The organism is Flavobacterium geliluteum (assembly GCF_017948595.1).
GTDB lineage: Bacteria > Bacteroidota > Bacteroidia > Flavobacteriales > Flavobacteriaceae > Flavobacterium > Flavobacterium flavipigmentatum.
On sequence record NZ_JAGFBV010000032.1, the window covers coordinates 1 to 47,917 of the forward strand.

At 34.2% G+C, this 47,917-nt stretch carries 43 protein-coding genes and 1 pseudogene; 30 read left to right on the forward strand and 14 right to left on the reverse strand.

Going from position 1 to position 47,917, the window contains the following annotated elements:
• Window positions 1-114, forward strand: a pseudogene (locus J3495_RS19460) (IS982 family transposase); the annotation flags it as partial.
• Here J3495_RS19460 and J3495_RS16550 read toward each other — a convergent pair.
• The 4 genes from J3495_RS16550 to gdhA form a co-directional block, all read right to left on the reverse strand.
• Window positions 107-1,207, reverse strand: a complete 1,101-nt coding sequence (locus tag J3495_RS16550; protein ID WP_236025492.1) for an outer membrane protein assembly factor BamB family protein — start codon at window positions 1,205-1,207, stop codon at window positions 107-109. The pseudogene J3495_RS19460 and the gene J3495_RS16550 sit on opposite strands and share 8 nt — an antisense overlap.
• A gap of 131 nt (window positions 1,208-1,338) precedes the next feature.
• A complete protein-coding gene (gene recO, locus J3495_RS16555) occupies window positions 1,339-2,052 on the reverse strand; it encodes a DNA repair protein RecO (RefSeq protein WP_210667689.1) in 714 nt (237 codons plus the stop codon).
• A 61-nt stretch (window positions 2,053-2,113) separates the two neighbouring features.
• Window positions 2,114-4,396 (reverse strand): type IX secretion system anionic LPS delivery protein PorZ, encoded by a 2,283-nt coding sequence (gene porZ / locus J3495_RS16560; RefSeq protein ID WP_210667691.1) that lies wholly within the window; start codon window positions 4,394-4,396, stop codon window positions 2,114-2,116.
• 147 nt (window positions 4,397-4,543) lie between these two features.
• On the reverse strand, window positions 4,544-5,887 hold the full coding sequence (gene gdhA, locus J3495_RS16565; protein ID WP_210667693.1) for an NADP-specific glutamate dehydrogenase: 1,344 nt from the start codon (window positions 5,885-5,887) through the stop codon (window positions 4,544-4,546).
• A gap of 325 nt (window positions 5,888-6,212) precedes the next feature.
• Here gdhA and J3495_RS16570 point away from each other — a divergent pair, with 325 nt between their 5' ends.
• On the forward strand, window positions 6,213-7,007 hold the full coding sequence (locus J3495_RS16570; RefSeq protein WP_210667695.1) for a THC0290_0291 family protein: 795 nt from the start codon (window positions 6,213-6,215) through the stop codon (window positions 7,005-7,007).
• A 53-nt stretch (window positions 7,008-7,060) separates the two neighbouring features.
• On the opposite strand, the gene J3495_RS16575 is transcribed toward J3495_RS16570, so the two are convergent.
• Complete coding sequence (locus J3495_RS16575; protein ID WP_210667697.1) at window positions 7,061-8,203, reverse strand: cystathionine gamma-synthase; 1,143 nt, start codon at window positions 8,201-8,203, stop codon at window positions 7,061-7,063.
• A 105-nt stretch (window positions 8,204-8,308) separates the two neighbouring features.
• Between J3495_RS16575 and J3495_RS16580 the strand changes: the two genes are divergently transcribed.
• On the forward strand, window positions 8,309-9,052 hold the full coding sequence (locus tag J3495_RS16580; RefSeq protein ID WP_210667699.1) for a DUF3298 and DUF4163 domain-containing protein: 744 nt from the start codon (window positions 8,309-8,311) through the stop codon (window positions 9,050-9,052).
• Between the two features lie 12 nt (window positions 9,053-9,064).
• On the opposite strand, the gene J3495_RS16585 is transcribed toward J3495_RS16580, so the two are convergent.
• From J3495_RS16585 to J3495_RS16595, 3 genes are all read right to left on the reverse strand, one after another.
• Window positions 9,065-10,204 (reverse strand): ATP-binding protein, encoded by a 1,140-nt coding sequence (locus J3495_RS16585; protein ID WP_210667701.1) that lies wholly within the window; start codon window positions 10,202-10,204, stop codon window positions 9,065-9,067.
• A 133-nt stretch (window positions 10,205-10,337) separates the two neighbouring features.
• Window positions 10,338-11,090, reverse strand: a complete 753-nt coding sequence (locus J3495_RS16590) for an SDR family NAD(P)-dependent oxidoreductase (protein WP_210667704.1) — start codon at window positions 11,088-11,090, stop codon at window positions 10,338-10,340.
• Between the two features lie 99 nt (window positions 11,091-11,189).
• Window positions 11,190-12,062 (reverse strand): aldo/keto reductase, encoded by an 873-nt coding sequence (locus J3495_RS16595; RefSeq protein ID WP_210667706.1) that lies wholly within the window; start codon window positions 12,060-12,062, stop codon window positions 11,190-11,192.
• Between the two features lie 212 nt (window positions 12,063-12,274).
• On the opposite strand from J3495_RS16595, the gene J3495_RS16600 reads away from it, so the two are divergent.
• The 8 genes from J3495_RS16600 to J3495_RS16635 all read left to right on the forward strand — a co-directional run bounded on the left by J3495_RS16600 (window position 12,275) and on the right by J3495_RS16635 (window position 21,593).
• Window positions 12,275-13,279, forward strand: coding sequence for an AAA family ATPase (locus tag J3495_RS16600; protein ID WP_007807095.1), 1,005 nt, complete (start codon window positions 12,275-12,277; stop codon window positions 13,277-13,279).
• 80 nt (window positions 13,280-13,359) lie between these two features.
• Window positions 13,360-14,223, forward strand: coding sequence for a DUF58 domain-containing protein (locus J3495_RS16605; RefSeq protein ID WP_210667708.1), 864 nt, complete (start codon window positions 13,360-13,362; stop codon window positions 14,221-14,223).
• A 127-nt stretch (window positions 14,224-14,350) separates the two neighbouring features.
• Window positions 14,351-15,985: a hypothetical protein gene (locus tag J3495_RS16610; RefSeq protein WP_210667710.1), complete on the forward strand. Its 1,635-nt coding sequence runs from the start codon at window positions 14,351-14,353 to the stop codon at window positions 15,983-15,985.
• The gene (locus J3495_RS16615; protein WP_210667713.1) at window positions 15,985-16,986 is read left to right on the forward strand and encodes a vWA domain-containing protein; all 1,002 of its coding nucleotides are present in this window, start codon (window positions 15,985-15,987) and stop codon (window positions 16,984-16,986) included. Before J3495_RS16610 ends, J3495_RS16615 begins: the two co-directional genes overlap by 1 nt.
• 90 nt (window positions 16,987-17,076) lie before the next feature.
• Entirely contained in the window at window positions 17,077-18,108 is a 1,032-nt protein-coding gene (locus J3495_RS16620) for a VWA domain-containing protein (RefSeq protein WP_210667715.1), read from the forward strand.
• Window positions 18,109-18,151: 43 nt separating this feature from the next.
• Window positions 18,152-18,919 carry a tetratricopeptide repeat protein gene (locus J3495_RS16625; RefSeq protein WP_210667717.1) on the forward strand — a complete coding sequence of 256 codons (768 nt, stop codon included), beginning with the start codon at window positions 18,152-18,154 and terminating at the stop codon, window positions 18,917-18,919.
• Window positions 18,920-19,041: 122 nt separating this feature from the next.
• On the forward strand, window positions 19,042-20,787 hold the full coding sequence (locus J3495_RS16630) for a BatD family protein (protein WP_210667719.1): 1,746 nt from the start codon (window positions 19,042-19,044) through the stop codon (window positions 20,785-20,787).
• 59 nt (window positions 20,788-20,846) lie between these two features.
• Window positions 20,847-21,593, forward strand: coding sequence for a tetratricopeptide repeat protein (locus J3495_RS16635; protein ID WP_210667721.1), 747 nt, complete (start codon window positions 20,847-20,849; stop codon window positions 21,591-21,593).
• Window positions 21,594-21,595: 2 nt separating this feature from the next.
• Here J3495_RS16635 and J3495_RS16640 read toward each other — a convergent pair whose 3' ends face one another.
• The 3 genes from J3495_RS16640 to J3495_RS16650 all read right to left on the reverse strand — a co-directional run bounded on the left by J3495_RS16640 (window position 21,596) and on the right by J3495_RS16650 (window position 23,778).
• Window positions 21,596-21,871, reverse strand: coding sequence for a hypothetical protein (locus J3495_RS16640; RefSeq protein WP_210667723.1), 276 nt, complete (start codon window positions 21,869-21,871; stop codon window positions 21,596-21,598).
• 211 nt (window positions 21,872-22,082) lie between these two features.
• Entirely contained in the window at window positions 22,083-22,922 is an 840-nt protein-coding gene (locus J3495_RS16645; RefSeq protein ID WP_210667725.1) for a TlpA family protein disulfide reductase, read from the reverse strand.
• Window positions 22,923-23,043: 121 nt separating this feature from the next.
• On the reverse strand, window positions 23,044-23,778 hold the full coding sequence (locus J3495_RS16650) for a bacteriocin fulvocin C-related protein (RefSeq protein ID WP_210667727.1): 735 nt from the start codon (window positions 23,776-23,778) through the stop codon (window positions 23,044-23,046).
• A 125-nt stretch (window positions 23,779-23,903) separates the two neighbouring features.
• Here J3495_RS16650 and J3495_RS16655 point away from each other — a divergent pair, with 125 nt between their 5' ends.
• Entirely contained in the window at window positions 23,904-24,251 is a 348-nt protein-coding gene (locus J3495_RS16655) for a helix-turn-helix domain-containing protein (protein ID WP_210667729.1), read from the forward strand.
• 2 nt (window positions 24,252-24,253) lie between these two features.
• On the opposite strand, the gene J3495_RS16660 is transcribed toward J3495_RS16655, so the two are convergent.
• Together J3495_RS16660 and J3495_RS16665 are read right to left on the reverse strand one after the other, a co-directional pair.
• Complete coding sequence (locus J3495_RS16660; protein ID WP_210667731.1) at window positions 24,254-24,823, reverse strand: 5-formyltetrahydrofolate cyclo-ligase; 570 nt, start codon at window positions 24,821-24,823, stop codon at window positions 24,254-24,256.
• A complete protein-coding gene (locus tag J3495_RS16665) occupies window positions 24,810-25,790 on the reverse strand; it encodes a succinylglutamate desuccinylase/aspartoacylase family protein (RefSeq protein ID WP_210667733.1) in 981 nt (326 codons plus the stop codon). Before J3495_RS16665 ends, J3495_RS16660 begins: the two co-directional genes overlap by 14 nt.
• Before the next feature lie 215 nt (window positions 25,791-26,005).
• On the opposite strand from J3495_RS16665, the gene uvrC reads away from it, so the two are divergent.
• The 13 genes from uvrC to J3495_RS16730 all read left to right on the forward strand — a co-directional run bounded on the left by uvrC (window position 26,006) and on the right by J3495_RS16730 (window position 43,870).
• On the forward strand, window positions 26,006-27,805 hold the full coding sequence (gene uvrC, locus J3495_RS16670) for an excinuclease ABC subunit UvrC (RefSeq protein WP_210667735.1): 1,800 nt from the start codon (window positions 26,006-26,008) through the stop codon (window positions 27,803-27,805).
• A 4-nt stretch (window positions 27,806-27,809) separates the two neighbouring features.
• Window positions 27,810-28,310 carry an XAC2610-related protein gene (locus tag J3495_RS16675; protein WP_210667737.1) on the forward strand — a complete coding sequence of 167 codons (501 nt, stop codon included), beginning with the start codon at window positions 27,810-27,812 and terminating at the stop codon, window positions 28,308-28,310.
• 209 nt (window positions 28,311-28,519) lie between these two features.
• Window positions 28,520-30,742 carry a patatin-like phospholipase family protein gene (locus J3495_RS16680; RefSeq protein WP_394369572.1) on the forward strand — a complete coding sequence of 741 codons (2,223 nt, stop codon included), beginning with the start codon at window positions 28,520-28,522 and terminating at the stop codon, window positions 30,740-30,742.
• Between the two features lie 212 nt (window positions 30,743-30,954).
• Window positions 30,955-32,112 (forward strand): homogentisate 1,2-dioxygenase, encoded by a 1,158-nt coding sequence (locus J3495_RS16685; protein ID WP_210667741.1) that lies wholly within the window; start codon window positions 30,955-30,957, stop codon window positions 32,110-32,112.
• Between the two features lie 200 nt (window positions 32,113-32,312).
• The gene (hppD, locus tag J3495_RS16690) at window positions 32,313-33,473 is read left to right on the forward strand and encodes a 4-hydroxyphenylpyruvate dioxygenase (protein ID WP_210667743.1); all 1,161 of its coding nucleotides are present in this window, start codon (window positions 32,313-32,315) and stop codon (window positions 33,471-33,473) included.
• A 302-nt stretch (window positions 33,474-33,775) separates the two neighbouring features.
• The gene (locus J3495_RS16695; protein WP_210667745.1) at window positions 33,776-34,549 is read left to right on the forward strand and encodes a DUF3108 domain-containing protein; all 774 of its coding nucleotides are present in this window, start codon (window positions 33,776-33,778) and stop codon (window positions 34,547-34,549) included.
• Complete coding sequence (locus J3495_RS16700) at window positions 34,549-35,493, forward strand: tryptophan 2,3-dioxygenase family protein (RefSeq protein ID WP_210667747.1); 945 nt, start codon at window positions 34,549-34,551, stop codon at window positions 35,491-35,493. Before J3495_RS16695 ends, J3495_RS16700 begins: the two co-directional genes overlap by 1 nt.
• A 17-nt stretch (window positions 35,494-35,510) precedes the next feature.
• A complete protein-coding gene (locus tag J3495_RS16705) occupies window positions 35,511-36,731 on the forward strand; it encodes a M23 family metallopeptidase (protein WP_210667749.1) in 1,221 nt (406 codons plus the stop codon).
• 56 nt (window positions 36,732-36,787) lie between these two features.
• Window positions 36,788-37,402, forward strand: coding sequence for a hypothetical protein (locus tag J3495_RS16710; RefSeq protein WP_210667751.1), 615 nt, complete (start codon window positions 36,788-36,790; stop codon window positions 37,400-37,402).
• Between the two features lie 165 nt (window positions 37,403-37,567).
• Entirely contained in the window at window positions 37,568-39,211 is a 1,644-nt protein-coding gene (gene pgi / locus J3495_RS16715) for a glucose-6-phosphate isomerase (protein ID WP_210667753.1), read from the forward strand.
• Between the two features lie 319 nt (window positions 39,212-39,530).
• Complete coding sequence (locus tag J3495_RS16720) at window positions 39,531-42,770, forward strand: TonB-dependent receptor (protein WP_210667755.1); 3,240 nt, start codon at window positions 39,531-39,533, stop codon at window positions 42,768-42,770.
• 98 nt (window positions 42,771-42,868) lie between these two features.
• Window positions 42,869-43,297, forward strand: coding sequence for a hypothetical protein (locus J3495_RS16725; RefSeq protein WP_210667757.1), 429 nt, complete (start codon window positions 42,869-42,871; stop codon window positions 43,295-43,297).
• A gap of 78 nt (window positions 43,298-43,375) precedes the next feature.
• Window positions 43,376-43,870: a septal ring lytic transglycosylase RlpA family protein gene (locus tag J3495_RS16730; protein WP_210667759.1), complete on the forward strand. Its 495-nt coding sequence runs from the start codon at window positions 43,376-43,378 to the stop codon at window positions 43,868-43,870.
• Window positions 43,871-43,885: 15 nt separating this feature from the next.
• Here J3495_RS16730 and J3495_RS16735 read toward each other — a convergent pair whose 3' ends face one another.
• Window positions 43,886-44,341, reverse strand: coding sequence for a DinB family protein (locus J3495_RS16735; protein ID WP_210667761.1), 456 nt, complete (start codon window positions 44,339-44,341; stop codon window positions 43,886-43,888).
• Between the two features lie 75 nt (window positions 44,342-44,416).
• On the opposite strand from J3495_RS16735, the gene J3495_RS16740 reads away from it, so the two are divergent.
• From J3495_RS16740 to nadD, 5 genes are all read left to right on the forward strand, one after another.
• The gene (locus tag J3495_RS16740; RefSeq protein ID WP_210667763.1) at window positions 44,417-44,770 is read left to right on the forward strand and encodes an arsenate reductase family protein; all 354 of its coding nucleotides are present in this window, start codon (window positions 44,417-44,419) and stop codon (window positions 44,768-44,770) included.
• A gap of 207 nt (window positions 44,771-44,977) precedes the next feature.
• Entirely contained in the window at window positions 44,978-45,838 is an 861-nt protein-coding gene (locus J3495_RS16745) for a YicC/YloC family endoribonuclease (protein WP_210667765.1), read from the forward strand.
• 117 nt (window positions 45,839-45,955) lie between these two features.
• Complete coding sequence (gene gmk, locus J3495_RS16750) at window positions 45,956-46,528, forward strand: guanylate kinase (RefSeq protein WP_210667767.1); 573 nt, start codon at window positions 45,956-45,958, stop codon at window positions 46,526-46,528.
• A gap of 103 nt (window positions 46,529-46,631) precedes the next feature.
• Complete coding sequence (locus tag J3495_RS16755) at window positions 46,632-46,997, forward strand: four helix bundle protein (protein WP_210667769.1); 366 nt, start codon at window positions 46,632-46,634, stop codon at window positions 46,995-46,997.
• Between the two features lie 55 nt (window positions 46,998-47,052).
• Window positions 47,053-47,634, forward strand: a complete 582-nt coding sequence (gene nadD, locus J3495_RS16760) for a nicotinate (nicotinamide) nucleotide adenylyltransferase (RefSeq protein ID WP_210667771.1) — start codon at window positions 47,053-47,055, stop codon at window positions 47,632-47,634.
• The last annotated feature ends 283 nt before the right edge of the window (window positions 47,635-47,917 follow it).

A 47,917-nucleotide genomic window follows, 5' to 3' on the forward strand; every position in this document is an offset into this window, starting at 1 on the left:
AGCGATATTAAAAAATTATTCCCCAGAACAATACATGCTGTTACATTGGAAGGATTTCTAATAAAGCTTACATTGTTTGTATTCGGATTACAATTAAATAAAACAATTAACTAGCAACTTGAATTAAATAATAAATCGGATCTTCTTTATCATCAGAAATTTCAATAAATTTTTTCCAAAGTTTTTCTCCATCTTTATTGATCAACATCATTTCGTTTTCGGCAACGTATAAGAAATCCTGATCAATCGGAATTACTCTTTTCAATCCGTCTCCACGAGCATCTTTTTTCCAGATTTTTTCTCCTGTATTAAGGTCATAAAAGTTAAAACCGCTGTAGTGTGCAACCAATATTTTTGTTCCCCAATCTTCAAGATATACTACTCTTTTTGTTTTGATCGATTCTTTCCAGATACTTTTTCCTGTTTCTGTATTCAAAACATTCAAATATTGTTTTGTAGAAAAAGTTCCAGTATTATTTACCACAACAATGTTTTTATCATTTTGAGTCAAGAAGAATTTCGAATAATCCTCTTCTCCCTTCCAGTTTAATTTACCTGAAGCTCTGTCAAAAGAGTACAATTTACCATATAATAAATAGTAGATTACTGATCCGTGTACTGTAGCAACATTTGTATTTACTGACTCTTTAAAAGAAAAACTAAATAATGATTTTGCTTTATCAACAGTCGTATTCCATTTCAATTCTCCTGTTTGCATATCCAGCAAAGCGATTGCCATATCTCCGTCTTTTTTTAGAGTTAGCAAATACTCGTTGGTTTCAGGAATAAAATCTGATTGTGTTACCCAAAAAGATTCTTTTGACGAATTGTAAACCACTTTACCACTATCAGTATTGATAATGATGTATTTGTTGTTGATGTACGCCTCAACATAAGGACTTCCCGGAACGCTTGTTAAAGCACTTTTTTCTTTAAAAAGTTTTCCAAAGTCAGGATCGCTCAAAATATCGGCAGCAGATGTTGTTCCAAAGTCTTCTTTGGTCAATGTCCAGACGATTTTTTTAGTTTCAGGGTCCAAACCTTTTACAGTTCCGCCTTCTTTAAAAACAACGATTCCTGTTATTTCATTCTGAACCATGTCTTGTACATTGTTCTCTGTAGTAATTATTTCGTCATATTTTCTCTGAGAAATAGCCGAAACACTTACTAATAAAAGTAAAAAAATTGAAAATGTAATTTTCTTCATAGTAGTTTTTCTTTAAAAAGAATTAATAATTAAGCTGTAGATTTCGTAGCTGAATTTGATCTATTAAAAATAATGATGGACAAAATTTTAATAAAATTTCACTGCGCAAATATATAAAAATAGGGTTGAGTTTAAGAAAATATTTCTTTCAAAACTTCTACAGATTTAGGTTTTTTAAATCCATCCAAATGAAAGCTGTAATAATCTATCAAAATTTTCAGCAGCAGCTGTCTTTCAACAACATGAAAAACTTTCTGATCGTTATCAAATTTCAAATCCAGTAGTTTTTTAAACAGATTTGTTTCGTGTTCCGCCAGGGCGCTACCACTTTGAAAAAGCGTAAAAACACCATCATTCATATCAAAATAAGGCAAATCTAGTTCTGTAACATCGGGATAAAAACCGAGGTATTTGGTAGTTTCGAGTAATAAAATCAAATGAAAATTAGAAATTTCGTCATGATGATCAAGCCACGTCAGAGCAGTTTCTAAAAAAACAAAAAGCGATTCGTTTTTTTCTTCTTCCTGAATCGAGTGATGCAGCATCTCCGAGAGAAACATCACCATCGTACTTTTTACCAGATCAGTATGAATGCTCTGAAAAGGAGTCGCAATTTTTATTTCTTTAAAATTTTCTAAAGTGCCTTTGTTTTTATGAACCGCTTCAATCTCAAGAATAGTCAAAGGTTGAAAATAGGCAATCTTTTGGCTCGCTTTTCGACTTGAAAAAGCATCACGGACAAAATAAGATTTCAGTCCGTTGGAGAGCGTAAAACACTTTACAATCAAACTTTTTTCTTGAAATTTTAAGGCCGAAATAACGATTGCTTTGGTTTTGACTTGCAAAATTATTTTTTTTGAAGGTTGAAGTTTTTAGATATTAGAATTTTGAAAAACAAAACAGAATTTACCTAATAATCATCACTTTTTTGACTTTTGTCTCGCCCCCATCCTGTGCGGCAATAAAAATCATATAAACGCCCGAAGCCACTTTATATTTGCCAAAAGCGCTGGTGTCCCACTCAATTGTTCCTCCCTCAGCGGTAGTTTCGTGAACCAAATTTCCTTCGATATCTGTAATTTTTACGTTGGCCTTATCAATTAAACCCGCAATTTTTACCGTTCCCGAAAATCCCGGCCGCACCGGATTTGGATATATATAAACATTGCTCAAGTCATCATTGGCATCTGTTGCAATCCCTTTAAACGAAACCATTCCTTTATTGGTGGCGATAAAAACCTCTCCCGTGGCGCTATTAATCTTAATATCATTTACAACATTACTTGGCAACGGCGAATTATTTATCGTAAAATGATATTTGGTTTCCTGACCGTTTGGTGACACCATAAAAACACCAGAATCGGCAGTACCTATCCACTTGTTATTGGCTCCGTCTACTACAATAGCCGTGATAAATTGCTCGTAAAGCAACTCTTGGGCCAGATCTTCCTCAACAATAATAATCGGATTGGCTTTTAATTGATTTTCGCTTTGAAAATTATTTACATTCGACAAAACACGCAAACCTTTTGTCGTCCCTATCCACAGTTGGTTTTTAGTATCCACTGCAACTGCCCTGACATCGGTAGTAGGCAAATTGCCTGCATCGGCTCCAAAAGTCATTTTTTTAAAAGTATTCAGACTTTCGTTAAAACCTACCACACCGTCTTTACTGGTACCAATCCATTTTGTGCTGTTTTTATCAATCGCAATATTCGAAAAATTAGTAGCTTCCGGATTGTCCAGAATCGTACTGATCGGATAAGTTTGCCATTGACCACTGGTTCTTAGCACTTTCAAGCCATTTTTGATTCGGCTATTGGTCACCCAAAGATTTCCCGATTTATCAAAAGCAGCCCCGTTAATCCTGACATCAAAATAAGTGGGGCCTTCGGTGGTTAAAGTTTCTAAACCGCTGTTTGTATAATCAAACAAAAAAGTAGGGACATCATTTTCTATCTTTAATAATCCCGAAAAAAAAGAACTAGCATAAACTTGATTTTCATTACTGGGATTGACCACTATTCGCGTTATCGATTTGGCATCCAAAACTTCCTCGTATGGAATATTCAACCATGCCAAATTACTGTATTTGCTAATTCCGTAACTATCCAAATTATATGGATTGTAAAACAAATCATAATCGCCATAAACAGCCCAAAGCGAATTTGGAGTAACATCTACAGAAAAAATATTGTTTCGAGTTGGCCCCTTTGGCGTGTTATTTTCAAAAACAGAACCTGAGGACAAAGTACCCGAAAACAAACCATTTTCTTTTGTTCCGATATAAATTAAATCGTCAACAGAAGTTGCACAGCTAAAATTTAATTTATCACTCAAAACTTGAGTATTCGAAATTTGGCGACTTAAAACCATCTGATTATTATAGACAAAAATTGTATTGGGCGTGGTAATAAACAAGCTATTATTGACCGCACGCATATCTGTAGAAGGTTGTTGAAGTTGCAAAAACCCAACAAATGTATTCGAATTATAACGATGAATATTTCCTGTAGTATTGATGGCTATCAATTCTGCATCTAGCGTTTCAATACTCGACCATTCACCATTATTTATGGCAGGCCATTGACTAAAATCTATTAAATTTGGACTTGTACTATTGGCTCTTCTGATTCCGCTTGAAGTAGCGGCAAAAATAAATCCGTTAAAAAAAGCTGTTTGTTTAACACTTATTTCTACTCCGTTTTCACCTATAAAATAGGTATCTCCAAACTGAGAAGTAGTTAAATTAAATTGCACAATCCCAAAATCGCAAGAAACATAAACCAAACCATTATGCTCCATAAAATGATTGATTTTTTTGAGATTTGATGGCAACTGTTTGTTAATTATATCTACCTTTTTGAGTAAAGTTCCATCAGTTTCATTGATAACGATCAGCAAACCGTTTTCGTAACCAACGATTGTTTTTTTGAAAGCTTCGCTGTGGTAAACAGCCGATATAGTTTGTCCCGAAAGTCCCTCGACAGTAGTAGTCGTTGTAAGTAGATTGGAAGTTGCATTTTTTGAGAACAAAGCATTTTCTGAAGCTGCAAAAACTGCTGTTGCACCTTCTGAAATATCTTTAATTTCGTTAAACGAAAAATAACCTTGCCACGACAATTTATTTTGTGCAAAACCAAATTGCAGCAGCATTAAACACACTATATAAAGGAAGCTTCTTTTCATGTTAAACCGATTCGAATAAACAAATATACTACAAACGAAAGTATTTGAATTTTGTTCTGATTCAAATATTTTTTTTAAACAAAAAAGCCTTCTATTTATCTCTTTCGAAATAAAATGAAGGCTTTCTTAAAATGTTATTCAGAAAAATTATACTACACCTTGCGCAAGCATAGCATCAGCAACTTTTACAAATCCGGCAATGTTAGCTCCTTTTACGTAGTTTACATAACCATCTTCTCCAGCACCATATTTTTTACATTGATTGTGAATACCAACCATGATGTCTTTTAATCTCAAATCTACTTCTTCGCTCGTCCAGTTAAGACGAATAGAATTTTGCGTCATTTCTAATCCAGATGCAGCAACTCCACCAGCATTTGCTGCTTTTCCTGGCGCAAACAATACTTTATTATCCAAAAACAATTTTATTGCGTCTAAAGTAGATGGCATGTTGGCTGCTTCTGTTACACATAAAACACCATTATCAATAAGTTTTTTAGCATCATCACCGTTCAACTCATTTTGAGTTGCACAAGGAATAGCAATATCTACTTTTACTTCCCAAGGGCTTTTTCCTTTATGAAAAACAGCATGTGGATATTTATCACGATAAGACTCAGCACGGTTATCGCCGCTGGCTCTCATTTCGAGCATAAAATCAATTTTATCTCCTGAGATTCCTTCTTCATCATAAATATATCCATCAGGTCCAGAGATAGTCACTACTCTACCTCCTAATTCATTTATTTTTAAAGCAACACCCCAAGCCACATTTCCGAATCCAGAAACAGCAACTCTTTTTCCTTTGATCTCGTGCCCTATGGTACGCAACATCTGATCTGTAAAATAAACCACTCCGTATCCTGTAGCTTCTGGTCTAATTAATGAACCTCCGTAAGCAATTCCTTTTCCGGTTAAAACTCCGGTAAACTCGTTTCTAATTCTTTTGTATTGACCAAACAAATACCCAATTTCGCGCGCACCTACACCAATATCTCCGGCAGGAACGTCTAAGTCAGGACCAATATGACGGCATAATTCTGTCATAAAGGATTGGCAAAAACGCATCACCTCTCCATCAGACTTACCTTCAGGATCAAAATCAGATCCTCCTTTTCCACCTCCCATAGGAAGCGTTGTCAAACTATTTTTGAAAACTTGCTCGAAAGCCAAAAATTTCAAAACAGATAAATTTACGGTATGATGAAATCTAATCCCGCCTTTATAAGGTCCGATCGCAGAATTCATCTGAATCCTAAAACCTCTGTTTACTATTATTTCTCCTCTATCATCTACCCACGGAACTCTAAATATTATAGAACGTTCTGGTTCTGCAATTCTAAGAAGTAAGTTTTTTCCATCGTATTTTTTTCGCTCTGCGATAAATGGAATAACCGTTTCTGCAAATTCTCTAACGGCTTGAAGAAATTCTGGCTCGTTTGGATTTTTCGACTCAACAAGAGCCATAAATTCATTTATTTTTTGTTCCATTTTGAAATAAATTATTCAAGTAAATATTTTAATTTTCGTTTCATTAAATAAGAAAAATACTTTTAAGAAAACGTTTTCGTTTTAACACACAAAGATACAGTAAAATGATAATTCAATGTTATTTTTTTTTGTTCTGAAGATCGAATTGTATATTTTTCAATCAATACCAAAAATAGCATTTTACAGTTTAGATTTTACAACAAATTACCATAATTAAAGTTAGCAAATTAAGTCTTTTATCAATTATTTTTCAATACAACTATTTAATATTTTGTATCATAGAGGTTTTTTATATATTTGCATGATTCGAAAGCCCCCAAATGATATGTTGAAAAAAATTGCATTTTCGTTAGTTACTCTTATCGGCTTCTCAACTACATCAATGGCTCAGGGCGGTTTTGCTCATGAAATAGGTGTGATTTTTGGACCCGTAACTTTTCAATCTGATTATGGTGAACGCCATGATTTAGACACAAATCTTGGCAATACAGGATTTGGTATCGGAATAACTCACTACTTAAACTTTTCTGCTAACAATAATCGTGACCGTTTTTTCTCAGAACACTTTAAAGTTAGGTCAGAATTATCATTCAGCAAAACAAACCTCCAACATTTTGGAGAATGGGTCGAAAAAGATCCTGCAAGACTGGGTGTACAACAGCTTAAAGCGATGCGTGGATCATCAACTGTGTTCAATCTTGGTAGTCAGTTAGAATTTTCTCCTTTTATGAAAATTCATGATTTCGAAAACACTATTGGTGCCTTTAGTCCTTATGTAAGTTTAGGATTTTTAGTAAGTTATTACAAATCACATGTAGGATCAGATTTGGGTCAATTAGGTACACCTGATACCACTTTTCCTAAATATTTAACACCGTCAGACGGGCATCAATTTGGTTTTTCAAGCGAAAACGGTGTCGTTTTATCGGCAACTGCGGGTCTTGGAGCTCATTACAAAATAGCCGACATGCATGATATAATGATCGAAGCTCGTTTCCAGATGTTTAGTTCTGACTGGGTAGACGGATTAAACCCAAACAAAGATATTTATACCGAAAACAAAAACAATGACTGGCAAGTCTGGTTTAACGTAGGATACATTTATTATTTAGAGTTTTAAAAAATTTATATGTAAAACAAAACCCCAATTCTCTCGAGTTGGGGTTTTTGCTTTTATGCTAATGCCTGTTCTAAATCGGCTATTAAATCTTCTGCATCTTCTATACCTACACTCAGTCGCACCAAATCATCGGTAATACCAACCTCAGCACGTTTATCTGCCGGAATTGAAGCGTGCGTCATCAACGCCGGGTGATTGGCTAATGATTCTACACCTCCCAAAGATTCTGCCAGCGTAAATACTTTTAATTTTTCTAAAAAGGCAATAGAATCCTCTTTTTTACCAGAAACGAAGGTAAAAGAAACCATTCCGCCAAAAGCCTTCATTTGTTTTTTGGCAATTTCATGAAACGGATGATTAGGCAATCCTGGATAATATACCGTTTTTATTTTCGGGTGATTGCTCAAAAATTCGACTACTTTTTCTCCATTTTCGCAGTGTCTTTGTACTCTTAGCGAAAGCGTTTTGATACCTCTTAAAACCAAAAAACTATCCATTGGTCCAAGTGTGGCACCCGTTGCAAATTGCTGAAAATGCAATTGCTCTCCCAGAGCTTCATCTTTTACAATCAAAGCACCCGCAATTACATCTGAGTGGCCTCCTAAATATTTGGTCGCTGAATGCATTACAATATCGGCGCCAAAATCAAGCGGTTTTTGTAAATAAGGCGTTGCAAAAGTATTATCTACTGCAAACCAAATTTTATGCTCTTTTGTAATTTTGGCAATTTCTGCAATATCTGCTAACTTCATTAGCGGATTAGTAGGGGTTTCTACCCAAACTAATTTGGTATTTTCATTAATTAGAGACTTTAATTTTGTAAGATCGGTCATGTCTACAAAATGAAATTTAATTCCCGAATCTTTGTAAATTCTCGAAAACATTCTGTACGTTCCGCCGTACAAATCATCCATTGCAATGACTTCGTCTCCTGCCTTAAAAGATCTCAAAATACAGTCTGTAGCTGCCAAACCAGAAGAAAAAGCCAAACCGCGAGTACCGTTTTCGATACTTGCCAAAGCATTTTCTAAAGCCGTACGCGTAGGGTTTGATGCTCTACTGTACTCATAATCTCCCAACGGTTGCCCCGGACTTGTCTGGACAAAAGTGGAAGTTTGATACACCGGAGGCATAACAGCTCCCGTACTTGGGTCATGATGCTGACCACCGTGTATTACTTTTGTATTGAATTTCATATAGTTACGATTTTTAACGACTTAAATATTCTACAAATTTACCGTTTAATTTATTCTAATCCTGAAACAACTCACTACCTTTGTATATAATTAACATTTTTTGACATGAAAAACTGCCTTCTATCCCTCCTATCACTATTTGTATTCGCCAGCTGTACTAAAGAACTTTCATTTGAAAATGAAACCGTTAAAAAAGAATCGGCTTTGCCATGCAAAAAAGATTGTCCCAAAATCAGCATTGATGTTCCTGTGGCAAAAAATAGTCCGGTAGTAGCAGACAGTATCAACAAAAAAATTCTAAACATCTTAAAAGAAATTGTTTATTTTGGAGAAAAACCTGCAGAAGCTAAAAATTATGCTACTCTGGCGGCCTCTTTTATTGCTTCTTATGAAGAAATGCACAAAAAATTTCCTAGTGAAACCTTTGGTTGGGAAGCCAAAATAGCTGGAAATGTCGAATTTCAATCTGAACAAATTCTTAATATAAAAATCGACCATTATACCTTTACTGGCGGCGCTCACGGTTATCAAGGTTTTCGATCGCTATTATTTGATCCGAAAACCGGAAAAAATATTCCTAACAATCGATTATTCAAAAACGAAAAAAAATTCAAAGCTTTCGCTGAAAAAGAATTCAGAACCAAATTTAAAATTCCGTCCGCGGCCAACATCAATTCAACTGGTCTTATGTTCGAAAATGACGCTTTTCAGCTTCCGCAGAATATTTTTTATACCAATCAGGGTTTACTTTTATACTACAACTCGTATGAAGCTGCTTCGTACGCAGAAGGCCCTCTGGAACTGCTTTTTCCTTATGACGCAATTAGTGATTATTTAATTTTTATGTAAACTCAGATTTTTTTATTGAAAATCATATTTCATTTTTCTTAAAACCCTCAAAGCTTCTTTAAAAGACAAATACACTTGTGAGAAAGGCTTCAAAAGCAATTTTGCATCGATTAATTTTTGCTTCGCTTCTTCAAAACCATTCAAATAACAAATCATAAAAGTAGACGGAAGATTTTCTAAATCCTTCAATTCTATATGAGACAATAACAATCCTTTTTGCAGTTTTTGAAGCAATGCCATATTCGAATTATAAATATGATACAACATTTTTATATTGAATTCTGGCGGTTTAAAAAGCATTTTTCGGTCGATTTTGTAATATCCGTTATCAAAAAAATGCAACGTTTGCTCTTCTAAAGGATAATAACTCGTTTTGTCGTTTAATCCTAGCGGAATGTACTCTGTTATCGTAAAACTATCCTCATCAAAAACAATAGTCACGACATCCTGTGCAGAGTAGAATAATTTAATTTGTTCGTTAATCAACTCAATATCAACGCGGGACAAAAATGTTGTTTCGCGAGACTTTTTAGGAACACCTGCCCAGCAAATTACAAATAACTCCTTAAAAACATGATATTTGGGCGACATGTCTTTATGCCTGAAATTCATAAAATCGATAACGCCGTCTAAAGTATACTGAATACTATTTCGAGAGCTGTTTTCTATTCCGATTACCGTTTCGGTATTCTGGTAATTTTTTTCTATTTCGCCTTCGACTGGAACAGAGTTACTTCCGCGCCGCACAAAAACACTATTTGCCGGAGTGGTATGAATTCCTTTCTTAAAATACGAAACTTTACTTTTGGGTTTAATGGTTACCAAACCTACCACCTTGTCTTTTGGAAGATTTGGAAAAGGTACATTCTCGTACTGAATTTTCGGTGGATTTTCCAGAAAAGCATTCACTAAATTCTGAATTCGACTATCATCAAAGAAATCATCGCCGACAATTTCATTATCATGATCTTCAACGCCCACTACGATATAAGAATTATTAGTAGGATTGGAGTTTGACAGCGCACAAATATGTTTCAAAAACTTTCCTTTTCCTTCGCGCGAATGCAAATTCAATTGCCTTTTTTTATCATAAAAACTGTTCTCGTCATTATGAGCGAGAAGATTTTTTATCAAAAGGCGTTTATTGATCATTTATTTTAGACTTCTTAGATTATTAGACTTTATGATATCCCAGAAGTTTTTTTTTAACCTTCTAGGATTTTAATTTAAAAACAAATAATACCTACAAGGTTAAAAAAAAACCTTGCAGGAAAAGCACAATAAATTAATCTCTTTTAACAATAGTCGACGAGGCCTGCGCTGTGCTCATTACAACAAGATCGGCAATATTTACGTGATATGGTCTCGAAACTACAAAATGAATAATATCTGCAATATCCTCAGCTTGTAACGCATGAAAACCTTTGTAAACATTAGAAGCTCTGTCGGCATCTCCTTTAAAACGAACTTCACTAAACTCGGTTTCAACCATGCCTGGATGAATAGCACCTACTCTGATTCCGAAAGGATTCAAATCAATTCGCATTCCCTGGCTAATGGCATCAACAGCGTGTTTTGTCCCGCAATATACATTCCCGTTCGGGTAAACTTCTTTGGCAGCAGTTGATCCGATGCTAATAATATGTCCCGATTTTTTTGCTGTCATTTTCGGAATTACCGCTTTCGAAACATACAAAAGACCTTTTACATTGATGTCAATCATCGCATCCCAATCTTCCAAATCACCCGTTTGAATTGGATCTAAACCATGCGCATTCCCAGCATTATTAATTAAAATATCAATGTCTGAGAAATAGTCCGGTAACGAATTAATACTTTCCGAAACCGCTTCTTTATCTCGAACATCAAAGGCTAAAGAATGCACTTCTGTATATTCTGAAAGTTCTTTTTCCAACTCAATAAGTCGGTCTTTTCTTCTTCCGCAAATGATGATTTTATAATGATATTTAGCAAATAACTGTGCCGTTGCTTTTCCTATTCCGCTGGTGGCGCCAGTAATTAAAATTGTTTTTTTCATTTTGATATATTTATTTTTTGCCACAGATTAAAATGATTTTAAGAGCTATAAAAATCTGTGGCAAATAAGAACATTTAAACCTACTATCGATTTTTATTTTTATGGCACATCATCGCCCATACTTTCTATCCAGATGGCGAACCAGTCTTCTTGGTCTAATTTTAATTCTACTGCTTTCATCAATGATTGGATTCGAGCAACATTTACCGTTCCTGCAATCGGAATTACAGCTGCGGGATGTTTTAAAATCCACGAAAGTAAAAGAGTATCAGAACCTAAATTGTATTTTTCGACCAAACTCACTAACAATTTTTTCAAACGACGTGTTTTTTTGGTGTCTTCTCTAAAAACAGTCCCAAGCGGATTCCACGAAAGTGGACGAATTCCATGTGTTTGCATGTAATCAAAACTCCCGTCCAGCATTGGCTCGTAATTTGTTGCTGAAAATTGTACCTGATTGTAACTCACTTCTGTCTTCTGACGAATCAATTCGGTTTGAGAACTAGAGAAATTAGAAAGTCCAAAATCGATTATTTTTCCTTCCGTTTTTAATTTTTCTACCGCTTCGGCGATTTCGTCTGCCTGCATCAACGGACTTGGTCTGTGCAATAAAAAAACATCTACATATTCTGTTTTTAGTTTTTTTAAAGATTCTTCGACCGACCAAATAATATAATCTTTAGAATATTCGTAATGTTTTATTTTATTCTGACGACTCTCTGCGATCATTTGGATGCCACATTTGGTGATCAATTGCAATTTTTCTCTTGCGATTTTACTTGCCTGAAATGCTTTTCCAAAATCGGCTTCGGTGGTGTACGAACCGTAAATATCGGCGTGATCAAAAGTGGTAATTTTATTTTCGATACAGATTTGTATCATGTTTTCCATTTCTTTTGGAGTAAGGTTTTTATCCCAAACGCCCCAATTCATAGTGCCTGAAATAATAGGCGATAATGCAGTTTTGCTCATGGTTTTATTGCGTTATTTGTGGTATTAAATATGCTTTTTTATAACATAATCATCAAAGTTCTTAAAAATATAAAAATAGAATCACAATTCGTCCTTAAAATTAGGTCGTTGGTCGAAGTTTTAACCATTCTTTAACATCTTACTTCTCAAAAAATATTCAATTTGCACTCTCAAAAGTAAGGCATAAAAATCAAGGTTTTAAAAATATTTATATGGAAGAAAATACAACGACTTTAGACATTAGAGCGATAAATGAAAAAATTGAAAGAGAAAGTGCTTTTATAGACCTTCTGACAATGGAAATGAACAAAGTTATTGTAGGCCAAAAACACATGGTCGAGCGTTTATTAATCGGGCTTTTGGGTCAAGGTCACATTTTGTTGGAAGGTGTTCCGGGATTGGCAAAAACTTTAGCAATAAATACTTTGTCGCAAGCCGTTCAAGGATCTTTCAGCCGTATCCAGTTTACGCCTGACTTATTACCTGCCGATGTTGTTGGAACGATGATTTACAACATCAAAGCAAACGAATTCTCGATTAAAAAAGGGCCTATTTTTGCCAATTTTGTACTTGCAGATGAGATCAACCGTGCTCCAGCCAAAGTACAATCTGCATTATTAGAGGCCATGCAGGAAAAACAAGTAACGATTGGCGATACCACTTTTAAACTGGATCGTCCCTTTTTGGTTCTTGCCACTCAAAACCCGGTTGAGCAAGAAGGAACTTACCAACTTCCTGAAGCGCAAGTCGATCGTTTTATGCTAAAAACCGTCATTGACTATCCAAAAATTGATGAAGAGCGTTTTGTTATTCGTCAAAACTTAAAAGGAAGTTACGAAAAAGTAAATCCTGTTGTTTCTGTAGAACAAATTTTGCGTGCTCAAGAAGCGGTTCGTGAAGTTTACATGGATGAAAAAATCGAAAAATACATTCTAGATATTATTTTTGCTACTCGTTATCCAGAGAAGTACAAGCTAGCCGACTTAAAACCACTTATTAGCTTTGGAGCATCGCCACGTGGAAGTATCAATTTAGCCAATGCGGCAAAATGTTATGCTTTTATCAAACGCCGTGGATATGTAATTCCGGAAGATGTTCGCGCAGTTGTACACGATGTTCTGCGTCATAGAGTTGGAATAACGTATGAGGCTGAAGCCGAAAACATTACTTCTGTAGACATTATCAACAAAATCGTAAACGAGATTGAAGTACCTTAAAAAGATTTTAGATTTTAGATTGCAGATTTTTAGATTTCAGATCTAAAATCAGTAATCGTTAATCAACAATCAACAATCAAATGGATACAAAAGAGCTTTTAAAAAAAGTACGTAAAATAGAAATCAAAACCAAAAGACTGAGCAATCATATCTTTTCGGGCGAATATCACTCGTCTTTTAAAGGTCGCGGTATGACTTTTAGCGAGGTGCGTCAATACCAATATGGAGATGATATTCGTAATATCGACTGGAATGTGACCGCACGCTATAACGAAGCGCACGTAAAAGTTTTTGAAGAAGAGCGCGAACTGACCATGGTTTTGATGGTTGATATTTCGGGTTCTGAAGGTTTTGGATCTAAAAGTCAATTTAAAAAAGACATCGTTACCGAAATTGCGGCCACCATGGCTTTCTCGGCTACTCAAAATAATGATAAAATTGGTTTAATATTATTTTCGGATACAATTGAATTGTATATTCCACCCAAAAAAGGCCGTTCGCATGTTCTGAGAATCATTCGGGAATTGATCGAATTTGAGCCAAAAAGCCAAAAAACAGATGTTGCTCAAGCTTTGAAATTCTTATCGGGAACACAAAAAAAGAAAGCCATTATTTTTATGATTTCAGATTTTATGTCCGAAGATTATGAGCAAACATTAAAAATTGCCTCTAAAAAACACGATATTACCGGAATTCGGGTGTATGACATTCGAGAAGAAAAAATCCCAAATTTAGGTATGGTCACGATGGTTGATGCTGAGACTGGGAAAATTCAGTTGGTCGATACGGGTTCAAAATCGGTGAGAATAAATTATGAAAAGTATTATCATGAAAGAGTCAATTATTTCAAGGAAGTTTTTAGTAAATCTGGTGCAGGAGTTGTCAATACAAGAGTTGACGAAAATTACGTAACCAAATTATTAGGTTATTTTAAATCGAGATAAATAAAATTTTAGAGTGCAGATTTTAGAATTTAGATTTCTGCTGAAAATTATACAAAATAAAATCCGCTTAAATCTGCGTGCCTTATTAAGCATTCATTTTAGAATAAAATCTGAAATAAAAAATCAAATGAAATTAAAGCTTTACATATTTTTATTACTGCTTTCAACCGCTGTTTTTTCGCAACAAAAACAAGTAGAAACCAGCATTGATACTACAAAGAATAAAATTGGAGCCGAATTTAAGCTAACCCTTAAAACGGTTGTGAGTTCTAAATCGAAAGTTGTATTTCCTCAACTGAAAAACATCGGTGCTCTTGAAGTAATTGAGTCCTACCCGATTGACACTCTCAAAAAGAATGACCAGTACGAGCTTATCAAAAAATATGGCTTAACGCAATTTGATTCTGGAAAATATACGATTCCAAGTATCAAAATCTTAATCGATAAAGCGCCTTTTTTAACAGACTCTTTAGCTGTTGAAGTCACCAATGTAAAACTAGATACTTTACAGCAAAAAATGTATGAAATCAAAGACATTACTGTTGTAGACAATGGTTTGGGAGACTGGTGGAAATATGTTTTGGGCATTTTGATTATTTTAGGAATTGGTGCTTTTGTGTATTGGTACATCAAAAAACGCCAGCAGAAAAAAATTGAAGAAGAAGTATATAAAACACCTATCGAAAAAGCGACAAGTTTACTAAACAGCCTTGAGAAAAAAGAACTTTGGCAAAAAGGTGAAATAAAAGAATATTACAGTGAATTGACTGATATTGCGAGAAATTATATCGAAGAAGCCATCCAGATTCCAGCCATGGAAAGCACTACTTCTGAGTTGATTCAGGGTCTTAAAACTGCTTCAACCAAGAAAAAAATGAGTTTGAGTACGGAAACGGTAGAAAATCTGGAGCGTGTTTTACGTCAGGCCGATTTGGTAAAATTTGCAAAATCTAAACCTTTAGAATTTGAAATTACCGAAGATCGCAACAAAATTCAGAAAGCAATTTTAACGCTTGACAATGCAATTCCAACCGAAATACCTGTTGAAGAAGAAGATTTGTTACTGAATGAAGCGCAAAAACAAAAACAGATTCAACTTCAATTAAAAAGAAAAAGAAACAAACGTATTATTACTGCAACTGCAACTGTAGTGTTTTTGGTTACTGCCACAACAACTTACTTTATTGTTACCAAAGGTTTCAATTTTGTAAAAGATAATGTAATAGGTCATCCAACGAAAGAATTATTAGAAAGTGACTGGGTAAAAAGCGAGTACGGAAACCCCGGCGTTTTGGTTGAAACTCCAAAAGTTTTAAAAAGAATTGACCTTACTAAAACACTTCCAAAAGAAGGATTGGCATTGGTAAAAGAAATGCAGACTTTTGGTTATGGAAGTCTTATAGATAATTTTTCGATAATGGTTTCTACATTAAAATACAAGCAGGAAACCCAAATAGATTTAGCAAAATCTCTCGAAGTTACACTCAAAACAATTGAAGCGCAAGGTGCCAGAAATATGATTGTAAAGCAAGAAGACTTTCAGACCAACGAAGGAATTACGGGAATAAAAGGATACGGAACCTTTAGCAATATTGACAAAAACAGCAAATCAAGTACTAAAATGTATTACGAAATTTTGCTTTTTACTCAAGACGGCGGCTTGCAGCAGATCGCTATTTTTCACCAAGAAGGTGATACTTACGGCAACGAAATTGCAGAGCGTATTTTAAATTCGGTTGAACTTAAAAAAGCAAGTAACTAATGGGAAAGATCACTTTTTTAAATCCAGCGTTTTTCTGGTTGTTTTTATTGATTCCAGTTGTAATTGCTTGGTTCTTCTGGAAACGCAATCAACAGTCGGCAACCTTAAAAATGAGTTCGATACAAGGTTTTAAAGGTTCGGAATCATTATTAACCAAACTAAAACCTTCTTTATACGTTTTCAGAATTATTGCGTTATGTTCGTTGATCATTGCGTTGGCAAGACCCAGAACGGTTGACATTAGCAATCAGACCAAAACGACAAAAGGAGTTGATATTGTCATGGCCATTGACGTTTCGGGAAGTATGCTGGCAAAAGATTTAAAACCCAATCGTATGGAAGCTCTAAAAAGAGTTGCCGCAGATTTTGTTGAAGAAAGACCCAACGACAGAATCGGATTGGTGTTGTACGCTTCTGAGGCTTACACAAAAACGCCCGTAACGAGTGACAAAGCGATTATATTGCAAGCCATAAAAGACATCAAATATGATAATGTTTTGCAGGACGGAACCGGAATCGGAATGGGACTTGCGACCGCAGTTAACCGATTAAAAAACAGCAAGGCAAAAAGCAGAGTAATTATTTTACTAACGGATGGTGTAAACAATGCCGGTTTTATAGAGCCCGAAACAGCTGCAGACATCGCGAAACAATACGGTATAAAAGTATATACAGTAGGAATCGGAACCAACGGAATGGCTGAATTTCCGTATGCGTATGCACCAAATGGAGGCTTTTTATTTAAAATGCAAAAAGTAGAAATCGACGAGCAATTGATGAAAAGCATTGCCAGAAAAACAGACGGAAAATATTTTAGAGCTACCAGCAATGATAAATTGGCCGAAATCTACAACTCAATTAATAAACTGGAAACCACAGAAATCGAGGAACTAAAATTCTACGATTACGACGAAAAATACAGACCTTTTGTCTTACTGGCAGTATTTTTATTATTGTTGGAAGTTGGATTACGAAATACAGTTTACAGAAGCTTTATTTAAAGCCCCCTAACCCCCGAAAGGGGAATTTAAAAATAAAAAATAATTTTAGAAAAAATCTAAAATCTACATTCAGAAATCTGAAATTAAAAGATGGAATTAGACGAAAAAAAATATTTATACCTACTTGTATTACTCCCAATTCTGGTGTGTATTTTCTTTTTTAATTTGTATTGGAAAAGAAAAAAACAACGCGAATTTGGTGATTTGGAAATGGTAAAAAAACTAAGCCCTGAGCGCTCTACTTTTAAACCGGTTTTAAAATTAGTGGTAGTACTTTTGGCCTTAACATGTTTGATTATTGGTTTGGTAAATCCGAAAATCGGTACTAAAATGGAAACCGTTAAACGCGAAGGAATTGATATTGTTTTTGCCGTTGACGTTTCTAAAAGTATGTTGGCCGAAGATGTAGCACCAAGTCGACTGGAAAAAAGCAAACAATTGGTCTCTCAAATCATTAATCAATTAGGAAATGACCGTATAGGTATTGTGGCTTATGCCGGAAGCGCATTCCCCGTTTTACCGATTACAACCGATTACAGCGTAGCCAAAATGTTCCTGCAAAGTATGAGTCCGGATATGGTTTCATCGCAAGGGACTTCGCTTGACGAAGCCATCCAATTGTCGTCAAAATATTTTGATGAAAAAAGCAAAACAAGCAAGTTACTGATTTTGATATCAGACGGAGAAGACCACTCTGATGGCGCTTTGGCTGCTGCAGAAGAAGCAACCAAACTTGGAATGAAAATTATTACCATTGGTGTTGGTACCGAAAAAGGAGGGACAATCCCGCTCAAAGAAAATGGTGTCATCAAAGGCTATCAAAAAGATCAAAATGGCGAAACTGTTATTACTAAACTTAATCAGGAAAGCTTAAAAACGATTTCAAAAACGACCAAAGGTTATGTTTATGGCGGAAACACAAAAGAGGTTTTAGAATACATAAAAAATGCTTTAAATAACATCCAGAAAACAGAATTTGAAGCGACGCAAATGGCAGACTTTCAATCGCAGTTTCAGTGGTTTCTGAGCTTTGCTTTCTTGCTGTTGTTTTTGGATATTTTTCTATTAGAAAGAAAAACAAATTGGATTAATGAATTGAATTTGTTTAATGAAAAGAAATAATGGTTCGGATAAAAATTCGAAGCAAAAAATTAAAAAAATTAGAATGAAAAATTTACTTCTTTATATTTTATTAACGTTTTCTTTGACGGTTTGGGCTCAGGAGAAAGACAAAACATTGCCGGATGCCAATGAAGAATATAAGCAGAATAAATTTGTTGATGCCGAGGCTAATTATAGAATTTCGCAATCAAAATTTCCAAAGAAAAGTATTTCTTCTTATAATTTAGGAAATAGCATTTACAAACAAAACCAAGTTTCTGAGGCTAAATTTGCTTACGCGAAAGCCATAAAAAATGCCAAAACGAAAACCGACAAACACAAAGCTTTTCATAATCTTGGAAATGTTTTTATGAAAGAGAAGGATTACACACAAGCTGTTGAAGCCTATAAACAAGCATTGCGCAATGATCCTACAGACGATGAAACGCGTTATAATTATGCTTATGCCAAGCAAAAACTAAAAGAGAATCCGCCTAAAAACGATAAAAACAAGGATAAAAATAAGGACAAGGACAAAGATAAGAAAGACGACAAAAAAGACGGCGACAAAAAAGACAAGAAGGACGGAAAAGACGATCAGAAGAAAGACGACAAAGGAGATAAAGACAAGGACAAAAAAGACGGAAAAGGAGATCCAAAAAAAGATGATCCGTCTAATAATGGCGAACCAAAACCAATGCCTGGAGGGATTTCAAAAGAGCGTGTTCAGAATTTATTAGACGCTGTAAACAATGAAGAAAAGAAAATTCAAGATAAAGTAAACGCACAAAAAGTAAAAGGAACTCCTAGAAAAACAGAAAAAGACTGGTAAGGATTTTGGGTAAATCGTTTATTCTTTAAATTGTTAATTCTACTCAACAATTAAAACGTTAAAAAAACGATTAAACAAATTAACCATTAAACGATTAAATATTAAAAACGATTAAACATTAAATGAAAAGATATTTAATTTTATTACTGTTCACTTTTCAAGGGCTTATGGCCCAAGTTCAATTTGAAGCCAGAGTAAGTAAAAACACACTTGGTGTTAATGAGAGATTTCGCATTGACTTTATGATGAATGTCGATGGCGACAATTTTGAGCAACCTACATTTGAAGGATTTAGAGTTGTTGCGGGCCCAAGTCAGCAAATAAGTCAGTCCTGGGTGAATGGCAGAAGCTCTTTTCAAAAAATATATTCGTATATATTGCAGCCTACTCAAAAAGGTAATTTTGTAGTCAAACAAGCGTCTATTGAGTACAACGGGCAGGTTTATAAAACCGCTCCTGTAAAAATAAAAGTAACCAATGCCGTTGCTCCCGAAAATGATCCTGAAAACAGACAGCAACAACAAGGTGGCCCGGAAGCGACCATAAATCTGGTTGCCGAAATTTCTAAAACTACTCCATATCTAAATGAACCGATTACCGTTGTTTATAAATTATATTTTAATAATATCAATGTAACAGGTTTTAAAGAGCTTGGAAAACCAAAATACAATGATTTTTGGAATCAAAATATAGAAATCAAACAATTGCAGGTAGAAGAAGGCAGTTTTAAGGGAGAAAGATGCTATTTTGTTGTTCTTAAAAAAACTATTCTATATCCTCAAAAATCAGGACGATTAACCATTGAGCCATTATCACTTGATATTGGAGTACAATATCCGAGCAATCGCCGAGATATGTTTGGCCAAATGATTCTTACCGATGGAAACAAAATCGTTTCGGCTGGAGCCAAAACCATTAGCGTAAAAGCACTTCCGGAAACAGGCAAACCAGCCGGTTTTACAGGAGCTGTTGGTAAATTTGATTTTAAAGTTACCCCTTCTAAAACAACTTTGAAAAACGGAGAAAGCCTTGACTTAATCGTAAGTGCAAGCGGGACTGGAAATACAAAATTGTTTACATTACCAAAACCAGTTGTGCCTAATGCATTAGAAATGTACGATCCTGTTCATGACGAAAAGGTAACGACTTCTCTGGCTGGAATGAGCGGAAAAATTTCGGATAAGTATACTATTGTTCCGCAATACAAAGGGAAATACGCTATAAAACCAATGGAATTCTCTTATTTTGATTTGAATTCGAGCACTTACAAAAAGATAACTTCCCCAGAAATAATGGTAGATGTTTTGGATGGCCCTGTTTTGGCAGAAGCCAATCAGACCTCGAAAAATATTAGTACAGCGGTCGAACAATTCAAATATACCCGACCAAAAACGGTCTTAGTGAGCATGTCCAAAAATGATTTTTATGGTTCAAAAATGTATTATACATTATTTTTTTTACCGTTTATCATTATACCCATTATTATCATAGCAAAAAAGAGAAAAGAAGCGATAGACAGCGATATTACTGGCAAACGAATTAAGATGAATAACAAACTAGCCAAAAAATACCTTTCTGAAGCCAAAAAACATCTTAATAACAAAGAACCATTTTATATCGCCTTGGAGAAAGCAATGCATAATTTCCTGAAAGCCAAATTGCATATTGAAACTTCAGAAATGAGCAAAGACAATATTCAGGAATTGTTATTGTCACGCAATGCAAATCCGGAAGCGGTGCAAAGTTTTATTACACTGACAGAAAATTGCGAATTTGCCCGCTATGCTCCGGCATCAAGTGCTTCGATTCAGCAGGATTATGAGAAAGCAATTTTGATTATTTCAGAATTAGAAAAACAAATTGTTTAGATTAAGAAGTAGTTTTAACAGGTTTAAAAAACAGTTTAAAGCGCTAAAACAGCATTAAAATGAAAAATATAATTTATCTCTTTTTATTCATTTCACAAGTTTTCTTTGCTCAAAGCAATTTCGAAAAAGGAACTGCTTTGTACCAAAAAGGGCTGTATAAAGAAGCCGCACAGGCGTATGAAAGCGTCGTTGCAGAAGACAAACTACAATCGGCAGAGTTGTATTTTTACTTAGGGAATTGTTATTACAAACTAAACAAAGTGGCACCTTCGATTTATAATTACGAGAAAGCTTTGGTTTTAAAACCAAATGATCCCGAAACTTTGAACAATTTAAAATTTGCCAAAAAACTGACCATTGACGAAATCAAAGAGATTCCAAAAGTAGGTTTCTCAAAACTTATTCAAAATTTTACTTCAATATTTGATTACAATACCTGGGCGATTATTGCTGTTAGCCTTTCATTTGCTTTTTTGTTAAGCTTTATTGGGTATTATTTTTCAGAACTTTCGCTTTCAAAAAGATTATTTTTTATCGGAATGTTTGTACTGTTGTTTGCTTTACTACTGAGCGTGGCAGCAGGAATGTCTGAAAGAAATAACTTTGAAAATGACAGACCAGCAATTGTTTTTGCTGAAATGACCGAAGTGCGCAGCGAACCTCAAAAGAAAGGTTCGGCAGTTATTTTATTGCACGAAGGCGCAAAAGTCTATGTGCAAGAAACATTAGGGAACTGGAAAAGAATTGAACTAACGGACGGAACAGAAGGCTGGATTGATACTATGGCGATTCGGGAAGTAAAATAATTTTATCCTTTAATTGCAAACCACAAAACCAGCAATATAGCAATGGTAACGGTAAGATTAAGCAAAGAAAACCAGAAATTGTTGGTCTGATTCAATTTATCTCTTTTTCTGGATTTTATTAGGTCAGCTGCGATCTTTGCTATCGCAAATGGCAAAACGATGAAAAGAAGATACTTTTTGTACTCATGCGGAAAAATAGCGCCGATAAGGACGACTAACAATAAAAAAATCATTGGAGTAAAAAACTTTTTGATGACCAGACTATTTTTCAAATTCATATTTTTTTTCTTTTAAAAACACTAAGGTATGGTAAATCTATCCGCTAACTATCGTTTGTTTAAAAATTTTAAATTTAACTAATGTCAACTATTTTTCATTAACTATTCTTGTTTAAAAAACTATAAACACTATTGAAAAAAGAATAAACTTCTAAAAGGTATAAAGCTTCTCGGGCGTTACACAATAATCTAATTTAAAAAAAGAAAATAATCATTCCTTTAAAAGTTTTTCAATTTCACTCTCTGTATTATAGATTACTGTTTTGTCTTCGATAAATGTACCGTCATAACGAATCTGTCCATTTTTTAAAATTAATAAATGTGGGAAAGAATATATATTTAAACTATCCTTGATTTCTTTAGAAGATTTCGCATATAGCTTAGGGAATTTATAGCCAATACTATCTAATATTTTAGTTGTCTTTACAAAGTCATCATTTTTTAAAGGAACATTCACAGTGTAAATTTCAACTTTAGGATTGTTTTTATATTTTTCAAATGTTTTTTCTAAGTATGGAAATTTAGCAAAACAAATTGCACAACTTGTTGACCAAAAATCAAGTACAATAATCTTATCTTTTTCTAGATTAACTTTTTTATTATTTTCATCTATGATAGTCACATTTGGTAATAATTTATTGACTACCGCATTTCTATTTTGTAAAAAACTAAAAATATTAGGAAATAGAATATAACCCACACTATAGAATAATGCAATAGAGAATAGTACAATTATAATTTTTCTATATTTAAAATATAAGTATGCTAAACAACTACTTATGGGTATAAAAAAAAGATATAAAATAGTTCTCGAATATTCACTATAACCTATAGAAATAAACAAAAGAATAGATAGAAAGGGGACAATTAGCAAACCTATATATTTAAAATACTCCTCTTTATCTACTTTTTTAAAAATGAATAAAGAAATCATAAATACGGATGACAATGTAAAAATCAGCATCAAAGAATGGTCACCATAAGTTATAGTTCCAAAAATCGTGTAGAGTAAAATAATCACAATAGACAAAAAAAATTGTTTTAATTTCATAACAACTAATTATTTTTTAATATTCCAGCAATAAATCATTAAAACAATATTTAGAAATCATGTTTTACTATTAAAATATGATTTCTAAATATTGATAACTACTTCTCTTGTAAACCCTTTTTTATGGCTTAATACCTAATGAATCTTTTGGAAACGTAGGTAAGGCAGGTGTAGGTTCTGTTAAATCAAACACTCGACCTGTACATGGAAAAGCCCACATAAAGCCACAACCTGATGTTGTCTCTTCACAATTTGTTGTATAACCTCCAACTGTACTATCACAAGTCCAACTACAATTACACTTTTTTTTCTTACTCGTTTTAGTACTTGATCTATCAGCTTCCATAGTCCTGTTGCTAATAACAGTTCTGAAAGTATTTATTATTTCATTAGATATTTTTTCGTCATCATGAAATCTACCCTCGTATTTATAATCTTCTAATTCAGCAAACATTCTAATAAAATCTTGTTTTGGCGTAATTTTGGCTAATTGTATCGCTAATTCTGGTATTTTATTAGGTTTATCATCTGCCATATTTACCAATTCAACTTTAAGTTGTTTTAAAATTGCTACATGTTCATCTGGTAATTTTTGAGTAAGTAACTGATTAATTTTATCATTCCAGAGAGCATATTTATTTTTAGTTTCTAATTCATAGAAATTGTTTTTAACTTCATCGAAATTTTTCCCTTCAAGAAAATCTTTTCTCAAATTAGAATCAATCGAAGTCTCTTTAAATCTCTCGTCAGAAGTACTTGAACACGCAACAAAAATTGTCCCTACTATAAACAACAACACACATAATAATAAATATAGTTTTAAATTTTTAACACAACGAATTCCAACATTTTTCATAAAGTAAAGTTTTAAAATATTAATAATTGATGTAAAAATATTAACAATACTTTTCTTTATCTATTTTTATCGTAAGAAATTTCAGTAAATATTTGCTATTTTTGAACATTAAAATAATAAAATTTATGAGCATAGGAACAAAAATTAGAAAACTAAGGTATCAAAATAACAAGATGAGTCAAGAAGAACTAGCATACAAAGTGGGTATTGCACAAACTTCTATATCTAATATTGAAGCTGATAAAAATATTCCTGATTTTTTATTAATGGAGAAAATCTGCAACCTTTTTGGTGTTAACCTAAATTATTTTTTAGAGAATAATGAGAACTATACTTTCTCACAAAATGATAATAATAATACAATGATTGGAAAAATAGAAAACTTAGGCAATACTGTTCCAGAAGGAATTTTAGAGAATATTATCCGAAGAATTACAAATTTGGAAAAAACATTATCAAAACCGTCTGAATAAAATTAAAACTGATAGATTTTCCAGGGCGTTACACAATAATCTAATTGTATATCCAATTCAAAAATATCTTCTATTTTAGTTTCTGCTTTAAAAAAAGAAAGACCAATTTTTATGGTTTCGGGTTTACATTCGGATAAAAATTTATCATAAAAACCTTTTCCGTAGCCTACTCTATTTCCTAAGAGATCAAAAGCCAAAAGCGGTACAAAAACTACTTCTATAGTTTCTGACGGAACAGGCAAACCATTTATTGGCTCAGGTATGCTATACTCATTTTTCTTTATTTTAGTATTATCTGTCAATAAAAAATGAGTCATTTTTCGGGTTTCAAAATCACTTTTCGAGATTACAATTTCCTTATCTTTTCCGGAAAGCAAATGCAAAATATATTCGGTATCGACTTCTTTTTGTTCTTCGATAGGCAAAAAAACATGAAAATATGTTTTCTCCCAAATAGGCAATTGCAGCACCTGATTGGCTATTGCAAGGCTCAGTTCTTCGACTTGATCGGGAGTAAGATTCTTGCGAAGGTTTTTGTAATAGAGACGCAGCTCTTTTTTACTCGTTGGCATTGGTTGCAGTGGTATAAGACATGTGATAAATAGCGTCGCCTTCGTAGACAATAGGCGAATGATTGGCATTGATAATAAAACCGTCGTGAGGGGCTTTTACTTTTCGCTCAAATTTACCAAACGGATCTGTAATCGTGGCGAGAATAGTTCCTTTTTGAACATATTTTGCAATAAAACCATAATCATGAAGCAAGCCAGAACATTTGGCACGCAACCAAACTGAATTTTTTATATAAATAGTGGCCGTTTCTATAGGATCTACCATTTGATTGGCATCTAACATATTCAAATGAGCGAGCAGACGTTTGGCTCCTTTCACTCCTTCATTAGCGACCTCATTATTGATGTCTATTGATTTTCCTCCTTCAAAAAGAAGCATTTTTACATTTGCTTTTTCGCAGGTATTCCTGAAGGAGCCCGAAATGTTTTTTGAATACAAGGTAAACGGCGCATTAAAAACATCGGCCAAAAGTTTTAAGTCGGGATTATTTTCTGAAATTCGAATTTGTGGCGCATTAAAACGGCTTGCTCCACCCGCATGAAAATCGATCGCATAGTCAATAATCGGCAAAACTTCTTCGACGATATGATAAGCAAATCTGCTGGCCAAAGAACCTTTTTTACTTCCGGGAAAAACACGATTTAAATCTCGGCCATCAGGAAACTCGCGAGATTTATTGACAAAACCATACATATTAATGACCGGAATACAAATAATAGTGCCTCTCGAAGGTCTGTTTATTTTTTTGCTAATGATCTGACGCACGATTTCGACACCATTTATTTCATCACCATGAATACCTGCTGAAAATAAAACTACTGGACCATCAATCTTAGAACGCCGAACAATCACTGGAATATTAAGCTTTGTAGTGGTATGCAAACGAGCAATTTCGACATTTATCGTCCTGTTTTCTCCGGGTAAAATAGACTCCCCAAAAATGAGCATGGTTTTACTATCTTTCATAAGCAGATACTATTTGTATGGTATTGAAACATGAAATTTGCATATCGTATTGAAGTTTTATGACCCAAGAAGGGACACGCCTATTTCATATCGAAATATAAAATTCTAAATATAGAAATTATTATTTGGATTTTGTAAATTTGAAACTAATTCAATGTTAAACTCCCCACAATAATTGGAGTTCACTATTTCAAGTATTTTCAGCACTAAAACGAATGCAAAATCCATCTTTAGAATTACAAATTCAGACCTTGCCAGACAATCCTGGTGTGTACCAATATTATGACAAAGATGGCAAAATATTGTATGTTGGCAAAGCCAAAAATTTAAAGAAAAGAGTTTCTTCTTACTTCAACAAAATTCATGATACAGCCAAAACCAATGTGCTGGTAAAAAAAATCATTACCATAAAACACATTGTGGTTCCCACAGAAACCGATGCGCTTTTATTAGAAAATAACTTAATCAAAACCCTGCAGCCACGATATAATGTGCTGTTGCGCGACGACAAAAGTTATCCTTGGCTTTGTATTAAAAAAGAACCTTTTTCGAGAATATTTTCGACTCGAAGAATGATCAAAGACGGCTCGGAATATTTTGGCCCTTATACGAGTTTCAAAACAGTTCATACTATTTTAGATTTAATCAAAGAATTGTATCCGTTGCGAACCTGTAATTATGATTTGAATGCATCCAATATCAATTCGGGCAAATTTAAAGTTTGTCTCGAATATCATATTGGCAATTGCAAAGGACCGTGTGAAGGTCTAGAATCACTGGAAGATTATCAAAAACAAGTAGATGCGATCCGCGAAATTCTGAAAGGAAATTTTAAGGAAAGCATGAAAGATTTTAAGCGTTTGATGCTGCAATACGCTCAAGATTTACACTTTGAAGAAGCACAAAAAATAAAAGAAAAGATAGAGGTTCTGGAGAATTATCAGTCGCGTTCTACGATTGTCAATCCAAAAATCACCAATATTGATGTTTTCTCGATAATCTCTGACGAAAGTGCCGCGTATGTCAATTTTCTTCAAATTTCGCATGGATCGATCATTCGGTCACACACTTTAGAAATCAAGAAAAAGCTGGATGAAACAGATGAGGAACTGCTGGAACTGGCAATTGTCGAGCTTCGTGAGCGTTTTCATTTATTATCAAAAGAAATTATTGTTCCGTTTGAAATTGATTTAGGTGAAAACATCAAAGTTACGGTTCCACAACTTGGAGATAAAAAGCAAATTCTGGATTTATCCATTCGAAATGCCAAATTTTACAGAATCGAGCAACTCAAACAATTGCAAATTGTAGATCCTGACCGCCACACAAATCGCATCATGGCGCAAATGCAAAAAGATTTACGTTTACCTGTTGAGCCTCGCCATATCGAATGTTTTGACAACTCCAACATTCAGGGAACCAATCCCGTTGCGGCCTGCGTAGTTTTTAAAGACGGTAAAGCGAGCAAAAAAGATTACCGCCATTTTAATGTAAAAACCGTTGAAGGACCTGATGACTTTGCATCGATGACCGAAATTGTCTATCGTCGTTACAAGAGATTACTGGACGAAAACGAACCTTTGCCACAACTGATTATTATTGATGGTGGAAAAGGACAATTGTCTGCGGCCTTAAAAAGTATTGACGAATTGGGATTGCGAGGAAAAATTGCCATAATAGGAATCGCAAAACGTCTGGAAGAACTATTTTATCCCGGAGATTCGATTCCGCTTTACCTTGATAAAAAATCTGAAACATTGAAAGTTATTCAGCAATTGCGAAACGAAGCACACCGATTTGGAATTACTTTTCATCGTGACAAACGCAGCAAAGCAGCACTAAATTCCTCGGTAGAAAGTATTCCGGGCATTGGCGAAAAAACAATGGTTACGTTGATACAACATTTTAAAAGTGTAAAAAGATTAAAGTTAGCAACAGAAAAAGAGATTTCAGACGTTATTGGAGTATCAAAAGCTAAAAAAATCACCCTTTTTTACCATAACAGTCAACCGTAACCAAATGAAAATTGTACTTTTCTTAATCATCGCCTTATTTTCATACCAAAGTTACAGCCAAAAAAACATTGAATTTTATCTAAAGGATCAAACGCAAATAAAAATAAAGGCAATAAATAATTTTGAAAAATTAGAAATTTCGAATAGTAAGAATGATAAAACACAGATTATAAACAATCTCGAAGAATCTTTAACCGAAAAAGAAACAAATTTTATCATCGAAGATTACAATTTTGATGGTTTTAAAGATTTTGCAATTTATCGTCTTGATGACGGAATGGGCGTTTACTCGATTTACCAAATCTTTATTTATAATCAGAAAAATCAAGCGTTTGCAAAATTAAAAATACCTTCAAATTGTGATCCCAAATGTGATGAATTTTGTGATGTTCAAATAAACAAAAAACAGAAAACATTTGAGTCCAGTTGTCGCGGTGGCGCACAATGGCACACTAATGTTTGGAAATTTGACAAAAACAACAACCTATTATTATTAAATAAATAATGTTATTAATACAAGAATGATTTATATAGTTCAATAATATTTCCGACTTTTACAAAACCAACCCGTTTTTTTCTATGTACCAAAATTTGCCATACCAATTAGATACTTGTTCAAAAGGCTTTTTTCGCAAACCTAAAAAAGAGGCTTCTTGGCTGGCGGTACTTCTAAAAGAAAAAATATCATATTTTCAGACCCTTTTTTCTCTTTCTATTTGTAACCTGGGGCTGATTCTTTTTTACGTCATTTTTTTTAATTCTCAAAAAACATTTTCGCAAGAAGTAAAGCAAGATACCGTAAAAAGAAAAAAAATCGGACTTGTATTAAGCGGTGGAGGAGCCAAAGGATTTGCACATATTGGTGTTTTGAAAGTCCTTGAAGAAGCTGGAATTAAAATTGATTTTATTGGCGGGACAAGTATGGGTGCCATAATTGGAGGCCTTTATGCCTCTGGTTACAATGCAACACAAATTGATTCTATTTTTCAACAAACCAATTTTGATGAATTGATAAACGATTATATTCCGCGATCTTCAAAAAACTTTTATGGCAAAAGAAACGACGAATTATATGCGTTGGTTTTACCTTTTAACAAATTGAGAGTAGGAATTCCTGAAGCACTTTCAAAAGGAATGTACAACTATAATTTATTGACCAGCCTTACCAGAAATGTGCGTCATGTTCGTGATTTTAATAAATTGCCCATACCCTTTTTATGCATTGGTACCAATATCGAAACAGGTGAGGAAGTGTTGCTAGACAAAGGAAATTTGGTTCAGGCAATGATGGCCAGTGCTGCATTTCCCTCTTTATTTTCACCTGTAGAAATAGATGGTAAATTATTAGTTGACGGTGGTGTGATCAATAATTACCCCATAAAAGAAGTTCGGGAGTTAGGTGCCGATATCATCATTGGTGTCGATGTACAAGACGACTTGCTGGATCGAAAAAGCTTGAAAAATGCTACCCGAATATTGGTTCAGATTTCGAATCTTCATTCTATAGAAAAGATGAAAAGGAAGATTAAAAACACTGATCTGTATATAAAACCAGACATTCGCAATTATGGTGTAATCTCTTTTGATAAAGGTACCGAAATCATCCGAAAAGGAGAAGAAGCTGCTTTTAGCATTTATGAAAAAATCGATTCTTTGGCCGATAAGCAAAATTTGTATAGAAAGCCAAAACTTCAAATAAGCTCTGATACCTTACACATAGGAAAAATCAACAGCAATAAGCTCGAAAATTTTACAAAAGAATACATCAACAGTAAGCTTCGTTTTAAACCTGGAAGCACAATTACTTATGAAGATTTGCGAGTAGGAATGAACAATATAAATTCTACGCAAAACTTTAGTGCTATGTTGTATCGTCTGGATCCGAATGGAGAAAAAGATGATCTAAATTTACAATTAACAGAAAACCCTACTCAAACCTACCTGAAATTAGGCCTTCATTATGACGGACTTTACAAAAGCGCCATTTTATTGAATCTTACACATAAGAAAACATTCTTAAAAAATGACAACACTTCGCTGGATATAATTTTAGGAGATAATTTTAGATACGATTTAAATTATTACGTCGAAAATGGTTTCAATATAAGTTTTGGTTTTCGCTCACGACTCAATCAATTCAACAGAAATGTGGTTAAGAGTATCAGTAATATCGGGGTTGATAATCCTAGCATCAACTTGATCAATGTTGACTTTCTGGACGTTTCGAATCAGGCGTATTTTCAAACTATTTTTGTTCAGAAATTTTTAATGGGTGGTGGAGTCGAATACAAATTCTTAAACATAAAATCGCCCACAATTGCGACAACCGCTCCCAAAATTGATGAAAGTACTTATTTAAGTCTTTTTGGGTATTTAAAATACGATTCTTTCGACAATAAAAGCTTCCCAAGTACAGGCTGGTATGGTTCTGGCGATATACAGACATATTTGGCTTCATCAAATTATACAGGACTTTTTAATCCTTTTACCACTGCCAGAGCAGAAGCTGGTTTTGCCAGAACACTTTTCAAAAATGCTACTGTAAAATTTCAGACCGAAGCTGGGCTATCAATTGGAGGCGACAGTGTTCCTTTTTTCGATTTTATTTTAGGAGGATACGGTTATAATAAAATCAATAATTTTAATTATTTCTACGGATACGACTTCTTAAGTATTGCCGCAGACAGCTATATCAAAACCACAATTACGCTGGATTATGAAATTCTGAAAAAAAATCACATAAACTTTTCTGCTAATTTCGCCAACTTGGGCGACGGGCTTTTTAGAACCGTAGACTGGATTTCGATGCCCAAATACACAGGTTATGCGGTAGGTTACGGATTGGAAACTATTATCGGCCCTATTGAGATCAAGCATTCATGGTCTCCAGAAACACCAAAAGGATACACGTGGTTTAGCATAGGATTTTTGTTTTAATTTGTAATTTAAATCAATAAAAATTACGATATTTGTTGTAATGAAAACAAAATGGACAGGTTTATTAGAGTATCTTCAATTCCTCATCAAGAGAAATCCTGAGTAAACTATCGAATTGAGATAATTAGACAATTAGAAAATAATCTAGTTATCTGTTCTTGCAATTCTTATTTTCTACTAAGTTAATTTACAAATTATCTAATTGAAAAGCCATGCCATTATATCACAAACTTGGAGACTTTCCTCAAAAAAGACACACACAATTCGAAAAGCCAAACGGTGGTTTTTATTATGAACAATTATTTGGCACCGAAGGTTTCCACGGACATTCATCGCTGTCTTATCATGTTCATAGACCTACACAGGTAAAAGAAATTTTAAAATCATATTCGGTTGAGCCCAAAATAGCAATTGGCAAAAATATAAAATCATTGTTATTAAAAGGTTTCGAATTACGACCTGAAAACGATTTTCTCGACTCCCGCAAAGCCATGTTAGTCAATAAAGACTGTATTATTGGTTTGGCTGCTCCCAAAGAATCACTACGCAATTATTTTTACAAAAATGCCGATGCAGACGAAATGATTTTCATCCATAAAGGAAAAGGAAAACTGCGTACGATGCTGGGCAATATTCCTTTTGAATACGGTGATTACCTCATTATTCCACGTGGCATTATTTACCAAATAGATTTTGAAACAACCGAAAACCGACTGTTTTACGTAGAATCTTTCGCCCCTTTTTACACACCAAAACGTTATAAAAACCAATCTGGTCAGCATTTAGAGCATTCGCCGTTTTGCGAGCGCGATTTTATTTTGCCAAATGAACTGGAAACGCATGACGAAAAAGGAGATTTTTTAATCAAAATTAAAAAAGAAGGCATGATTCACGAAGTCGTTTATGCTACACATCCTTTTGATGTTGTGGGTTGGGACGGCTACAACTTTCCTTACGGATTCTCGATTCATAATTTTGAACCAATAACCGGACGCGTGCATCAACCGCCACCGGTGCATCAAACTTTCGAGACGGCTACTTTTGTCGTTTGCTCGTTCTGCCCAAGACTTTACGATTATCATCCAAAGGCAATTCCGGCACCTTATAATCACAGCAATATCGATTCAGACGAAGTTTTATATTATGTCGATGGCGATTTTATGAGCCGTAATAATATTGAGCAAGGTCATATCACTTTACACCCAAAAGGCATTCCGCATGGTCCAGCACCCGGCGCTATGGAGCGCAGTATTGGCCATAAAGAAACGCAAGAATTGGCCGTTATGGTTGATACTTTCAGACCCTTAATGGTTACCGAAGAAGCGATGGGTCTTGACGATGGGCAATATTATAAATCTTGGTGTGAATAGTCATTGCGAGGAACGAAGCAATCTTACTACGTATTTCAAATACTATTAAGGAGCTGTTTCCTGCTATCATTCCAATCTTTTTTATTGCAGAAAAAGCAACAAAAAAGGATTTTCCCTTCTATCAGGGCTAAAAATCAAAATTCAAAAACAACACTTCGGTTCCTCGATTAAACGATGCACCGATTAAACAAATAAACACAATGAGCAAAGAAGTAAAATCAGTAGAATACGGATTAGAGAAAATCTTCGAAGGAGCGCAGGATTTCCTTCCATTATTAGGAACTGACTATGTAGAATTTTACGTAGGAAATGCAAAACAGTCGGCACATTATTATAAAACAGCCTTCGGATACCAATCTTTAGCCTACGCAGGACTGGAAACCGGAGTAAGAGACAAAGCCTCTTATGTTTTAAAACAAGACAAAATCAGAATTGTACTTACTACGCCATTAACGCAAGATTCGCCCATTCATGCCCATCTTCAAAAACATGGCGATGGCGTAAAAGTCGCTGCACTTTGGGTAGAAGATGCTACAATCGCTTATGAAGAAACCATGAAACGTGGCGCACGTTCTTTTATGGAGCCAACAGTAGAAAAAGATGAATTTGGAGAAGTGATTCGTTCTGGAATTTACACGTACGGAGAAACCGTTCATATTTTTGTAGAAAGAAAAAATTACAACGGAGTATTTCTTCCAGGCTATAAAGAGTGGAAATCCGACTACAATCCTGAACCAACGGGATTAAAATACATCGATCACATGGTAGGAAATGTGGGCTGGAACGAGATGAATACTTGGGTAAAATTCTACGAAGAAGTAATGGGGTTTGTTAATTTCCTGTCTTTTGATGACAAGCAAATCAATACCGAATACTCTGCTTTGATGAGTAAAGTAATGTCTAACGGCAATGGAAGAATAAAATTCCCAATTAATGAGCCGGCCGAAGGAAAGAAGAAATCACAAATCGAAGAATATTTGGATTTTTACGGCGGTCCCGGAATTCAGCATATCGCCATCGCTACAGACGATATCATCAAAACGGTATCTGAATTAAAAGCTCGCGGAGTTGAGTTTTTATCAGCACCGCCTCATACTTACTATCAGGCAATTCCGGAGAGATTAGGCGCTCACATGGAGATGATGAAAGAAGACATTAACGAAATCGAAAAATTAGCCATCATGGTCGATGCTGATGAAGATGGTTATTTATTGCAAATTTTCACCAAGCCTGTTCAAGACAGACCAACACTATTTTTTGAAATCATACAAAGAATGGGAGCCAAAGGTTTTGGTGCAGGAAATTTTAAAGCCCTTTTTGAATCAATTGAGAGAGAACAAGAATTGAGAGGAACCTTGTAAAATTGCATATTTATTACATTATGTAAAAAAATCCTCTGTAAATTGATGATTTTAATGCAAAAGTTATGTTAAACTCACTTTTTGCTATTTATTTTATAAACTTTGTATCTACCTTTGCACTCGCAAATCAGGAAGGGGTGGTTTCCTTCCGAATTGATATAAATTTTCATAATTTATAGTTTTTTGGTTAGTTAATAGCATAAAAACTCAGTCATTTACTTGACTGAGTTTTTTTGTTTTGGTACATTTGGAATAGAATTTGCATTTAATTATCTTTAATAACTAAATGTAAAAAATGTACTATGAAAAAATTAGTCCTACTCATATTTGTTCTCACCACTTTTGCTTTCGATACTCAAAGGGAAGATGCCTTTGATACGGGAGAATATTTTAAATTTAGAATTCACTACGGAATTGTAAATGCCGGTTACGCCACATTAGAAGTAAAAGACGCCACAATAAGCAACAAAAAAGTTTTTCATGCCGTGGGAAAAGGCTACACAACAGGTATGTCAAAATTTTTCTTTAAGGTCGAAGATCTCTACGAAAGCTACTTTGACAAAGAAACCGGAAATCCGTATCGCTACATTCGAAAAATTGACGAAGGCGGTTATACTAAAAACCAGGAAGGTATTTTTAATCAAAAAGAAAATAGAATTTTGGTTAAAGATTATAAACACAAATCTGAAAAAACACTTGTTATTAATAATGATGAAGTTCAGGACATCGTTTCTTCTTTTTATTATTTAAGAAATCATCCGAATATTGATAAATTAAAATCAGGTGAATCTATCGGAATCGATATGTTCTTTGACGATGAAATCACAAAATTTAAGTTAAAATACATAGGGCGTCAAGATATTACAAGTAAATTTGGAACCGTTTCCTGCATGGTCTTCAAACCACTTGTACAAACAGGACGTGTTTTTAAGGAAAAAGAAAGTTTAACACTTTGGATTTCAGACGACAACAACAAAGTCCCGATTAGAATAAAAGCAGATTTGGCCGTAGGATCACTTAAAGCAGATCTGGACGAATACAAAGGATTAAAAAATCCATTTAAAGTAAAAAAATAATGAATACCACAGCGGATCGATCAGCCTCAATTTTAGAAGAAATTGACCAGAAATACAAATCATTAAACCAAAAAACTGAAGTCCAGCTTGAAGGTTTACTTTGGTCAAAACCGATTACTTACTGGGATTACATACAGACTGACGCTCTTTTAAACCTTCAAATACAACGCACTACACTTCCTGACGAAATGGTTTTTATCATGTACCATCAGGTAAACGAATTGATCTTTAAAATGATTCTGTGGGAAATTGAGCAAATTGCTGAAAACCAAAATATTCAGGTTGCTTTTTTTAGCGAAAGATTATCAAGAATCACGCGTTATTTTGATATGCTGACCAATTCGTTCAGCATCATGGAAAACGGAATGGAAGTGGATCAATACATGAAATTTAGAAACACACTGACTCCCGCAAGTGGTTTTCAAAGTGCACAATACCGACTGATTGAATTTGCTTCTACAGACGCCATCAATCTTACCGACAGAAGATACAAAGATTCTTTTGACGAAAATACCGATCTAGAAACTACTTTCGAGCATTTGTATTGGCAAGCTGCAGGAAAAGATTATCAAACAGGTCAAAAATCTTATTTATTGTCAGAGTTTGAAAACAAATACAAAAAGCTGTTTCTAGAACAAATGACCGAATTTAAAACCAAAAATATTTGGCAAAAATTCACACAATTACCACTTGAGGACCAACAAAATCAGGAATTAGTAAAAGCGATGCGTCATTATGATCACACCGTAAACATTACCTGGGTGATGCAGCACCTAAACACTGCAAGAAAATACATCTTAGAAAGCGGAAAAGGAAACGGCGAAGCGACTGGCGGAAGTGACTGGCAAAAATATATGCATCCTAAATACCAAAGACGCATCTTTTTTCCTAAATTGTGGACCGAAGAGGAATTGACCAATTGGGGAAATGAATCGGGAGTTTAATTTTAAAAAGTAGAAGTTTGAAAAAGGTATTCGTCATCATAATAGTGTTATTTTCTATTGTTTCATGTAATAAAACCGATCAAAAAGTAGCCGCTAAAATTAGCCAGCCAAAGTCTAAAAAAATAGAATTTGGTTTTAATTACGCAGATTTTAATGTCGTTCAGGACACCATCAAAAAAGGAGATTCTTTTGGAACCATCATTCAAAGTCAGAATATTGGCGATAAAAAAGTCTACGATATTGTGGCTCAGGTAAAAGATACTTTTGATGTAAGAAGCATTCGATACAACAAACCCTACACGATTCTTCGCTCAAAAAACAAAACCAACAAACTGGAATACTTCATTTATCAGCCTGATGCTTTAACGTATTATGTTATTAATTTTAAAGACAGTATTGCCACTTCTTTCAAAAAAATAAAACCGGTTACACTAAAGCGAAAAATAATCGGAGGCGTTCTAAAAAGCTCTCTTTCTGAAACTTTAGGAAACGAAAGTGTAGAGGCTGCGCTGGCCAACAGAATCACAAAAGTATTTTCGTGGTCAATAGATTTCTTTAAACTAAAAAAAGGCGATCGTTACGGACTCATTTTTACCGAACGTTTTATAAATGGCAAAACATACGATGGTGTCGAAGATTTGCAAGCTGCTTTTTTTGAATACAAAGGGAAAATTATTTATGCCTTCCCGTTTGAAAAAGATTCACTTTCCGGAAAAATCGAATATTATGACGATGAGGGAAAAACACTGAAAAACTTTTTCTTAAAAACGCCTATCAAATTCAGCCGCATTACTTCTCGATTTACGATGAATCGTTTTCACCCGGTGCAACACAGATGGAAAGCGCACAAAGGAACCGATTATGCCGCCCCAAGAGGAACTCCAATTTCTACAACGGCTTCCGGAGTTGTCGAGCAAACAGGTTATACCGCCGGAAACGGAAACTTTGTAAAAGTAAAACATAACGGCACCTACTCTACCCAATATTTGCACATGTCAAGAATTTTGGTTCGTCGCGGTCAACGGGTGACCCAAGGACAAAAAATAGGTTTGGTAGGAAGCACAGGATTGGCTTCAGGACCCCATGTTTGTTATCGCTTCTGGAAAAACGGCATGCAGGTTGATGCACTTCGTCTTAACTTACCAACTGGAGAATCTTTGACAGGAAATGCAAAAGAGCGTTTCTTAAAACAAATGGAACCTTTGAAAAGAGAGCTGGACAGCATTGGAAATTTATAATACTTTAAAATTTAGTGTTTTTTGTTTAAATTTAATTTAAAAAGACAAAAATAAACATGGAAAATGCAAGGATTGAAGCAATTTACAACGAAACTTTTTCAGGTTTAAAATTATTTTACAGAGACACCAATCTTCCTGAAAATTTAATTTCAAATTATAAAATCGGGCAAATAATCAAAGAAAGAGGTTTTACCGACATGACTTTTATTGGTGGCGGACTTTCAGGTAATTTTAGATATTTGATTGCCAGTGCTGATGCCAAAGATTTATCAAAATTTGATCCTGATGCGTCAAAAACAGGACATTATCTATTGGCTTCGGATGCATATTTTAAAGTACTAGATATTCAGCAAGCGGAAAATAAAACCCAAGTTTTTCTTTTAAATATTCCAGATAATGCTGTTTCGCTGTTTAAAAATTCAATTTCAAATATTGAAGAAGAAATAATCGAAAAGGCCCAACAGCGTTTTAAAGACAAAATCAATTTAGATTTAATTCCAGAATTACAAACAGAAGACTGGATCGAAAGAACAAGACTTCCAATTGGGATGAGCATTGAGGGCGAAATGTTTTTTAATGACTCCGAAATAAACGAATCTCCACAAGAAATAGCAATCAACAAAAACACTAAAAAGATTGAAATTAAAAAACCTTGGTGGAAAATTTGGTAATAAAAATTAAAAAAAGACCCTTTAGATTTTATCAGTAGTAGAGAAGCCATATCATTCATAAAACGTTTTCGTAACTAATTGTTATATAATTGCGAAGCTTAAAAGTATTAAAAGTAATTTGAGTATTTTTGTGTTTCAAAAAACAATATTACAATTTATATAAAAATGGCTTTAAACACAACCAACCCAACCGGGACTGAAGCGTGGAAAAATCTACAAAACCACTATAACGCAATTCATAACACCACATTACAAGAATTATTTCAGCAAGACACAGCTCGTGCAGAAAAATTTAACTTGCAATGGAATGACTTTTTGCTTGATTATTCTAAAAATAACATCACCCAGCAAACTATTTCGCTTTTATTAGAATTGGCAAATTCAATTGGATTGAAAGATGCAATTAATCAATATTTTGGTGGAGAAATCATCAATCAAACTGAGAATAGAGCCGTTTTGCATACTGCTCTGCGTGCGCCAGAATCTGCTGTTATAAAAGTAGATGGAGAAAATGTGATTCCGGAAGTTTATGAGGTAAAAAATAAAATTAAAAACTTCACGCATGAAGTTGTCTCAGGCGAAAGAAAAGGTTTTACCGGAAAAGCGTTTACAGATGTTGTTAATATTGGCATTGGAGGTTCTGACTTAGGACCAGTTATGGCTGTTGAAGCATTGCAGTTTTACAAAAATCATCTGAATATTCATTTTGTTTCAAATGTAGATGGAGACCACGTCAACGAAGTCATAAAAAAGCTAAATCCAGAAACAACATTATTTGTAATAGTTTCTAAAACTTTTACAACACAAGAAACACTAACCAATTCTGAAACCATTAAAGAATGGTTTTTACAATCGGCTTCGCAGAAAGATATTGCCAAACATTTTGTAGCAGTTTCAACAAATATTCAAAAAGTAACAGAATTTGGTATTGATCCTGCAAATGTCTTCCCAATGTGGGATTGGGTTGGCGGAAGATTTTCTTTGTGGAGTGCAGTTGGTTTAAGTATTAGTCTGGCAGTTGGTTTTGAGCATTATAATGAATTATTGAAAGGGGCCAACGAAATGGATGAGCATTTTAAATCATCTGAATTTGATCAAAACATCCCTGTAATTTTAGCTTTGCTAAGTATTTGGTACAATAATTTTTATGGCGCAGAAAGCGAAGCTTTGATTCCGTACACACAATATTTACAAAAATTAGCTCCTTATTTGCAGCAAGCTACAATGGAAAGTAATGGAAAAAGCGTTGGTCGCGACGGGAAACCTGTTAACTATCAGACTGGGACAATTATTTGGGGAGAGCCCGGAACTAACTCGCAACATGCTTTTTTTCAATTGATACACCAAGGGACAAAATTAATTCCGACAGATTTCATAGGCTTTATAACACCTTTATACGGAAATCAAGATCATCATGACAAATTAATGTCGAACTTTTTTGCGCAGACAGAAGCTTTGATGACTGGAAAAACGGAAGCGCAAGTTCAGAGTGAATTTAACAAACAAGGCCTTTCGGCAGAAAAAGCATCTTATTTACTACCTTTTAAAGTTTTTACAGGCAATAAGCCAACCAATACTATTTTAATTCAGAAATTAACTCCAAAAACTCTGGGCTCATTAATTGCTTTATACGAACACAAAATTTTTGTGCAGGGCGTAATTTGGAACATTTTTAGTTTTGATCAATGGGGAGTAGAATTAGGAAAACAATTGGCTAATTCTATCCTAGAAGAAATCAATACAAAAACAGTTAAAAATCATGATAGTTCGACTTCATTTTTGTTGAATCATTTTTTAAAAAATAAATAAAAAGCAGAGAAAAGTTTTCTTAACAAATTGAAACGCCTTAATTTAACAATAATTAAGGCGTTTTTTTGTACAAATTGACCAATTTAAGATTAGAAAGCACCCTTGTTTGCATGTTTCGACTGACAACACCACCACTATACTTATTATTTTAACAAAATATACAGCCCCAAACCTAGAAAACAAACGTTTTATTTAATAAAAATTGAAAAAGTCATTTAAATCTGCAACACAAGTCCTAAATCGAAACTTTCTTAACATTTCGATAACATTAACTGATTTAATTGTTATAATTTTGCCAAAAACAAATAACAAAAAACAGATGAAAAAATTGTCAAAGTTTCTCTTAATGCTTTTAGCATTTATTTATGCCGGAGATATTTATGCGCAAGGTAACACAACCTCTTCTATTGGAGGTAATGTTTATGATAATGCTTCACAATCTTTACCTGGAGCAACTATCCTTGCAGTGCACACACCATCGGGTACTCGTTACACTGCATCAACAGATTATACAGGTAACTTTAGAATCTCAAACATGAGAGTTGGAGGCCCATATAGGATTGTTATTACTTTTATAGGATTTAAGTCTTTTGAAGATAATGATGTATATCTTCAATTAGGAGATTCGAAAGATTTTAAAGTAATATTGCAAGAAGAGTCAAACGAATTGCAAGAAGTTGTAGTAAAAACTACAAGAGACAACACTTTTAATTCACAAAGAACTGGAGCTCAAACTGTAATCAATTCAGACAAAATTAAAGCATTACCATCTTTGTCACGAAATATATCAGATTTTGCAAGATTAACTCCATCAGCTCAATTAAGAGGAGATGATGTATTGTCAATTGGAGGTCAAAATAACAGATTTAATGCAATTTATATTGACGGAGCTGTAAGTAATGATGTGTTTGGATTAGCATCGAATGGAACAAATGGAGGACAAACAGGAGTTAGCCCTATCTCTATTGATGCAATCGAGCAATTTCAAGTAAGTGTTGCTCCTTATGATGTAAAACTTTCTGGTTTTGCAGGTGGAGCAATTAGTGCAATTACCCGCTCAGGAACAAATAATTTTGAAGGTTCGGCTTATTTCTTCAATAGAAGTGAATCTTTGGCTGGAAAAACGCCACCTTCATTAGCAGGAACAAATGGAAGACAAAAACTAGCCGACTTTTCTGCGCAAACTTATGGCGTACGTGCAGGTGGAGCTATAGTAGAAGACAAATTATTTTACTTTATCAACTACGAACGTCAGGATAACGAAACTCCACAACCTTTTGATTTGTCAACTTATACAGGTTTGTCAGGTGGAAGAATAGGAGAATTAAGAGCTAAATTAGCTACTTACGGTTACGACCCGGGTTCATTCGATAATAATGTTAGAACTCTTGTGAGCGATAAGTTAATCGCTAAAATAGACTGGAACATAAATGATAATCACAAATTATCTTTAAAACACAGTTATGTAAAAGCAGAGAATTTTTCACCAAGCAGATCTTCTGCTACTTCAATAAGTTTTATTAACGGAAGTCAATTGTTTAATTCTACAACAAATTCTACAGCATTAGAATTAAACTCAAGATTTGGAAATAAATTTTCTAATAATTTAGTAGTTGCATACACTGACGTTCTTGACGATAGAGATGCTTCAGGAGATCCTTTTCCATCTGTTCAGATTTTTGATGGTTCTACCCAAAGTATCTTTTTTGGAGCTGAAGGATTTTCAACTGCAAATTTCTTAAGCCAAAAAACATTGACTATTTCTGATAATTTTGAAATCAATTCAGGAATCAATAAAATTACAATTGGTACGCACAATGAATTTTCACAATCAAAAAATGTATTCTTTGGAAATAATTTTGGGTCTTACAGATATGCTAACCTAGATGATTTCTTGAATGATGGAAAACCAAATAGATTTCAAATGAATTATTCTTTAATTGGTGGTGAAGGAGATGAATCTTTGGGAGCTGCTGAATTTGGAACAAAACAATTTGGATTTTATCTTCAAAATGAAATGAAAATAAGCAACGATTTCAAACTTTCTTATGGAGTTAGAGTTGACATCCCTGTTTGGGAAGATGGAATGGTTAATGATGACTTTAACAATAGAACTGCAGCGATTTTACAATCTGGAGGAAAAGACTTAAAAGGTGCACGTGTTGGTCAAGGAATTAAAAACACAGCACATGTTGCTCCGCGTTTAGGTTTTAATTATGATTTAAATGGAAAAAAATCTACTCAATTTAGAGGGGGTGTAGGTATCTTTACTTCGAGATTACCATTGGTATGGCCAGGAGGAACTTATAACAACAATGGCCTTACTCAAGGTGCAATTTCAATAACAAGCACGGCTCAAACACCAGTTTTTAATCCTAATCCAAGTGTTGGTAGCCAACTTCAACCACTTCCTGCATCATATCCTAGACCAGGTTCAGGAGGAAGAGGAGGAAATATAGATTTATTTGCTAGAGATTTCAAGCTTCCACAAGTATTTAAAGCAAGTTTTGCTGTTGATCAAAAATTACCATTTGGTTTAGTTTTGACATCTGAGATTACTTATAATGATAATATTAGTGCTGTTAAGTACGAGAATTTAAATATTGCAAATTCTTCAAGTAATTTAACAGGACCAGACAATAGACCTCGTTATAATGGAAATAGCAGATTAGACCCATCTTATTTAGGAGTTTATCTAGCTTCAAATACAAGTGAAGGTAAAGCATACAATCTTGCTTTTACATTAACTAAAAACTTCAGATCTGATTTTATTGATGGAAACATTTCGGGAACTTATTCTTATGGTAAATCAACTACAATAATGGATGCTACTTCTTCACAAAATAGTTCACAATGGAATAACACAGAGACTGTTAATGGAGCGAATTATTTAGGCCTTTCAAGATCTGACTTTGATCCAGGAAGAAGAATTGTATCTAATGGTAATGCAACATTCAAATGGAGTAATTTTACAAAATCAAGAATTGGTGTATTTTATGAAGGTGCTGAAGGAACTCCAATTAGTTATGTATATAATGATAGTGGTCGTTTATTGCAAGATACGTTCTCTAATTCAGCGTTAGTTTATGTTCCGGCAAATCAAAGCGAAATTAATTTAGTATCTACTTCAGCTAACCCAATGACTCCTCAGGCTCAATGGGATGCACTTAGCTCTTTCATTGAAGGAAATGAATATTTGAGAGGCAGAAAAGGTAACTATGCAGAACGTAATGCTGATCGTTTAAAAACATCTCATATTGTCGATTTGAAATTTGCTCAAGAATTTATCATCACAGTTGGTAAAAAGAAACATACTTTAGAATTTACAGCAGATATTTTTAACTTTACAAACCTTTTAAATAAAGATTGGGGTAAAAGATATTTTGCAACTAATGATCAAGTATTGTTACTTACGCAAGTTGGGTTCTTACCTAATTCAAATACTCCAACATTCAATTATAACCCAAATGTTGCTGCTTCTATCAATCAAGCAGATGACGTAGGTCTTAATTCATCAAGATGGCAAATGCAAACTGGTGTTCGTTACACGTTCAACTAGTATTATTTAGAAACTATATAAAAACCCTGATTTCAATCGAAATCAGGGTTTTTTCATTTCCTTTTTTGCTATATTTGTTTTAAACAAAATACTTATTTATGTATAATTTTATTCAAAAATTTCACTCAGGTTGGGCCTACTTGGCACTACTTTTATTATTGGTAGCGGTTGTAAATGCTATCATTGGAGTCACTTCTAAAAAAGAATTTACAGCAAAAGATCGCAAAATTGGCCTGTTTGCCTTGATTGCAATTCACATTCAACTCTTGGTTGGATTGATTCTTTACTTTGTATCTCCGCTTGGAAAAGCTGCTTTCGGACAAATGTCAAATGCTGCGCTGCGACTTACATCATTAGAGCATCCATTAATCAACCTCATCGCCATTACTTTGATTACTATTGGCTGGTCTCAACACAAAAAACTAATTAACAGCGAAGACAAATTCAAAAAATTCGCCATCTTTTACGGATTAGGCTTAGTTCTTATATTGATCAGATTACCTTGGAGCCTTTGGTTTCAAAAATAAAAAACTACCCATTATAGGTCTTTTTTTATACAGGCACGTTATTTGCATAAGTCCCCAAACTATGAAAAATAAAAATATATGACTAATAAAAAAACCATAATAGTCTCAATTGTTGCCCTTCTCTTTTTGAGCTGTAGCTTTACATACTTAATGAGTCAGGCAAAACCAATTGATCCCAAAATAACACAAGACACCTTAAAAACGCCAAAAGAGAAGATTGCTATACCTACAGAAAGTGATTCTCTTTTTTCGGTCGAAGGTTTAAAACTAAAGCCATACAAAAAAACGGCGCACGCATCCTACTATGCTGACCGATTTAATGGAAAAAAGACCGCAGATGGCAGTCGGTTTAATAATAATAAATATACTGCTGCACACAAAAAACTTCCTTTTGGAACAAGACTTAAAGTAACCAACGAGGCTAACGGGAAGTTTGTAATTGTAAAAATTACCGATCGTGGGCCTTTTGTAAAAACCCGAGAATTAGATTTGTCTAAAAGAGCTTTTATGGACATAACGACCAATAAAGCGCATGGCGCCATGAAAGTTACTATGGAAATAATAATGAATTAATAAATATCCGAAAGCCTAAACCAGCTTTCGGATATTCATTATAATTCCGGTATGAATACCTTCGTGATAATTATTAAAGCTCAATCCGTCCTCAACATTGCTTAGGGTAAAACCCATACTTGTTGTGTACACATTGTAGCTTACAAACAATTTATTATTAAAATCTACTTCTGTTTGCTCTGCAGTTTTAGAAAGTAAATCTCTAATTTCTGCCACTTCTTTCTGCGAAACATCACCCTCTGGTTTTGTTCCTTTTTTGTATTTTTCTATAAATTCATCCGAAACCAAAGTAGGTAAACCCGATAATTTATAGACCAAAACTTGCTGCGTAGCGACACAGTGACCAATGTTCCAGATTAAATTATTATTGAATCCGTTTGGGATTTTGTTGAGTTGCTCTAACGAATGACTATCGAGAACTTTTATCAAAATACTTCTAAGGGTTTTGTGTACTTCTAAAACTGACTTCATATTATATTTTTTTGTAAAAATAATCAAATTTAAGGTTCAAATGAATTTTCTTTGCATTCTAAAACATTCAAAACCATGAACAAAATATACTACTTAGCGTCTTGCGATACGTGCCGAAAAATTATCAAAAATCTTCCGAAAGATAATAATCTGGCCTTTCATGACATTAAACAAACCCCAATAACTCCTGCAGAACTTGACGAGATGTACCAGCTTGCGGGAAGTTACGAAGCATTGTTTAGTAAAAAAGCACAATTGTACAAGTCTATGGATTTGAAAAACAAAGCCCTGACTGAAGATGATTTTAGAAAATACATTTTGGAACATTATACTTTTTTAAGCCGTCCTGTTTTTATTATTGATGGAAAAATTTTTATTGGTAATACACAGCCAAACATTCTTGCCATGATGAAAGCTTTGGGGCAATAATAAACTCTAAAAATTCTAAAAACCTCTGGGTTTGCGTTAGGGATAAAAGCGGAAATCCTTTTTTTGAGCTTTTTCTGCTCAAAAAAAGATTAGGAGCGGATAGCCCGCCCGAAGGGAACGCCCAAAAAAACTAAAATTTTAGCTTTAAAAAACGAGAAACTGTCACTTTGAATTTTTTAGTATCTTTGCGCCTTTATACTCAATTATATGATACAATCTATGACAGGGTTTGGCAAAGCTTCTTTGCAATTGCCTACAAAAAAAATTACCGTCGAAGTAAAATCCTTAAATAGTAAAGGTTTAGATTTAAACGTAAGAATGCCATCGCTTTATCGCGAAATGGAGCTGGGTTTGCGAACTCAAATATCGACTAAACTTGAAAGAGGAAAAGTAGATTTTGGAATTTACATTGAAAGTACTTCTGAGCAGACTTCGACCAAAGTAAATGTTCCTGTTGTAAAAAACTATATCGCACAGCTTAAGGAAGTTTATCCTGCTGCCGATGAAACTGAATTGATGAAAATGGCAGTTCGTATGCCTGACACGCTGAAAACCGAACGAGAAGAAATTGATGAAAACGATTGGGATCAGATACAGGTGATTATAGAAGAAGCGCTTCAAAACATTCTGAATTTTAGAAAAGACGAAGGTGAATCTCTGGAAAAAGAATTCAACCTGCGTATCGGAAACATTCGTCAATACATGAATGATGCTTTGGCACTAGATCCGGAGCGCGTTCAGGCTATAAAAGATCGTTTGCAAAACGCAATTTCCGAGTTGAAAGTAAATGTGGATGAAAATCGTTTTGAGCAGGAACTGATCTATTATTTAGAAAAACTGGACATTACAGAAGAAAAAGTACGTTTGACCAACCACTTAGATTACTTCTTAGAGACGATCAAAGGAACCGAAGCCAATGGTAGAAAATTAGGCTTTATCACTCAGGAAATGGGTCGTGAGATCAATACAATGGGTTCAAAGTCCAATCATGCACAAATGCAAAAGCTTGTTGTGATGATGAAAGATGAATTGGAGAAAATTAAAGAACAGGTTTTGAATGTGTTGTAAAAGCTATAGGCTTTAAGCCCAAAGCAAAAAAACAAAGTAAATCAAAGCGTAAAGCGTACAGCTTAAAGCATAAATTAAAGCTTAAAGCATATTGCTTAGAGCCTAAAGTATACATTAATGAACAAAGGGAAGTTAATTGTTTTCTCAGCCCCATCAGGATCAGGAAAAACAACTATAGTAAGACATTTACTTGGAAAGAAAGATTTGAATTTAGAATTTTCGATTTCCGCAGCCTCGCGTGAGCCACGTGGAGGAGAAATCAACGGGACAGATTATTATTTTATTTCGCTGGAAGAATTCAAAAAGCACATTAAAGCAGAAGATTTTTTAGAATGGGAAGAAGTGTATCGCGATAATTTCTACGGTACATTAAAATCGGAAATTGAGCGCATCTGGGCTTTGGGAAAAAATGTCATCTTTGACATTGATGTTTCTGGCGGATTGCGTATTAAACACAAATTTCCAGAGCAAACTCTGGCTGTATTCGTAAAACCGCCAAGTGTAGACGAATTGAAGCGAAGACTAAAAGAACGCTCCACCGAAAGTGATGACAAAATTAACATGCGCATCGCCAAAGCCTCGGTAGAATTGGCTACAGCCCCACAATTTGACACGATCATAAAAAATTACGATTTAGATACCGCTAAAGAAGAAGCATATCAATTGGTGAAGGATTTTGTTTCTAAGTAGTAATTAGTACTTAGTCCCCAGTATTTAGTTTTTTGTCTTTAGGTTTTGGCCCTTAGTATTTAATTATTAGCGTTTTAAAAGCTAAGCAAATTATAAAATTTTTATGAGTGGAATTAAATCATACAAAGAATTACTTATTTGGCAAAAAGGAATAAAAATTGTTGTTTTGATTTACAAACTCACGCAGCATTTTCCTAAAGAAGAAACATACGCTTTAACAAGTCAATTAAAAAGAGCTAGCGTATCAATTCCTTCTAATATTGCAGAAGGTTTTGGACGCCAAACTGATAAATCATTCAATCATTTTTTGAATATTTCTCGAGGTTCTTTAAACGAAATAGAAACACAACTGATTATTGCGAAAGAATTAGAATTTATTTTTGATGACAACTTATTTAATGAGATTTTATTTTTAATTGAAGAAGAGGGTAAAATGATAAATGCTTTTTCAAAAAAACTAAAAGACTAATAGAAAATCTTAGCACTTAGTACTAATTACTAAGTACTAGCAACTAAGTACCAAAATGAAAATAGGCCTTTATTTCGGAACGTACAACCCCATTCATGTTGGTCATTTGATTATTGCCAATCACATGGCCGAATTTGCAGATTTAGATCAGATTTGGATGGTGGTTACGCCTCACAATCCGTTAAAAAAGAAAGCTACACTACTCGACGATCATCATCGTTTGCAAATGGTTTTTTTGGCTACTGAAGATTATCCAAAAATAAAACCTTCGGACATTGAATTTAAATTGCAGCAACCCAATTATACCGTAAATACCTTGGTTCATTTGCAGGAGAAATACCCCAATCATGAATTTTCATTAATTATGGGAGAAGACAATCTGAAAACGCTTCATAAGTGGAAAAACTACGAAGTCATTTTAGATCATTACGACATCTATGTTTATCCTAGAATTTCTGCCGAAGAAGAAAATATAGAACTCAAATCACACCCCAAAGTACATATTATTGATGCGCCAATTGTAGAAATTTCGTCTACTTTTATTCGAAACAGCATCAAGGAAGGAAAAAACATTCAGCCCCTTTTGCCTCCAAAAGTTTGGGAATATATTGATCACAACAATTTTTATAAGAAGTAAATAACGCAATCTTGTCTTTGCGAGGAACGAAGCAATCTCTCTAGAATACTACTCATTAAACTTAGCAAGTGAGATTGCTTCGTTCCTCGCAAAGACTATGCTTTTCGCAGCCCTTACCAAAGGATATGAACGCAAAAAAAAGCCTGAATTTTAAAAGAGGGCACTGAAAAACATCCCTTATTTTGATCAGGTTTATTTTTTAGACAATAAAAAAACGCTTATAACAGGACTTTAAAAAATCCGCTATAAGCGTTTTTCGTTTTATAACTGTTTTTGATTTGAC

Coding starts and splice junctions, on each gene's coding strand:
- J3495_RS16620 (WP_210667715.1), top strand. CDS start 17,077: ATGGAATTAGACGAAAAAAAATATTTATACCTACTTGTATTACTCCCA.
- J3495_RS16685 (WP_210667741.1), top strand. CDS start 30,955: ATGCCATTATATCACAAACTTGGAGACTTTCCTCAAAAAAGACACACA.
- J3495_RS16600 (WP_007807095.1), top strand. CDS start 12,275: ATGGAAGAAAATACAACGACTTTAGACATTAGAGCGATAAATGAAAAA.
- porZ (WP_210667691.1), bottom strand. CDS start 4,396: ATGAAAAGAAGCTTCCTTTATATAGTGTGTTTAATGCTGCTGCAATTT.
- J3495_RS16640 (WP_210667723.1), bottom strand. CDS start 21,871: ATGAATTTGAAAAATAGTCTGGTCATCAAAAAGTTTTTTACTCCAATG.
- hppD (WP_210667743.1), top strand. CDS start 32,313: ATGAGCAAAGAAGTAAAATCAGTAGAATACGGATTAGAGAAAATCTTC.
- J3495_RS16700 (WP_210667747.1), top strand. CDS start 34,549: ATGAATACCACAGCGGATCGATCAGCCTCAATTTTAGAAGAAATTGAC.
- J3495_RS16605 (WP_210667708.1), top strand. CDS start 13,360: ATGGATACAAAAGAGCTTTTAAAAAAAGTACGTAAAATAGAAATCAAA.
- J3495_RS16590 (WP_210667704.1), bottom strand. CDS start 11,090: ATGAAAAAAACAATTTTAATTACTGGCGCCACCAGCGGAATAGGAAAA.
- J3495_RS16660 (WP_210667731.1), bottom strand. CDS start 24,823: ATGCCAACGAGTAAAAAAGAGCTGCGTCTCTATTACAAAAACCTTCGC.
- J3495_RS16695 (WP_210667745.1), top strand. CDS start 33,776: ATGAAAAAATTAGTCCTACTCATATTTGTTCTCACCACTTTTGCTTTC.
- J3495_RS16650 (WP_210667727.1), bottom strand. CDS start 23,778: ATGAAAAATGTTGGAATTCGTTGTGTTAAAAATTTAAAACTATATTTA.
- J3495_RS16585 (WP_210667701.1), bottom strand. CDS start 10,204: ATGATCAATAAACGCCTTTTGATAAAAAATCTTCTCGCTCATAATGAC.
- J3495_RS16725 (WP_210667757.1), top strand. CDS start 42,869: ATGTATAATTTTATTCAAAAATTTCACTCAGGTTGGGCCTACTTGGCA.
- J3495_RS16735 (WP_210667761.1), bottom strand. CDS start 44,341: ATGAAGTCAGTTTTAGAAGTACACAAAACCCTTAGAAGTATTTTGATA.
- J3495_RS16675 (WP_210667737.1), top strand. CDS start 27,810: ATGAAAATTGTACTTTTCTTAATCATCGCCTTATTTTCATACCAAAGT.
- J3495_RS16610 (WP_210667710.1), top strand. CDS start 14,351: ATGAAATTAAAGCTTTACATATTTTTATTACTGCTTTCAACCGCTGTT.
- J3495_RS16710 (WP_210667751.1), top strand. CDS start 36,788: ATGGAAAATGCAAGGATTGAAGCAATTTACAACGAAACTTTTTCAGGT.
- pgi (WP_210667753.1), top strand. CDS start 37,568: ATGGCTTTAAACACAACCAACCCAACCGGGACTGAAGCGTGGAAAAAT.
- J3495_RS16615 (WP_210667713.1), top strand. CDS start 15,985: ATGGGAAAGATCACTTTTTTAAATCCAGCGTTTTTCTGGTTGTTTTTA.
- J3495_RS16645 (WP_210667725.1), bottom strand. CDS start 22,922: ATGAAATTAAAACAATTTTTTTTGTCTATTGTGATTATTTTACTCTAC.
- gmk (WP_210667767.1), top strand. CDS start 45,956: ATGAACAAAGGGAAGTTAATTGTTTTCTCAGCCCCATCAGGATCAGGA.
- J3495_RS16580 (WP_210667699.1), top strand. CDS start 8,309: ATGAAAAACTGCCTTCTATCCCTCCTATCACTATTTGTATTCGCCAGC.
- J3495_RS16665 (WP_210667733.1), bottom strand. CDS start 25,790: ATGAAAGATAGTAAAACCATGCTCATTTTTGGGGAGTCTATTTTACCC.
- J3495_RS16630 (WP_210667719.1), top strand. CDS start 19,042: ATGAAAAGATATTTAATTTTATTACTGTTCACTTTTCAAGGGCTTATG.
- J3495_RS16595 (WP_210667706.1), bottom strand. CDS start 12,062: ATGAGCAAAACTGCATTATCGCCTATTATTTCAGGCACTATGAATTGG.
- nadD (WP_210667771.1), top strand. CDS start 47,053: ATGAAAATAGGCCTTTATTTCGGAACGTACAACCCCATTCATGTTGGT.
- J3495_RS16755 (WP_210667769.1), top strand. CDS start 46,632: ATGAGTGGAATTAAATCATACAAAGAATTACTTATTTGGCAAAAAGGA.
- J3495_RS16625 (WP_210667717.1), top strand. CDS start 18,152: ATGAAAAATTTACTTCTTTATATTTTATTAACGTTTTCTTTGACGGTT.
- J3495_RS16720 (WP_210667755.1), top strand. CDS start 39,531: ATGAAAAAATTGTCAAAGTTTCTCTTAATGCTTTTAGCATTTATTTAT.
- J3495_RS16655 (WP_210667729.1), top strand. CDS start 23,904: ATGAGCATAGGAACAAAAATTAGAAAACTAAGGTATCAAAATAACAAG.
- uvrC (WP_210667735.1), top strand. CDS start 26,006: ATGCAAAATCCATCTTTAGAATTACAAATTCAGACCTTGCCAGACAAT.
- J3495_RS16740 (WP_210667763.1), top strand. CDS start 44,417: ATGAACAAAATATACTACTTAGCGTCTTGCGATACGTGCCGAAAAATT.
- J3495_RS16730 (WP_210667759.1), top strand. CDS start 43,376: ATGACTAATAAAAAAACCATAATAGTCTCAATTGTTGCCCTTCTCTTT.
- J3495_RS16550 (WP_236025492.1), bottom strand. CDS start 1,207: ATGAAGAAAATTACATTTTCAATTTTTTTACTTTTATTAGTAAGTGTT.
- J3495_RS16745 (WP_210667765.1), top strand. CDS start 44,978: ATGATACAATCTATGACAGGGTTTGGCAAAGCTTCTTTGCAATTGCCT.
- J3495_RS16635 (WP_210667721.1), top strand. CDS start 20,847: ATGAAAAATATAATTTATCTCTTTTTATTCATTTCACAAGTTTTCTTT.
- gdhA (WP_210667693.1), bottom strand. CDS start 5,887: ATGGAACAAAAAATAAATGAATTTATGGCTCTTGTTGAGTCGAAAAAT.
- J3495_RS16570 (WP_210667695.1), top strand. CDS start 6,213: ATGTTGAAAAAAATTGCATTTTCGTTAGTTACTCTTATCGGCTTCTCA.
- J3495_RS16575 (WP_210667697.1), bottom strand. CDS start 8,203: ATGAAATTCAATACAAAAGTAATACACGGTGGTCAGCATCATGACCCA.